This is a genomic window from Alcaligenes aquatilis, from assembly GCF_003076515.1.
Lineage (GTDB): Bacteria > Pseudomonadota > Gammaproteobacteria > Burkholderiales > Burkholderiaceae_B > Alcaligenes > Alcaligenes aquatilis.
In genome coordinates this window covers 978373-1036043 of the sequence record NZ_CP022390.1, presented here as the reverse complement: position 1 = coordinate 1036043, position 57671 = coordinate 978373, and the positions used below count along the sequence as shown (strand labels likewise).

The window sequence follows — 57671 nt, the reverse complement described above, 5'->3', positions numbered from 1 at the left end:
GTTTGCCCCGCCTCACTGGCCGATACCGCGTAGCTCTGGGCAATAAGCGGCAAGGCGGGGCTATAGGCGGTCTCCACCACCTGCGGAAACATGATCAGAGCGATCATCAAGAGAAGAAAACGAGTCATGCCAATTCACACATCAATTTGAAAAGAATCAGCGTAGCTCTGGTCAGTTTTTTCTATTACACGTATTCTGATTAAAAACCCATGAAATCGGACAATCATGCCTTGCCTACACGCGAATGACCCATTCCCCGACCTGAGAGGCCGCCATGCGCTGGGGATTGCAGCCCGTTTGGCACAACATGATTCCGGCCTGCATCAGCATCCCTGGGGCCAGATTCTGTACACGCACAGCGGCTGCATTACTGTCACCCTGGATCAGCAATTGTGTTTGCTGCCGCCCAAGCGCTTGATCTGGATTCCTGCCCTTTTGCCCCATCAGGCGCAAATGAGCGAGCAGGTGGATTACCGGTCGGTGTACCTGGATCCGACTCATTACCCTGATTTGCCTTCGCAGGTCCAACTGTTGGCGGCAAACGATTTGCTGATTGCCGCACTGGACCGTATCGCCCAAGCCGATCTGGATGAGAACTGGGATCAGCCACCGGGCCGCCATGTGATGCTGGTCTTGCTGGATGAATTGCAACGGGCACCTGATCAGGCCTTGTTTCTGCCCTTGCCGAAAGACAGCCGCTTACAGCAAATCCGCTTGAATACCCTGCCCCCCGCGCTGAACGAAGTAGCTCGCTATTTGGGTGCCAGCGAGAAAACCATCAGCCGCCTTTTCAAACGCGATACCGGCTTGAATTATCAGCAATGGCGACAACAATGGCGTCTACTTAAAGCGATTGAGCAGCTTTCCACGGGTGGCCGTGTCACTCAGTTGGCCTCGGATCTGGGCTTTGCCAGCGACAGCGCGTTTATTGCGTTTTTCAAGGAACAGACGGGCCTGACTCCTGGTCATTTCAGCCGTCAAAAACGCTATTTCGATTAGGCAATAGTGGACGAATGCACTAAGGGCTCCTAACTACTATAGGTGTCAATTAATCAGCCCGATTACTGCCTATACCAGTGCTATGATCAGTTGCTATTACGACTACAAAAAGACAGGAGACTATATGAAGAATCCATTCTGCCTGAGCCTGTTGGCAGCGACGTGTTTAATGGCTGGTACGGCGGCGCAAGCCAGTAATCCCATGATGGATACTGCCATGAGCAAGGCCGATGCCTTGGAACAGCAGGTTATTGAGTGGCGTCGTCATATTCACCAAAATCCTGAGCTGTCTTATCAAGAGCACAACACGGCGGCCTATATCAAGGCGGCCTTGGAAACGATGCCCGGTTATCAGATCCAGACTGGCATTGCACAAACTGGCGTCAAGGCGGTATTGAAAGGTGGAAAACCGGGGCCGGTCGTGGCCCTGCGAGCCGATATGGACGCCCTGCCCGTACAGGAACGTAATGATCTACCCTTCAAGTCCGTCGCCAAAAGCACCTGGCAAGGCAAGGAAGTGTCGGTCTCGCACGCTTGCGGCCACGACACCCACGTTGCCATGCTGCTAGGGGCGGCCAAGGTGTTTTCGGATATGCGCGACGAACTGCCCGGCACGATTGTGCTGCTATTCCAACCGGCGGAAGAACAAGGCCCGGGCAAACCGTTAAGTGGGGCTAACGCCATGATGGCCGAAGGCGTGCTGGACCAGCCTAAAGTGGATGTGGTGATGGGCCAGCATATCGGCCCCTCCTACCCCGCAGGCAGTATCGGCTACCGCCAAGGCAGCCTGATGGCCAGTGGTGATGTGTTCTCCATCTCTTTGGCAGGTAAAGGCGGCCATGGCTCCTCGCCCTGGAATGCTGCCTCGCCCGTTGTTGCGGCCGCTGAAACTGTTGTGGCTTTGAATAACATCATTGCCCAGCGCACCAATCCCCAGGACGGCACCACTGTCGTAACGGTAGGCTCGCTACACAGCGGTAACCGCCCCAATGTGCTGCCGGAAAGCGCCGACATCAGTGGCACCGTGCGTTCCCTGTCCAAGCACAACCAGGCAACTGCGCATGAGCTGATTCAGCGCTACGCACAAAATATTGCTGCGAACCACGATTTGAAGGCCACTGTGCGTATCGACACAGGCTATGAAGTCCTGGTCAGCGATCCTAAAGCCACCCAAACCGTGATTCCCGCTCTGGATCTGGCCACTGACGGGATAGGAGCCAAGGAAGTGGCTCCTGGCATGGGCTCCGAGGACTTCGGTGCGTTTGGCAAGAATGTGCCCGTGGTTTTCTGGCGTCTGAACGCTTCGCCGCATTCCGACAAAATGGGCGCACCGAATCATTCGCCTGAATTCATGATTGATGAAAAGGCGTTGCGCATCGGCACGCGTGCGTTAGTGGCCAGCTCCTTGACTTATATGATGGAGAACAAAAAGCCCTAACCTCTTGGTGATTTCAGTTAGAAAGCCAAAAAAAACCGCGCCACTTAGGGCGCGGTTTTCAATTTAACAAGCTGATTTAGCGAACTTCCAGCTTTTTGGCCCCTGCTCCGCCCTTTTTCTTGGGCAGAATCAATTCCAAAATGCCGTTTTCGCATTTGGCACTGGCCTGGGATTCGTCAATGTCCTGCGCCAGGCTAAAGCGACGGGTTTGCACTCCGTAGTAGCGTTCGCTGCGCAAGAGCGTATCACCGTCCTTTTCTTCCTGTTCACGCCGGCTTTCAACACGGATAGTGACGACATTGCCTTCAACACTGACATGCACATCTTCTTTTTTGATGCCAGGCACTTCTGCACTGACTTGATAGGCTTGTTCGTTTTCGTTCACATCCAGACGAATGCTGGGTGGCGTATTGCCAGCCAAAGAGCCCACGACTGGCACGCGCCGGAAAATATCCTCAAAATCCCGCCATGTCTCTGTACCGGTCAGATCCCCAAACGGATTAAAACGTGTCAAATTGTTTGCCATGCTTGATCTCCATTTTTCCTTTGCTGAGCCCTACTGCAATGGAAGGCGTGGGCTCGATCGCCTACCTAAAGAAAGATGAGGCTAGTCGCTTATATTTCAAGGGCTTGGATAAAAAAAACCACCTTACTCCCTAGAGAGAAAAGGTGGCTAAAGGTACGATCCTATGTTCTTTTAGCAACGGATCCCATTGCTCAGGTGCTGCTTAAACCCGGCTTTGTGTGCAGTACCGGGGGCTGTTCCGGTGCAGGGTGTTCATCGGCAATAATGGGAACTTCCTTGCCATTCTTGTCTATGATCTTGCCGTTTTCAACGTAATCACCTTCATTAAGGTTGGCCACGTCCGAGACCCGCAGGTAGCGGCCCCCACCAGCAGCAAAAACAGAAGGTTGATCGGAATTGCCCAAGGTGAAGTGGTTGAACAAAAGATTCAGCACAATCGCAACCAGGGCAGCCGAACTGATGCCAGAGTGGAAAATCGTCGCAAACCAGACCGGGAAGTGCTCGTAGAACTTGGGAGCCACAATAGGAATCATGCCTGCGCCGATCGCGGTGGCCACGATGATCAGGTTCATATTGTTTTCATAATTGACCTTGGCCAGCGTACGAATACCGCTGGCCGCGACGGTGCCAAACAGGACCATGCCCGCGCCACCCAGTACGGCTGGGGGAACAGCGGCAACCAGGCGACCCATGATGGGCAGTAGACCCAACGCGATCAGAATCAAACCACCGAAAGCCACGACGTAGCGGCTTTTCACGCCTGTTACCGCCACCAAGCCGACGTTCTGGGCAAAGGCGCTTTGTGTGAAGGAGCCGAAAATCGGTGCGATCAGGCTGGAGAGCATATCGGCACGCAGACCATCGCCCAGACGACGCGCATCAACTTTGGTCTCGATAATGTCACCTACGGCAAGAATGTCTGCCGATGTTTCCACCAGCGTCACGATGATCACAATGAACATGGAGATAATCGCGGCAGTCTGAAAAGTGGGCATGCCAAAGTGAAACAGACTGGGCAAGGCAAAGACCTCGCCTTGGCTGACGGCAGAGAAATCCGCATGGCCCATGGCAACCGCAATAACAGTACCGATGATGATGGCCAGCAAAATGGACAGGCGGGAGATCGTGGCGCTGCCCAGCTTGCTGAGCAGGAGCACGATCAGCAAGGTCATGGCGGCCAGGGAGATATTGCCGACGCTGCCAAAGTCCGGAGCTGACGGGTTGCCACCCATGGCCCAGAATGCGGCCACCGGCATCAGGGTCAGGCCAATCGTTGTAATCACGCATCCGGTCACCAAGGGCGGGAAGAACCGGATCACCCGTGAAAAGACCGGCGTAATCAGCAGCCCTATCAAGGACGCCACAATGACCGCGCCAAATACGGCCGGCAAGCCGCCTCCCGTGCCCAAAATAGCAATCATGGTAGCGACGCCGGAAAACGACACCCCTTGAACCAGCGGCAGACGGCAGCCAAAAAATGGCACGCCCAGAGTTTGCAGCAAGGTCGCCAGACCGCCCATGAACAAGCAGGCGGTAATCAGCAAGCCGGTTTCATTGGCAGGTAAACCCGCTGCTTCACCAATAATCAGCGGCACGGCGATAATGCCGCCGTACATGGTCAATACGTGTTGAAAGCCATAGGCCAGATTCGCGCCCAGGCCCAGATTCTCGTCTTCGGGGCGAGCTGTATCCGCTGCCCTTTTAGCTGTTGTCATGAATGTCTCCGAATAAGAAATAGGCAGAGCTCTGTCGGCCCTGTCACTACAAAACTCAAGCTATCGCTGCGGTATCCAGTACCTTGTCGCGCAAACGGCGAGCAGCGGCTTGATGGCGTTGCATCAGGTCTTGCACATCAATGCCGCAGACTTGGCCGTCAATCACGCGCCACTGGCCGGCGACCATCACACGGTCAGCCCGGTCTGCGCCGCAGAGCAGCAAGGCAGCCAAGGGGTTTTCTGCGCCGGAAAAGCGCAATTCATCCAGGGTGAACAAAGCCAGGTCGGCCTGCTGTCCGACGTTCAGGCCACCAATGTCCTCGCGCCCCAAGCAACGGGCCGAGCCTTGAGTAGCCCAACGAATAACCGCTTGATGAGTGACCTGGCCCGGCTCATAGCGCAGGCGGCCCAGCAAGAGTGCCTGTCGCATCTCTTGAGCTAGATTGGAGTGGTCGTTGGAAGCCGAGCCGTCCACGGCCAGACCGACGGGGGCACCGGCCGCTTCCAGCTCGATGGTGCGGCACAGGCCGCTGCCCAGCACCATATTGGACGAGGGGCAATGGGCAATCCCCGTGCCAGCCCGGCCCAGGCGCTGGATTTCTTCGTCGTTGAAGTGAATGCCGTGCGCCAGCCAGGTGCGATTGCTTAGCCAGCCTTGCTGATCCAGATAGTCCAGGGGACGCATGCCAAAGAGGCGCTCGCAGTAGGCGGTTTCGTCCTCAGTTTCAGCCAAGTGCGTGTGCAGGCGTACGTCTTCGCGTTCTGCCAGCTTGGCGCTTTCGCTCATCAACTCACGACTGACAGAAAACGGTGAACACGGGGCCAGGGCCAGCGTAATCATCGCGCCATCTGCGCGCTGGTGATAGTGGCGAATCAGGCGCAGGCTGTCGTCCAGAATGGTTTGCTCGTCCTGAACGACGTTTTGTGGGGGCAAGCCCCCCTGATCACGGCCCACGCTCATGGAACCGCGAGTCAAGGCGGCGCGTACGCCCAGGCGCTGAGCGGTTTCTGCCTGACAATCAATGGCATGTTGCAAGGCGCCCGAAAACACATAGTGGTGATCGGCCACCGTCGTACAACCGGACTGCAGCAGTTCCACCATGGCCAGTTCGCTGGCCACCTGCATTTGCTCGTCATCCAGACCGGCCCATACGTCATACAGCGTGGTCAGCCAGGGAAACAAGGGTTTGTTCAGCGCTGGGGTATAGGCCCGTGTCAAGGTTTGGTAAAAGTGATGATGGGTATTGACCAAACCGGGCAACAAAACGTGTCGGGAAGCATCCCAGCTTTGATCGTAAGCCTGCTTGGGCTGCTGACCGGCGGCCACTTTTTCGATAATGCGACTGTCTTGCACCAGTACGCCGCCGGCAGCTTGCATATCTGAACAGGCCAGTGGATTGCGAATCCACAGGATGGGAGTACGGCGAGTCATGAGTGTGTCTCCTGCGTTCTATTTGTTTTTTATTGTTGTCAGTTCGACTTGCCGACTTATATATCCAACGTGATAAGGGTTATAGGGAGCCGATCGATAGCAATGCTTATGTGCACCGCCAGCCTTGGGTCTGCTTATGCCATCGAGAAACTCTTATGCCTTGTATATGGATCGCCATATAGCGATGCCCGCTGTTGTTACGGCATGCCGCGACATAAAAAACTTGTTCAATATCAGGATTTATCCTCTGGACAAACGCCTCGTAGTGTTGTCCTTTAATCACTTAATGCCTAAACCATTGGTCTACTTAAGATTTATTTATCGGCAAAAAAAAGCATATAAAACAGTCATCTTCCTGCACTTTGACCCGCTCTGTTCAGTCATGTTAATTGTGTCGCCAAGCGCATTAAAAGCGCCGTTGTGCGAACCCGCACACATTATTCGGAGAACACATGCAGCATATAAAAATCAAACCCGGCGCACCCTTGGCCGAACAAGCTGAAATCGGGCACAACCGATGGCACCCCGATATTCCAGACCTGACCAGCGTCAAACCTGGGGAGGAGATGATTCTGGAATGTATGGACTTTCTGGATGCTCAGATTCAAAACACGGACAGCGCCAACGACGTACGTGATGTGGATCTGACCCGTGCCCATCCATTGACCGGCCCTATCCACGTTGAAGGTGCCGAACCTGGCGATATCCTGGTGGTGGACCTGCTGGATATTCGTTGCATTACCCCCGTGGGTTTCTCGGGCATTTTCGCCAAGGAAAATGGCGGCGGCTTTTTGGCCGAGCATTTCCCCGAAGCCGACAAGGCCATCTGGGACCTGCATGGCGTTTACGCCACCTCCCGTCACATTCCTGGCGTGCGCATTGCGGCCATGATGCACCCCGGCCTGATCGGCACCCTGCCCTCGCACGAGCTGCTGCGTGAGTGGAATCGCCGTGAAGCCCTGCTGGTGCCCAAGGGCCATGCCAATCCACCCGATGCCAAAACCGCCGTATTGCGCGGCGTAAAAGGCGCCGAGTTTGACCGCATGGCAGCCGAAGCAGCTCGTACCGTGCCTCCGCGTGAGCACGGCGGCAATCTGGACATCAAGAATCTGACCATTGGCTCGCGGATTTACTTCCCCGTCTATGTGAAGGGCGCTGGCCTGTCCATGGGCGACCTGCACTTCTCCCAGGGCGATGGCGAGATCTCCTTCTGTGGCGCCATTGAGATGGACGGCGCGGCCCATCTTGGCTTTGATCTGATCAAAGGCGGCATGGCCCAATACAACCTGACTGCGCCTATTTACGTCCCTGGCCGTCACGATCCCAAGTACGATCAGTGGATGCACTTTACCGGCATCAGCGTGGAAGAAGGCGTCAACTACTATCTGGATTCCACGGTTGCGTACCGTCAGGCTTGTCTGGCAGCCATTGACTACATCAGCCGCACCACCGACCTGTCGCGCGCGCAGGCGTACATGCTGCTGACAGCGGCTCCGGTTGAAGGCCGTTACGGCGGCGTGGTGGATCTGCCCAACAGTTCCGCTTCCCTGGCATTGCCTACCGGTATTTTTGATACCGATATCCTGCCTAAAGGTGCCTTGAATGACGCGGCCCGTTTTGGCCGTCCAGGCACACGCTGTAACTTGACCTGATCGGTCTCTGGCCCTGGCTTCTTATCGAAGTCAGGGCTTGCTTTACTCGGATTCGCCATGCCTTTGTACGACTATCTTTGCAATCACTGCCTGCAGCGCAGCAGCCATTTGCGCAGTATTGCCACCCGTAATGATCCTCAAACCTGCCCTGCTTGCGAAAAAGGCAGCCTCTTGCTGCAATTGAGCGCACCACGACGCTTGTTCAGCAAGGCCAGCCCCACGCGTGGCCTGACGCCCCAGCAAGCCCTGGCAGGCAATAATGTAACCGGGCCCGGTACCCGATCCAGCACCCGAAATTCAGTCATCCACACTTGTATGGGCCCTGGCTGCAGCGTTTGCGCCTAAATACAATCAGCCCCGTTGCTACGCAAGCTGTCAGCCTTGACAGGCCGCTGCTGTGACGGTGACGGGGCGTAGCCCTGGCTGTATTTGTCCGGTCTGATGTGTTGCTTTTACGAGATCAACAATCCGTAACATTGCCCACCCTGCTTATAATCACGAATCAATCTCATTATTACTGGGTGTTCATTATGTCGGTGTCCTCGTCTTTCGCCGCTAAGCGCCAGGTGCCTAGCGGCGTATCTTTTATGTCTTTAAGCAGTCTGGCAGTGGCTTTATTGTTGGCCTTCCCCTATCAGACGCAAGCGCAAGAGGTCGAGGAGCTGGAGCGCATTGTGGTCAAGGCCGAGCAGGAACTCAAGCAGACCTTGGGTTCTTCCATCATCACCGCCGAAGACATCCAGAAGTCCCCTCCCGCCAACGATATTTCCGACGTTTTGCGTACCATGCCGGGCGTAAATCTGACTGGTAACTCGGCCAGCGGCCAGCGCGGTAATAATCGACAGATCGATATTCGCGGCATGGGGCCGGAAAACACCATGATCCTGATTGACGGCAAACCCGTCAGCTCCCGCTCTGCCGTGCGTTTTGGCTGGCGTGGCGAGCGCGATTCGCGTGGCGACACGAACTGGGTGCCTGCTGAACAGATCGAACGTGTGGAAGTATTGCGCGGCCCGGCAGCCGCCCGTTACGGTAACGGTGCGGCGGGTGGCGTGGTCAACATCATCACAAAGCCGACGACAGACACCTTCCAGGGCACCTACTCCCTATACGGCAACCTGCCCGAGCATAGCGATGAAGGCGCCACACGTCGCATGAGCTTTGGCTTGAGCGGCCCGATCAGTGAATCCCTGTCCTTCCGTTTGTATGGGAACCTGAACAAGACAGATTCGGACGATCCGGAGATCAATAAAGGACATCAGACCGAGCGTGGTGGCACTAACGCGAACAGCCTGCCTGCTGGCCGTGAGGGCGTGCGCAACAAGGACATCAATGGTTTGCTGTCCTGGCGCCCTGATAGCCGTCAAACCGTGGATCTGGAAGCGTCTTATAGTCGACAAGGCAATATCTACACAGGCGATACCCAAAATACGAATACCAATGATGAAGTCAAACGTCAGTTGGGCGATGAGACCAACAAGATGTATCGCCAAAGCTATTCGCTGACGCATCGTGGCGACTGGAACGACAAGACAAATTCCCTGGCCTATTTTCAATACGAAAAAACACGCAACTATCGTTTGCTGGAAGGCTTGGCCGGTGGTACTGAAGGCGCCTTCAATGACCCATCTCGGGTTAAAGACGGTGGCTTTGGAACGGTTGATCTGACTACACTGACGGCCCACGCCGAGGCCAGCCATCAATTCAAAACCGGCAGCGTTGAGCAATACGCCACTTTCGGTATGGAGTGGGTGGGTCAGGAGCTGAACGACAAGTCCTCGGACTTGGCACAACGTAACCCGACCCGTATCCCTGGCGTTCCCAACAAATACAAACCCAAGTCACGAGCCAATATTTACTCCGTTTTTGCAGAAAACAACATCTACGCCACTGACAAGACCACGGTGACACCCGGTCTGCGCTTTGACTATCACGACAAGCATGGCAGCAACTGGAGTCCTTCGCTGAACCTGACGCATGCCGTGACGGACAACTGGTTGCTGAAAACCGGTATTGCCCGCGCCTACAAGGCTCCTAACCTGTATCAAAGCAATGATGGCTACACCTTGTACAGCCTGGGTAACGGCTGCTGGGGCAATACCACGGGCAGCAGTACGGGTTGTTTCCTGCAAGGTAATTCGGACTTGAAGGCTGAAACCAGCATCAATAAAGAGCTGGGTGTGGAGTACGTGGGTGACAATGGCCTGGGTGCCAGCCTGACCTATTTCCACAACGATTACCGCAACAAAGTGGAAGCGGGTCGTTTTGCCGTGGATAGCTTCACGGCCTTGAACAATCAGCAATTGATTCTGCAATGGGAAAACATCCCCAAAGCCGTGGTGTCCGGCCTGGAAGGTAACCTGACTCTGCCGTTAGCCGAGAACTGGCTGTGGTCAACCAACTTTACCTACATGATCGAGTCCAAGAACAAGACCACCGGCGAAGCCTTGTCCACTATTCCCAAGTACACCATTAACACCACGCTGGACTGGGACGTGAATGCCGATTGGTCCTTGCGTGCCAAGGCAACCTTTTACGGCGAGCAAAAACCACCGAAGTATGACTACTACGGTCAGCCTTTGACGGGTTCTGCTACCGACAAGGTCTCGCCTTACGCCTTGTTTGGTCTGAGCACGCAGTACAAGATCAACAAGCATTTCCGCGTCAACGCAGGGGTCGATAACCTCTTTGACAAACGTCTGTTCCGTCGCGGTAATGCCATCGGTGTGAACCTAGGGACACCGAACTATATTTATGGCGCCGGGGCACATACCTTTAATCAGCCAGGCCGCACTTTCTTCCTGGGATTGAGCGGGACGTTCTAAGCGTTTTCATCTGTATCAAGATACCTATCGCCCCTCCCCAAAACGGAGGGGCGCTTTTTTGTGTCTGGAAAGTACAGCCGCGCGTCAACATTTCAACCTTTAAATGTTCTTTTTGACCTTCATCAAGACTGGAGGCTTGGATTCTTCATATGCTTATAACTACAAATAATGTAAATGGGTTCAACCCAAGCATGTAAAGGAAAACACATGACTCCAAGCGCCGAGCCCAAAAAGGGCAAGCGACGTTTTCTTAAGGAATTGCTAGGCCTGAGTGCCGGGGCCACGATTATTCCTATTCAACCTGTTCAAGCAGCGATGAACAGCCAGCCTCCACGACGTAGCGGTGGGAAAGATGGGGCCCGCTACGGCATGGTGGTTGATTTAAGAAAATGTATCGGTTGCCAGGCCTGTACGGTTAGCTGTTCTATCGAAAACGCGCCGCCTATCGGCCAGTTCCGCACCACGGTTCTGCAATACGAGGTGCTTGATGAACAGCAACAGGCGGCGATGCTGAGCCTGCCCCGTCTCTGCAATCACTGCGACAACCCGCCCTGTGTACCAGTCTGTCCTGTACAGGCCACATTCCAGCGCGAAGATGGTGTGGTGTTGGTCGACAACGAGCGATGTGTTGGCTGTGCCTACTGTGTTCAAGCCTGTCCTTACGACGCCCGTTTCATTAACCATGAAACGCAAACCGCCGACAAGTGCACCTTCTGTGAGCACCGCTTGGAAGTGGGACTGTTGCCCGCCTGTGTGGAAAGCTGCGTCGGAGGTGCCCGTGTCATTGGTGATATGAACGATGAAACCAGCACGATTTCCCAGTTGCTCAAGGAGCACAAAGAGGAAATCCGCGTTCTCAAACCCGGCATGAATACCAGCCCGCATGTGTTTTATATCGGCTTGCCAGATGAGTTCGTCGACGGTGTGGATGGTCAGGCCAGTGTGCGCTTGACCCATCAGTTCTAAGAGGCCGCTATGTCTATTATTGAAATTCTGACCCCCGCCTACGAGGTTGCCTGGCTCCCTTGGGCAGTTCAATACTTTTTTCTGGTCGGTATGGCCGCCACCAGCACCGTATGGGTATGGCGTTGCGCCTGGTCCAGCGACAGCGCTTTACGCCGTCTGGAACCCGCGCTGATGATTGTGCTGCTGTGCAGCAGCATTGCCGCTCCCGTGTCCTTGCTGGCTGACCTGCACCAACCGGGTCGTTTCTGGCATTTCTACGCCTACTTCACTCCCTGGTCCTGGATGTCTCTGGGCGCCGTCCTGCTGCCCCTGTTCGTCGGTCTGTCCGTGGCCAATGTGCTGGCCTGGTGGTTGAACAAACGTGCTCTGTGGCGATGGTTGAGTCTGGCTTTGCTGGTGTCGGCCTTGTCGATTCTGGTTTACAGCGGTTTTGAAGTGATGGTGCTGCGCTCGCGCCCCTTGTGGAACACCGCCTTTCTGCCCATCAACTTCGCCTTGACGGCCGCTCTGGCCAGTCTGGGAGCAATCTTGCTGGTTGCCCGTCTCTTGCCCGGTGGCGTAGCCAATTTACCGCTGGAATACGTACGCCGCTGGTCTCTGGGCGTGGTTCTGACCTTGATCGTGGTCGCTCTGTTCTGGGTGGGTTCGGGCCTGTTGGGCTACAGCCATTCCTTCGGTACTGCCTGGGAGCTATTCCAGAGTTACCCCGTATGGCGTTTGGGTTTCCTGGGGTCTTCTGCCTTCGGTCTGCTGCTTCTGTATATGCTCAGCCGTCCGATCAGCACCTTGCAAGGCAATCTGTACAGCTTGGTCTGCGCTGCTTTCATGCTTGGCTCTGCCTGGGTATTTCGCTGGATTATTTTCATGGCGGTACAAGGTGTGCCCAAATACGGCGCTGGTTTGTACCTCTACACCATGCCCTTAGGCAGCGATGGCCTGCTGGGAATGCTGGGTGTGCTGGGCTTGTGTATTGCCTTGCTCGCCGCCAGCACCACCCTGCTCTCTCTGTTCCCGGCCCGCCGTTCAACGTTGACGGCCTAGGCCCCACAGACTCACTAGCTTTCAGGTACTTATCGTCATGAGCAAGAAAAAAGAAACCCCTAACCTGTCGCGTCGGCAGGTATTGACCCGCGGCGGTGCCGCTGTGGGTGGTCTGGCTGCGTTTGCGGCAGGTTATAGCGACACCGTGGTCAAGGCGGTGCAAGGTCTGGGCCAAGGTACAGCCGGAGCGCCAACTGCCCACGCCACCCGTGGCAACTCCTTGCAGGCCGAGTTCCGTATTGACCCAATTACCGGCCTGCTTGATACGCAACCCGGCCAGATTGTGAGCCCTTCCAGCTGTTTGGGGTGCTGGACACAGTGTGGTGTGCGCGTACGTATTGATACGGAGAACAACAAGATTCTGCGTATCGCTGGCAACCCTTACCATCCTTTGGCAACCACGCAGTCCGCTCCTATGGAGCAGCCCGTACGCGAGGTTTACGCCATGCTGGGCGGAGAAAACGGCCTGGAAGGCCGTGCCAGTGCCTGTGCCCGTGGCGCTTCCATGCTGGAGCAGCACAGCAGTCCTTACCGTGTTTTATCGCCTTTGAAGCGTGTCGGCCCCCGTGGTTCAGGCCAATGGGAGCGCATCAGCTTTGAGCAATTGATTGAAGAAGTCTGTGAAGGTGGCGATCTGTTCAAAGAAGGACATGTCGACGGTTTGCGTGCCATTTGGGATCATGAAACCTTGATTGACCCACAGAATCCCGAGTTTGGCCCACTGGCCAACCAGTTATTGTTCACCGATGCCGCGAACGAAGGCCGTACACCACTGCTCAAACGCTTTGCCGAGCAAGCCTTTGGCACGGTCAACGTCAGTAACCACGGTTCATATTGCGGTCAAAGTTTCCGTGTGGGAACGGGGGCTGCCATGAACGACATTAAAGGGCTGCCTCACGGCAAACCTGACTGGAAAAATGCCCGATTTGGCCTGTTTATTGGCGCTGCACCGGCTCAATCCGGTAACCCGTTCCAGCGTCAGGGCCGTGAATTGGCCGAAGCCCGTTCGCGTCCTGAAAATACCTTCAAGTACGTGGTTGTTTCCCCGATTCTGCCCACCTCGTCCAGTCTGGCCTCGGGCAGTGGCAACCGCTGGCAGCCTGTTCTGCCCGGCACCGACTTGTCTTTGGTCATGGGCATGTTGCGCTGGATTCTGGAACAAGAGCGGTTTGATGCTGAACACTTGTCCCTGCCTCACGCACCTGCCGAGCAGGACGAAAATACGGCTTCCTGGACTAACGCCAGCCATTTATTGATTGCAGATCCTAAGCATCCTGGCTTTGGACGTTATTTGCGCGGCACGGATCTGGGTTGGGAAGTGGCCGAAGGCACTGAATCGCCCTTTATCGTTCAGGATGAACAAGGTGAGCTGCGCGCCCATACCGATCTGGATCGCGCCACGCTATTTGTCGACCGTAGTGTTGAGCTGGAAGGCCAGGATGTACGCGTCTGTACTGCGTTGAACATGCTGCGCGAGCGCAGTCAGGAAAAATCCATTGCCGAGTACGCCAAAGGCTGCGGCATGGAAGAAGCAACCCTGATCGAGCTGGCCCGTGAATTTACCAGCTACGGTCGCCAAGCCGTGGCTGACGCTCACGGCGGCACTATGAACGGTTCTGGTTTCTACACGGCTTACGCTATTGCCATGTTGAACACCTTGGTGGGCAACCTGAATCTGAAAGGTGGTTTGGTGCTGGATGCCGGCCCATTTGGTCCTTTTGGCCCCGGCCCACGCTACAACTTCGCACAATTTCCTGGCAAAGTGACGGCTAAAGGCGTGTCCTTGTCGCGTCATCGCTTCGCTTACGAAAAATCCAGCGAATTCAAGCGTCGTCAGGCGAATGGTGAAGCCTTGTACCCGGCTCCTGCTCCCTGGTACCCCGCCGTAGGGGCTTTGAGCAGTGAAATGATTGCTTCAGGTCTGAATGGCTACCCCTATTCAGCCAAGGTCTGGATTAATCACATGAGTAATCCGGTCTACGCCATTGCAGGTTTTAAAAATGCCTTGCTGCACAAACTGAAAGACCCTGCTGCTTTGCCTTTATCAATTTCGATAAACCCGTTCATCAACGAGACCAACGCGTATGCAGATTACATCGTGCCAGACACGGTGACGTACGAAAGCTGGGGGGTGTCGGCACCTTGGGCCGACGTGATTGCCAAATCTTCCACCCTACGTTGGCCAGTGGTGCAGCCACGTGTGGATCGCACGGCCGATGGCCAGCCCATCAACCTGGAAAGTTTCCTGTTTGCCGTGGCTTTGCGTCTGGAGTTACCTGGTTTTGGTAAAGGCGTTCTGAAAGACAAGGCGGGCAATGCCCATGACTTGTTGCGCGCCGAGGATTTCTATCTGCGCGGCATGGCCAATATCGCTTTTGGTGCTGGCCGCCCGGTTGGCGACGCATCCGACGACGATATGCGCATGACAGGCGTGGATCGCCTCTTCCCGGATCTGCAAGCGCGCCTGCATCCCGAAGAGCAGCGCAAAGTGGCCATGTTGCTGACTCGCGGAGGTCGCTTCGACCGAGTTGAAAACGCCTGGAAAGGGAATCAACTGAAAAAACGTTACGACAACGCCTTGCAGATCTGGAATGAGGACTTGGCCAAGATGCGTCACACCATGACGGGTGAACGTTTGAGCGGCTGCCCCACATGGTACCCAACCCGTCTAGCCGACGGCAGCCCGATGCGCGAACACTTTTCTGAGCAAGAGTGGCCGCTGCTGATGAGCTCCTACAAATCCAATTTGATGAGCTCCATGTCCATCGGCATGTCACGTTTGCGCCAGGTACACCCGCATAACCCGATTTCCTTGAATCTGGATGATGCGAAAAACATGGGTATTCGTAACGGCGACCGTATTCGTGTCAGCACACCTGGCGGCGCGGTTGAAGGTGTTGCTTTGGTGCGTGGCGGTATCATGCGCGGTGCCATCGCTATCGAGCACGGTTTTGGTCATACCGAGCTGGGGGCCCGTTCGCACCAGATCGATGGCGAGGCTATGCCCCACCTGAACGATCTGGCAGCAGGCGTGAATCTGAACGAATTGGGGTTTGCCGATCCAACCCGTGGCGATGGGCAGGACAACGTGTGGATTGACTGGGTCTCTGGCGCTGCTGTGCGACAGGGTCTGCCAGCCCGAGTGGAGAAGTTGTCGGCTTAAAAAAAACCACACCTGCATCAAACCGTTGTTAAAGGATAAGGATGCCGATTATTCCTTGGGATAATCGGCCTCTTTCTTTAGTGGCCCAAGTTTGAGTGCCCCCAATGGCAAAGGCCAGTCTTCAAGGCGATGCCCTCTACCCCAAGAACCTATTTCATGAACTGGATGGTTCGTGCTTTCAAGAGTGCGGCCGCAAACGTAGCCGCATTCGCACATTCAGCTTCATGGATACAGGGACTGTTACTCCCCTTTTAGTCCACGCTCTTGAATGGTCTTTCGCCACTGAGCTGACTCCTGTTCCATGAACTGGGTTAATTCGGCACGGCTTGTTGGCTGAGGAGTTAAGCCATAGTCCAGCAAGGACTGACGTATTTCAGGATCGTTCAATACCTTGACCAGCTCCTGATTCCAACGCTCCTGAATGTCCTCTGGCATCGTTCCCGGCCCTAAGAATGCATACCAATTTAGTGCAATAAAACCAGGGTAGCCGGCCTCTGCCACCGTTGGAATCGTTGGCATATCAGCAGAGCGCTCCAAACCGGTTGTCGCTAATGGAATCAAGGTACCGACCTTAATGTGCGGGGCTGCTGTCGGTGGAGCCGCAAAGTATGAAGCCACCCGTTCCCCGATAAGATCTTGCAAAGCTTGACCGCCGCCACGATAAGGGACGTGCACCATTTCAACTCCAGCGCGCTGGTTAAGGAGTTCTCCGGCCAAGTGTGAGGCAGAACCTGATCCGGAAGAAGCAAAGTCGATAAGACCAGGCTCACTCTTGGCAAGCTCAATAAACTCGCTCAAGGTTTTTGCACCTATACCTTTATGCACAACCAGTACGTTGGGAAAATGTACACCTCCCGACAAAGGAGCCAGGTCTTTGAACGGGTCGTAAGGCACTTTCATCAGGTGTGGAGAAATAGTCATTGGCCCCACGGAGCCCAAGAGCAACACCGAGCCATCATTATCAGCATTAGCCACTTGCTGATGCGCCAAAATACCGCCAGCGCCTGCTTTGTTCTGTACAACAACAGTCTGACCGATGTTGTCCCCAAGTTTTTTGGCAATCATGCGGGCAGCGGCATCGGCTGCGCCACCGGCTGCGAAGCCGACAACTAAAGAAATCGACTTTTGAGGTGGAAATGTCTGTGCTTGCACCGATGAGGCAAGCAAACCGATTGATAAGGCGGCACTGGCAAAACAGGAAAAGGGACGAAAACGCATGATGCTCCTCTTGAGTCGTTATAAGTATGGTTGCGATGAAAAAAGGGAGGCTTCAAACCCGACAGGGTCAGTCGCCACCGGCACGAATGGGGTTTGGCTGCCGCTTCTCTATGGCATGGCGCAATAGCGATGCGCTGCGGAAAATACCGTGTGCAAACTTGCCATAAGGCAAGGTGGCAAAAAGCGCCATCACTGCTCCGAGATGCAAGCACAACAACAAACCCATCGCGGGTGTGCTACGGGCCAGCCATAGGGCCAGTCCGCTGGCGCTAATCAAAAACAGCAAGGCAATAAAACCCAGATCCATCGGTTTTTGCTGCTGATCGCCCTGTGCCGGGTCGCGACGCACGTTCAGATAGCCCAAGCCAGCCGTGCCGATACATAGACTCACCCCTCCCACCGATCCCAGCAGTTTGGGCAGACTGGGGAAATCGTACGGAGCCACCATATCGAACAGATAGTGGTAGATCGTGCCCAGGCTGGTGGCCGCAAAACACAGCATGAAGCCATAAAAGGTCAGGTGATGAAATCGGCGACGCGACAAAGTGTAGGCGTCATCCTCGTTATGGCATCCCTTCCCATGCCCCCCATCCAGATACTTGAGCTTGAGCACTGAATGGGTCGCCTCGGCGGCGGCAATCCCGCTGACAGGTGCGCCACTGGTGGCTGGAGTGATTTCCGTCCAAAAACCATGTACCCCTTTGCCTAACGCAAAGACCGCAAACAGGAACACAGGCGCAAACATCCCTACCAACAGGTTATGCGGGAACAGATTGTAAAAATCTCCGGCCAATGCAGCGTCCCAGAGCGTCCCCTTGAGCGCCAACGCCAGAATCAGGAACAAGGCCAGCCCCAAGGTCAAGGCAATCGACATCACTAAGCCGTTGCGCTCATAGAGCTTGCCCAACCTCTTTGGCCAGGCATACTGGGTATAGGTTTGGGCACGAACCTTGGCCATCGCTTGCGGAACATTCACCGCAAATTCGTGGGGCGGTGCGTATTGGCAAGCATGCAGGCACGCCCCGCAGTTATGGCATAAATTTGCCAGGTAATGCACGTCCGCTGGCTCAAACATCAAACGGCGTGTCATCGCGGGAAAGACCGCGCAAAAGCCCTCACAGTAACGACAGGCATTACAGATCGTCATGATGCGATCGACCTCCTGTTCATTCCTTGTGTGGTGCACCGTGGGACTGGGCGAGTGTGCGTGCAACTCGGTGTTGCATGCATCATTTATTAATGCTTGAAGTGATTTCATGGGAGTCTCGGGATCAGGGCGCAACAGCGTTTTCATTGTCTGGCCGCCTGTGCAGCCTGTGTGCCTGCAATGCAGCCAAAGGTTGTACCAATCGACATTCCCACTCCTGCTGTATAGCCTTGCCCCAGCACATTGCCCGCCATCATCTCGCCGGCAACAAACAGATTGCGGCTAGGTTTGTTGTCAAAACGTACGGCAGCTGTTTCGTCGGTGAGCAGGCTCAGGTAGGTAAATGTCACGCCTGGGCGCAAGGCATAGCCATAAAACGGGGGGGTATCAATCGGCAAGGCCCAGTGCGTTTTGGCAGGCGCAATACCTTGGGTGTGACAGTCGTCCAGCGATGTGTGATCAAACTTCCCGACCTGGCAGGCTTTGTTGTAATCATTCAGGGTTTTCTGGAACGCCACCTCGTCCAGACCCAGTTTGCGGGCCAGCTCGGGCAATGTTTCAGCCTTTTGGCCAGGAAAAACCGGGGGCATGAATCGACCAATCGCCTTACTGTCTATGATCGAATACGCAATTTGGCCCGCTTGTTGGGCGACCAAACGTCCCCAAATCGCGTAACGTTTGGGCCAGAAATCTTCACCTTCGTCATAGAATCGCTTGGCTTGACGGTTAACCACGACCCCTAGGGATACGCAGTCAATGCGGGTGCAGATACCCCCGTCATACAACGGGGCTCGTGCGTCAATTGCCACCATATGTGCCTGGGTTGGGTCGCCGATATGGTCTGCTTTGTGATCGTTAATCATATGGCGCAATAACACGCCTTGGTTAAAACGTGTGCCACGAATCAGGAAGTTATCCGAAGGCCACTCTCCAAGCTCGTTTTGTCCCCAGGCCTCCCGTAACCATTGACGGTTGGACTCAAAGCCGCCCGCCGCTAATACGCAGACTCGTGCCTGGATACGTTGTTCGCCGCACCACGCTGCTACAAATTGACCGTCCTTTATTTCCAGCCGATCAACAGGCGCGTTATAGCGAATGTCCACCCCCAGGGCTTGAGCACTGCGGTAATAGGCATTTATCAGGGCTTTACCGCCACCCATGAAAAAAGCATTGGTGCGCGCCACATGCAAGGCGCCTGAGAGCGGAGGCTGAAAGTTGACACCGTGCTTGCGCATCCAGTTGCGACAGGTGCTCGTCGTGCGAATGACTAAGCGGGCCAGATGCTCATTCGTTTTGCCGGCTGTCACTTTGAGCAAGTCTTGCCAGAATTCCTCCTCTGGATAAGCATCGACCAGGACATCTTGCGGCGCATCATGCATACAACGCAAATTACGGGTGTGTTGCGAATTGCCTCCTCGCCACTCACGGGGAGAAGCTTCCAGCAAAAGAACACGTGCCCCTGCCTCTCGGGCTGAGAGGGCTGCGCACAATGCGGCGTTGCCGCCTCCAATAACAAGTACATCAACCATTGTTGTCCGTTTCCTGTGTGCTATTCGTGGCTTAAGCGTTTCGCCACGATATGGAACGGGGTCTACTTTAGGGATGTGGTCTTGTCGACGCCAGTATGACCAAGGCTATAGGTGTTCACTAAAAGTGAAGGCCAAGCGCACAGGACGACCTCGTCTAGTAAGCAACGCGACAACACGCTCCAGTGTAAATGGGTGTGGGCACAGCTAAAACGGGTGAGCAACAAAGGGGGCGAAGGGCTACCGCTTTCTGAGGAAACGTATCTGTTTCACAGTAGCGTGGCTCCTGGCCAGCGTGATTGCTGCACCAGCGAGCGCATGACATCGGCCAGCACGATCCGGGCCGCCAGCCCCGCTGGTGCTAATTCTTCGTCGGATAAGCTGGCGATCAGGTTGCGGCGTTTGAGGGTTTCATGCGCTAAAGGCAAGCTCACTAAACGTTGATTGTGATTACGAACTACCGCCGCGCCAGGTTGAACCGTTGCGGCGTAGCCAGAGCACACCACATCCATTAACAAGGCCAGGCCGTCAATCTCCACCACAACATTGGCCTCAGTGCCTTCGCGGAAAAATTCGGCATTCAGCAAAGCACGTAAGCCGTGGGAGGCACTGGGCATGACAAGTGGCAGATTGGCAATATCACCCAGCGTTAACGAGTGCCCCTCAGGCAACAAGTGGCGTTGATTGGGGTGGATGATAAGAAACAGGCGTTCATCCAGAATAGCTTGCGCACTCCAGGAGTGATGCCCTGCCGTATGGAACACCACCCCTAAGTCAATCTGGCGTCGATTGAGCATTTGAGACAGATTGCCCGATAAGCTTTCAATCAGATGCACCCGCACATCGGGATAGCGCTGCTTCATGGCACTGAGAAAAGGGACCGCCAGGACCGAACCGGTGGTCGGAGCCAGACCTACCGTGACCTGCCCAGACAGCCGAGCGGCCTGCGCCGCCAGGACGGCATTATCGGTGTGTCTCAACGCCAATTGAGCTTCTTGACGAAAAGCCAAGCCGGCGGCGGTAGGGACCACACCTGTCGATGTGCGCTGTAACAGGCGCACCGATAACTCCCCTTCCAGGCGGCTGATTTGCTGGCTGAGCGCTGAAGTGACAATACCCAGATCCTGGGCGGCCTTACCCATGCTGCCCAACTCCACTACACGCAAGAAATACCGCAGCTGACGCAGCTCCATGATAGAACGCCATAAAAAAGTAGGACGAAAGCTCTGATCATAGATCAATCAGACAAAGAGCTGCTTATCCTGACAATGACAGGCCCCATCGGCACAAACAGGAACTCGAAGAGAAAGACATTAGGACGCTGACAAACCATACTTGCGGATCTTATCGTGCAGCGTGCTTTTGGCGATGCCCAACTCCTGTCCGGCACGGGTCAAATTATGTTGATGTCGTCTCAGGGCCTCGACGATCAAGGCACGCTCGACCGCTTCCACCGTTTGGACCAGGGAGGTCGGCACCATTCCTGGCGCAGCTTGCTGACCGGGCAAGGCGCTGTTGACTCCCAGCACGCAACGGTCCGCAAAATTGCGCAGCTCGCGCACATTGCCTGGCCAATGCCAGGCCAGCATGGCCTGCAGGCGCTCGGAGTCCGGCTCCAGAGCCGGGCGGCCATGTCGGGCCGCCGCCAACAAAGCAAAATGTTCAAACAACAGGCCAATATCCTCGCGCCGTTCACGCAAGGGGGGCAAGGGCAAGGTGGCCATATTCAGGCGGTAATACAAGTCGTGACGGAACTGGCCTTGATCAGCCTGTGCCAGCAAATCGACTTTCGTGGCCGCAATCACCCGGCAATTGATGGCGATGGATTGATTCGAACCCAGTCGCTCCAGCGTTCGTTCCTGTAAGACGCGCAATAGTTTGACCTGCATGGCCATCGGCATGCTCTCTATTTCATCCAGAAACAGCGTACCCTGATGTGCATGTTCGATTTTGCCGATTACCCGCTTGCCGGCGCCCGTAAAAGCGCCTGCTTCATGACCAAACATTTGACTGTCAAACAGACTGTCGGACAGTGCGCCGCAGTTGACGGCCACAAAATTGCCCTCACTGGTGTGTCCCACCTCGTGAAGACAGCGCGCCACCAGCTCTTTTCCGGTGCCGGTTTCGCCAAAAATGAGTACATCGGCAGCACTATTGCCCAGATTGCAGATCAGTTCACGCACCTTGGACATGACTGAAGAGTTGCCCAGCACACGGGCTTCAATGGATTGCTTGTCTTGCAATCGACACTGCAAGGTTTTGATTTCAAAGCTCATTTGGCGCCTATCCAAGGCGCGCGATACGACTTGTACAAAATGTTCGGGCGAAAAGGGCTTTTCGATGAAATCATAGGCCCCCATTTTCATGGCCTGAACGGCCATTGATACATCGCCATGGCCGGTAATCAGCACCACAGGCAAATCGCTGTCTACATGTTGCAATTGCTGCAACAAGCTCATGCCATCGGCGCCCGGCAAACGTACATCGGACACGACAATGCCTGGCCAGCCATTGTGCAGCAGGCGCAAGGCCTGTTCTGCGCTCTCGGCCTGCTCCACCCGAATGCCTTCAAGCTGCAAGGTTTGGCTACAACCCAGACGTACATTGGCATCGTCTTCAACGATAAGAACCGTCAGTGCGTCGTACATTTTTCTGCTCCAGGAAAGGGAAGCACAATAGTGAATACGGCGCCACCACTTGGCAAGTTATCTGCCGTCAAGCGACCCCCACAATGTTGGATGATACTCATCGAAATGGCCAAACCCAGGCCCAGTCCGGTACCACTGTCTTTGGTGGTGAAAAACGGCTCGAATAAATGCAAACGCACCTCCTCGCTTAATCCCGGGCCATTATCATGAACCCGGATCGCCACCTGCTGGCCTTGCCGCTGGCTGCTGATCTGAACGACGGGATGAGCGTTTTGCGTAGACGCGGCATCAATCGCATTGCTCAGTAAATTAACAATGACTTGTTCAAGGCGGTTGGGATTGCACAGCACCCTGCCCGCATCGTCAGCCAATTGCACATGTATCGTTGCGCGGTGTTGGTGAATAGAGGGTTCCAGGATCAGCAAGGCATGATCGATGATGGCGTTCAAATCTGCCAGCCCCGAATGACCGGGCGATTTGCGAGCAAATTGCTTGAGTTGTGAGGTCAGTGCGCCCATGCTGTCCACCAAATCATTGATGCGCTTCAAATTGGCGCGCACCGTATCCAGGTCGCCGCGCTCCATGAAGCGGATGGTGTTCCCTGATAAGGTACGCAGCGCAGTCAAGGGTTGATTGAGCTCGTGGGCCAGGCCAGTAGACAATTGTCCAATGACGGCCAGTTTGCCTGCGTGAATCAAGCCGGCCTGAGTCTCTTCCAACGTGCGGGTACGCTCCTCCACTTTGCGTTCAAGCTGAGCATGGGCCCGCTCCAGTTGCAAGCGTGCAAGAGCCCGATCACGCTGTTGCTGCCGGCGCAAATACCAACTGATCAACATCACAAAAAAGGACAGGATCCCCAAGGCGGCCAGGCCTGCGTACAGGCGAGCCATGGAATAGACCAGATCGGTGGGCAAAAACAGCGTCAAAGTCCAGCCGTTAGCACCAAACGGAAGTGTCTGAGCCAGAAAAAGTCCGCGAACCTGATCCTCTGTCTCCGACTCTGTCCCGGTCCCAGACCAAGACACTAATTGCGCATCTCGGCTCAGCACTTTTTGGGTCAGCAGATCCAGTGGCGCAATCGGTAAACCGTTGTACTGGCGAGTCTCGCGCAGGTACTGCTGCACATCTTCAGTCAGGGGCTGATTTGCCGTAAATTTCCAGGCGGGTACGGAGGACAAGATCGCCACACCATAGTGATCGGAAACGATCACCGGCGCTTGTGCATGGGTCCAGGAATCCTGTAAACGATCCAGGTCCACCTTGATGACGGCCACCCCCATGACATGCCCTGCCAGCGAGATGGGTGCGGAGATGTAATAGCCTGCCTCACCCCGAGTGGTTCCAACGCCAAAGAAGAAACCGGGCCGCCCTTGGCGTGCCTCGGAAAAATAATGGCGATAAGAGAGGTCTTCCCCCAGATAACTGTCGGCCTGTTGCCAGTTGCTGGTCGCCAGAACGTGCCCCTGGCGTCCAAGGATGTAAATCACGCGGGTCTTGGCGCGCTCGTTCAAGCGCTCCAGATGACGGCTAACCTCAAGCGAGGACTGGGTGCCACGCTCCAGCAGCCCCACCACCGCTTGATCCAGCTCCAGCATCTTGGGTAAATATTCGTACTTCTCGACTTCGTGACGCAATGTCAACGCATACAAGTTCAGACGCTGTCGCGCTGAGTCCTGCAAACTGGCCAGTCCAAGCGCTTCGCCAACACGGTAAGCCACCATGCCCGCTATGGCAGCCAGTGACACAATCAATGTCAGCAACAGCAAGACTTTCTGAAGACGAAAAAATCGGAGCAAATGCATAAAAACGTAGCGGCCACTGACACGGGATTGTAGTAAACAGCCGCTACCCAGACAGGAGAGGTGTCAGGCAATGACAGGCGCTGAGCTTGCCGGGGCTGCCTCCTCGGGCCGGGGCTGCGATGAGCCTGCCGCCCTGCTGTCCGCCTCGTCGGGCGCATCGATGGCACCTTCCCATTTAGCGACAACGGCTGTGGCAATGCCGTTACCCAATACATTTGTCGCGGTGCGGCCCATGTCCAGAAAGTGATCAATGCCCATGATCAATAATACACCAGCCTCAGGCAGACCAAACATCGGTAAAACCGCGGCCACCACGACTAGCGCGGAGCGTGGCACACCGGCGATACCTTTGCTGGAGATCATCAACACCAGCAGCATAATAATCTGCTGTTGCAAGGTCAGCGGCACGTCATACGCCTGTGAGATAAACAAAGCGGCAAAAGCGGTGTAGATCATGGAGCCATCCAGGTTAAAGGAATAGCCCAGCGGCAGGACAAAGCCGATAACGCGCTTGCGTACACCAAACACTTCCAGCTTTTCCATCAGACGCGGATAGGCCGCTTCACTGGAGGCGGTGGAAAAACCCAGCAACATGGGTTGACGGATTTCTTTGAACAGCGTGAATACCCGACCCTTGAGCACCAGAAATCCGGCAGCAAGCAAAATCAACCACAACACCACCAAGGTGGCATAAAAACTGCCCAGAAACTTGCCATAGACCGCCAAAATACCCAGCCCTTCCGTCGTGATGATATTGGCCACGGCTGCAAACACCCCCAGTGGCGCAAAGTACATGACGTAGTTGGTTACCGTCAGCATCACCGGCACAGCGCCCTCGATAGTTTGTGCGAGGGTGTTTGCCTGGGGATTGCCACGCACTTTCCCCAAGGCCAGTCCAAAAAATACCGAGAACACCAGGATTTGCAAAATCTCGTTCTTGGACATGGACTCAAAAAAGTTACGTGGCACAACGTGAGTCAAAAACGTTTTCAGGTTCAGTGCCGAGGTATCCACTCCCAAGTGCCCGGATTCAGCCGGCAAGGGAATGCCGACATTGGCGCCAGGCTGAAAAATATTGGCAAAAATCAGCCCTACCGTCAGCGATACCAGCGACGCCAACAGGAACCAGCCCACGGCACGGCCACCGATACGGCCAACAGTCGCTGCATCATCCATGCTGGCCATACCGGCAACCAGCGTGGCGAAAATCAGCGGCGCAATGATCATTTTGATCAAGCGCAAAAACATATCCGTCACCATGCCAAAGTAGCTGGCAATGGCATGAGCCTGTTCAGGGGTATCGGCCATTTTGTGGCAGATATACCCCACCACCACACCCAATGCCATGGCAATCAGAATCCATGTGGTTTGCTTATTCAGCTTCATATGCTTATCTCCCTTGTCGGTCCGTGCGCGGGCCTGTCAGTTTTTTTTAATTAAAGAGTTTGCTCAAATTCGTTCACGGTGCGTGGCGCGATCAGCAGTTCAGGCCGCAAGGCCTGAGCCAGCTCGTTCGCACTTAACAAGCCCTGCTCCAGAATCAGCTCGGCCACCCCTTTGCCGGTTTCATGCGCCTGCTTGGCAATGTCGGTGGCTGCGGCGTAGCCAATCAACGGATTAAGCGCCGTAACCAATCCGATAGATTGGCTGACACTGTCTGCCAGGCGCTGAGGATTGGCGGTGATCGCTTCCACGCAGTAGTCGGCCAGAATCATGCATCCGCGTTGCAGATGACGCAGGCTCTTGTAGAGGCAGTGCGCAATAATGGGTTCAAACGCGTTGAGCTGAAGCTGTCCTGCTTCGGCCGCAAAGGAGACAGTCACATCATTGCCAAAGACTTCAAAGGCAATCTGGCTGACTGCTTCCGGAATGACGGGATTGACTTTGCCCGGCATGATGGAGGAGCCCGCTTGGCGTGGTGGCAAATTGATCTCGCCAATGCCAGCGCGTGGGCCGCTCGATAACAGACGCAGGTCGTTGCAGGTCTTGGACAGTGTGACGGCAATCCGTTTCAACGCGCTGGACAATTGCACAAAAGCGCTGCAGTCCTGGGTGGCCAAGATCAGATTGGGGGCGCTGCGCAGGCTGATCCCCGTGTTTGAGGACAATTGACGCGTGACCAGTTTGGCATAGCGAGGATGGGTATTGATACCCGTGCCAATCGCGGTCGCACCCAGATTGATTTCACACAGCTCTTGCATGGCCTCGGTCAGGCAATGGCGATCTTTGGCAATCATGCCGGCGTAAACTGCAAACTCTTGCCCCAGGGTCATAGGGACCGCTTCTTGCAGTTGTGTTCGCCCCATTTTCAATAGCTCTTTGAAAGCGTGAGCTTTGCTCTCGAACGCTTGCTGCAAGTACTCCAAGGCGGTCAATAAACGGGCAGCGCCCTGATAGGCAGCTAGCTTCAAGGCGGTGGGGTATACATCATTGGTCGACTGCCCCAGATTGACATCCTCATTGGGGTGAAGAAAAGCGTATTGCCCTCGCTCATGACCCAAAATCTCCAGCGCACGGTTAGCGATCACCTCGTTCGCATTCATATTGGTAGAGGTTCCCGCACCACCTTGGATCACATCCACCACAAAATGGTCGTGATGCTGGCCGGACTCAATTTCTCGGCATGCCTGCACAATCGCTTCTTTCTTGACGGCATCCAATGCTCCCAGCGCGTGGTTGGCCTGCGCGGCGGACGCTTTGATCTGTGCTAGGGCACGAATCAAATCGGGATAGTTTGAAATAGGTGTCGCCGTAATATCGAAGTTTTCAACGGCTCGCAGGGTGTGAACGCCAAAATACACCGAGTCAGGTACGGGCCGAGTTCCTAGCAAGTCTTTTTCCAGGCGCGTGTGAGCCGTTGCGGTGCAATCAGTCATGTCATCTCTCCGTTTTTATGTAGGGCCCCAAAAATTGGGGTTGTTGTACCGGAGTTAAAAGCAACAACTGTGCCAACAACAGCGGATTGCACTAGCCTATTGAAAAACAAGTCATTTTTTGTGCACTGATTGTAGAGACACTGACAATACGCTCCCTTTTGTTCGGATTTCCGAACACGGCAAGCCCAAAAAAGACGGAAACCCGAACAGAAGTCATCAGACTGTGCGGCTGTGGGTTTTATCCGGCTGTATTACCATGCGGTTTTCTCCCAAAATCGCCCCTCTTTTTGTTGGATACTTTTTCTTCAATGTTTGGAATTATTTTCCGTTAATTGCATTTATCTTCTTTGTTGGATGCCTTGAAGATAGGCGGGTTAGATGGTTGTGTACACCCACAAGGGGATCGGGGTTCATCATTTCTCATCCCTGCCTTAAACTAAGCCTTCTTCCCTTCTTCCCTTCTTCCCTTCTTCCCTTCTTCCCTTCTTCCCTTCTTCCCTTCTTCGTAGCTTCGGGGTTCGCCCCAGCTTTTCCAAGTTCTTATTTTCTTTTATTGATCTGCATTTCTTTATGCATTCTTTCGTCCTTATTTCAGGTTGCTCCGGCGGTGGTAAGTCCACTTTGTTAGCCGAGCTCCAAAAACGTGGGCATACCGTGATTCAAGAGCCTGGGCGACGTATTGTTCAGGAACAGTTGGCCATCCAAGGCTCTGCTCTACCCTGGCTGGATCTGGAGGCCTTTCTGCAAGAGGCGCTCAAGATTGCCCAAACAGACTACGTGACCGCAGCTCAAGATGGTTCGTGGGTGTTTTTTGATCGTGGCCTGATTGATGCGGCAGCCGCGTTACAAGAATTAAGAGGCCATCCCTTGCTGGAGGCGGTCAGTCGCGCTTACCCCTACCATCCTCGGGTGTTTTTAACGCCGCCCTGGCCACAGATTTATAAGCAGGACCCGGAACGCCGGCATGATATCAACGCGGCTTTGCATGAGTACGAACGCTTGACGCGTATCTACCCTTTGTTGGGCTACCAAGTGAGCATTCTTCCCAAGACAACAGTCCAAAAGCGCGCTGATTTTGTGCTCAATACCCTAGGCACGACCGCTCCATACAAGGAGCGCAAGGCAGTAAAAAAGGGCTGTCAGCCTTAATCGGCCAGCAGCCCTTCTTTTTACTGATATGGTCTCGAGCCTTGTTCAGTTTTTCAAACCAGGCATCACACGCGACAAGGTACCGGCCACCGTACGCTCCAGCACATCGACTAATACCACCGTCTGTTGGTCCACCTCGATATTAAGGCGATCGCCCACCTTGTAGCGGGAGAACGTTGTCTGGCGCAAGGTTTCGGGGATCAGGTTGATGGTCACAATGCCATCCTCCACATCCGCCACGGTCAAGCTGCAGCCATTAACGCCCAGAAAACCGCGTGGGAACACGTACTTCGCCCACTCTTCTGGTACACGGAAACGCAGACGGTTACCCGCCTCGGTAATGCTCAATTCAAGCACCTCTGCGGTCGTTGCGATATGGCCAGCCATCACATGGCCGCCTATTTCCTCGTTCAGCTTGGCCGATCGCTCGATATTGACCAGATCACCTGTTTTAAGCGTGCCCAGATTCGTGCGCTCCAGCGTGACAGGAATCGCATCAAAAGTGACTTTAGGGCCGCTGATACTGGTTACGCTCAGGCAGGTGCCTTCCACGCTGACACTGGCACCCAGTTGCAGATCCACCAGCAGCTCATCGGTGAAATCGATTTCAAACTCGGTACGGCCCAGCTCGGCCTTGACCGCGGTAAGAGGACGAACCGCTTTAACAATTCCGGTATACATCAGCACACTCCTTCGCAACATTCATGCAAAAGACCAGTGGCTAATGCAGGGGAGATTTTCAGATTTTTCATTTGAACGCATCCTTGATTAAACAATGCGTCCTCCGGGCAGCAATAAAACACCTCGCTGCCTTGATCACCCTTGATCACAAGGCAGCGAGGCTTCATCTTCTTTCATCCGGACTCTGACCGTCGGCCCAGGCTTTGCACCTGATCTGCTGATCTTTCCCAGGGGGAGATCGCTCGCGGGCTGGGGAACGAATCCCTTACCGCCGGTGGGGAATTTCACCCCGCCCTGAAGACGTGTGCAGTGTAAGACCGGAGCCCAAGTCTAATCAAGCCAGACCCAAGCCCGGTTGCCAAGCTCAAGCCTGGCGATGCACACTTAAGCCGGCAAAACTTTGTGCCACAGGCATCAACTCGATGTAGTTGACGTTCATATGGGCAGGCGCATTCATGATCCAGGTAATGGTGTTGGCAATATCCTCTGGCGTCAGCGCATCCACGTTCTGATAAAGCGCAGCGGCTTTGTCTTTATCGCCCAAACGCACGGCGGAGAAGTCCGTGCCGGAACACAGGCCAGGAGCCACAGTAGAGACACGCACTGCCGTACCCGACAGGTCGGCACGCAGATTCAGGCCCAGATGATGCACAAATGCCTTGGTGGCGCCGTACACATTGCCGCCGGCGTAAGCGTATTCTCCCGCCGTCGAGCCCAGATTGATGATATGGCCCTTGTTCTGCTTGACCATACCTGGCAGCAAAGCGTGCGTAATATGCAGCAACGCGCTGATATTGGTAGCCACCATGGTATCCCACTGATCCATCTTGGCGTCTTGCGCCTTGTCCACGCCTAGCGCCAAACCGGCGTTATTGATCAGCACGTCGATATGGGGATAACGAGCCGTCAGATCCGCCAACACTGCCTCAGCACGCGCACGATCGGTCAAATCCACGCTGACCGGTACAAACCGCTCGCCCAGCTCGGTGGCCAGGGCATCCAGCTTGTCCTGACGGCGCGCCAGACCCAGCACGGTGTGCCCTTCAGATACCAATTTACGAGCAAGAGCGGCCCCAAACCCTGAGGAGGCCCCGGTGACAACGGCGGTTTTCATAGTGCGATCCCTATACAGCTCGCTGCTCGTTAAGCAGGCGACAATTAAAGCATTAAGGATAGCAAACTTCAGGAACTTCGTAGCCCCTTCCCCCTAGGGAAAAAGCGGACAAATCCAGCGATGGAAATGCCCGCTTTTTTCTCATCCCAAGGTCAGGCTGCAGGACGCTCCAGCCCCAGGTGTCCACGCAAAGTGCTGTGCTCATACTCATGGCGGAACAGGCCGCGTTTTTGCAGAACAGGTATCACCTGCTCAACAAAGTCTCGAATACCATTGGGCAAGGAAGGCGGCATCAGGTTAAAACCATCCGCGCCTTCATTGCGCCACCATTGCTCAATCTGATCAGCAATGGATTCTGGCGTTCCGACCATGGTGCAATGACCACCACCGGCAGCAATACGACCCAGCAATTGACGAACCGTTGGTTTTTCTATTTCAACAATGCGCAGCATGGTGGCATAACGCCCTTTGGGGCCCTTGAAGCTCTCCAAAGGAGGCAGTGGCGGTACCGGCGCATCCAGCTCCCAGTCCATGCAATCCTGACCGACGAACATACCCAACTGGCGCAAGGACGTCTCGGCGGGCAAGAGCTCATCCAGTTCCTGCTGTTTGCGACGCGCCTCTTCCATGGTAGAGCCCACATAGGTCACCAGGCCTGGCATCACGGGCACATCTACGCCCCGCCCCGTTTCCCGCACGCGTCGTTTGATGTCGCGGTAATAGGATTGGGCCGAGGGCAAGTCATACGCCACGGCATAAATCGCTTCGGCTTTACGCGCGGCCAAATCCCGGCCCTGCTCAGAGGCACCGGCCTGAAACAGAACAGGCTGTCCTTGTGGTGAGCGCGGCAAGGTCAAGGGCCCATCGACCAGGAAGTGATCGCCCTTATGCAGGATCTGACGCACCTGATCTACCTTGGCATAATCGCCCTGCCTGTCCATCACCAAGGCACTGTCGCTCCAGGAGTCGAACAGCTTCAGCGAAGTCTCAACAAACTCTTCAGCCCGTGCATAGCGCCAGGCATGGTCGGGCATGGCTTCGTAGCCGTGATTACGTGCTTCCGAATCAAACATGGATGTCACCACGTTCCAGCCCATCCGTCCCTTGGACACATGATCCAGGGAGCACAACATGCGCGCTGCCACAAAAGGCGTGTAGAAAGTGCTGGAAACGGTGCTGATCAGGCCGATACGCTCGGTGGCTCGCGCCAGGGCGGCCATCATGGTCAAGGGTTCCAAAAACCAGCGCGGACCGTCAGACACGTTATCGCTGGATTGGCCATCGGCAAAGAATATGGCGTCCAGCTTGCCACGCTCGGCGATCTGGGTCAGTTCTTCGTAAAACCGGACATCGCCGAGGCGTTCTACCTGCGAATCGGGATGACGCCAGGCTGCTTTGTGATGCCCGCAGCCCATAATGAATAAATTGAAATGCAGCTGCCTCATCCGTTTTTCACCAATCCACCGTCCACCACCAAATTCTGCCCAGTGACTGCCCGAGCCCACGGACCGGCAAAGAACAAAGCGGCATCGGCGAACTCCTCAGGCGTAGTCACACGGCGCAACGGTGTACTGGCCGCAATCAAGTCAAACACGGCCTCGGGCGTAGCCGCGGACGCATCGGTTGTACGCAGCAAACCGCCAGAAATCATGTTCACAGTAATCTGATCGGGCCCCAGATCGTGCGACAAGGTACGCGTCATGGACAACAACGCCGCCTTGGCGGCCGTGTAATCGTGATAGGGCACAACAGGGTTCTGGAACAGGTTCGTACCGATATTGATGATGCGACCAAAGCCCGCTTGCTTCATACCAGGCAATGCCGCCTGTGTGGTGTTCAAGGCACCGCCCACAATGCCTTCCAGTTGCTGGTTCAGTTGCGACCACGTCAGCGTATCGGCATGGGGACGAGCATCGCCGTTGAAAGAAAATTCAGGCAACGCGTTATTGACGACCGTAGTGATAGGCTGGCCAAAATGCGCCTGGGCCTTGGCAAACAAAGCTTGCACCGCCGCCGCCTCCGTCACGTCCGCTTGGACGGCCAGACATTGCTGCGGGAACTCATCCGCCAGCGCCTGAGCGGCTGCTTCACTTTTCAGGTAATTGATGACAACTTTCGCGCCCTGACGCGCAAACGCACGTACCAGGCAAGCCCCCAGGCCGCGTGCGCCGCCGGTGACCAGAACAAGTTGTTGGGAGAGTTCCGAGACGTGTTCCACAGACATGAGACTCCTTGCAAGAATTCGGCGAGGATGTCGGCCCGGTTCAGACGCAGGTCTATGGATTCGGACATCCCTTCGCCAGTATGAGCTGGATCAGGTTCGACGGGTTTTATCTCAGCCCTTTCCAAGAAGGACACCCCGTGCCGCAGCCAGACCATAGCATAAATTGGCCTAGACCGTATCATTGACATTTGAAAGAAGCTCTCCTACTCTTTGAACCTGTTCCTGGGGGAGTCCTTAACGGGCTGAGACTCCGCATTCAAGCGGTAACCCTTAGAACCTGATCCGGATCATGCCGGCGAAGGGAAAGGAAACGCGGCCTGGCAGCCTGCCCGCTCTTGTCTGTGCGGTGCATTCATCAGCTCACACGCCCCATTTCAATCCCTCCATTTTTCTGCGCCCTGCCCTGGCATCCCGCCAGCTTGGCCGGTTTGTGCCTGTTCAAACAGGTTTTTGGGGAGATCTCATGCTGGACCAAACCGCCACCCTCCTGTGGCTGATCGTTTTTTCTGCGGCTTTTGCTCTGGCCGGGGTGCTATACGCCCGCCACTATAAAAATTCTCTTGAAGACTTTGTAGTGGCTCGCAATAGTCAAAGTTCCGTCGCTACCATTCTGACTTTATTGGCTTCTTCGCTGGGCGCATGGATCCTGTTCTCACCCGCGCAGGCCGCCACCTGGGGAGGATTGAGCGCCGTCATCGGCTATGCCCTCGGTTCCATGTCGCCCCGCCTGGCCATGATTCCGCTGGGCAAACGTATGCGCGAACTGCTGCCACGCGGCCACAGCCTGAGCGAGTTTGTCATTGCCCGCTACGGTCGCCCTATGTATGCGCTGACCCTGCTCATCATGTTGTTTTACATGTTCATCTCCATGACGGCTGAAATCACCGCCATGTCCAAGATGATTACCTTGATCGCCCCTATCCCCCTGTGGGTCACCGCCAGTATTGTGCTGCTGGCCACGCTGATCTACACGTCTTATGGCGGACTGCGCGCGTCCATCTTTACCGACAAGGTACAGATGCTTGTAATCCTGCCCATGCTGTTTCTGATCATCATGTTTGGCTGGCAAGCCGTAGGGGGACCGGTGCAATTGTTTGACAGCGTGAAGCTGGAGGCGCCGCGCCTGATCGAGCTTGGCGACCCGGTCGGTATCAAGGCCGGGCTGACCTTCTTTGTGGCCATCTTGCTGACCGGCCTGTTTCACCAGGGCAACTGGCAGCGCATCTATGCCGCCAAAGACACGCAGTCCATGCGTCGCGGTTTTTTGCTCGGTGGCCTGTTTGTCGCCCCTTTCATCTTTTTGATGGGTTTATTTGGTCTGGCCTTTGTGGGCCTGGGCTCCACCGGTGACAGCTCCGTCGCCTTGTTCAACGTTATTTTGCCGCACGTACCGGTCTGGTTTCTGGTACTGCTGATTCCTTTGGGCCTGTCCTTGGTCATGAGCAGTGCCGATACCGCCATCAGTGCTGTTTCCAGCCTGATTGCGGTGGATCTGGGCCGGATCATGCCCCATCGCAATACCGCTCAAATGATGAGTCTGGCGCGGTCCCTGATCTGGGTTTGCTCCATCCCTGTGCTGTACGCGTCCTCGCAAGGTTTCAGTGTGCTGTACCTGTTCCTGCTGGCAGACTTGCTGTGTTCGGCAGCCGCTTTCCCCGTGTTCTTTGGTTTGTATAGCCGCCGCTACGATGGCTTTACCGCCACCCTCAGCACCCTGGGCGGCCTGGTGGCCGGTCTGGCCGTGTTCCCACGCCCCAATGGCCCGATGGATTACTTGCTGGAATCCTTCTTGCTGGCCGCCATTGTGCCGGTGCTGATCAGCGTGTTAATCATGCCTCTGCGTCGCCATCTGCCCAAGTTCGATTTGGGCACCTTGGCCTCCTCCACACGCGTTCTGGACTAAATCCGAACACACTGGACTCAAGCTCAAAACAAAAACCCCGGTTTGTCAGTCGCAAACCGGGGTTTTGTTGTAAAGGCTTATTGGACGGGACTTTCAGGCTGTGTTTGAGGAGTTTGCACAATGATTTCAACCCGTCGATTCGTTGCGCGTCCTTGCTGTGTCGCATTGTCCCCCAAGGGGCGTGTATCGGCATAACCGACCGCGCTCAGGCGCTGGCTGCCAATGCCATTGGCTTCCATGTAACGCACCACACTGCCCGCACGTGCACCGGACAGCTCCCAGTTGGAAGGGTAGCGATAGCTGCGAATGGGCACCGAATCCGTATGGCCTTCAATCACAATCGGGTGGGTGGATTTTTGCAATACTTCAGCCAATTGACGTAGCACCGTCAAACCCTCCAAGCCCAGATCCGCACCGCCCGAGTTGAACAGAATCTCGCTGTTGATACGGAAGCTCACAGACTGATCGTTCATGACCACATCAATGTTGTCACCCAAGCCATCCAGATCCAGACCGTGATTGCCTTTGCCTAGCCCCTCACCCAGGCCGGACTCGGGAAACAGGCCCGCGCCTGCGGGCAACAAACCGGCTCCGTCTTTGCCCGCTTGTGCAACGACCGTCGCACCTCCCTGCCCTTGCCCCTGCGCCGCCGTTTGTACCCGCTTGCCTGCAAAGGACAGCATCACAATCATCAAGACCAGCAACAAGGTCATCATATCCAGATAGGTGGTCAGCCAGGCCTCTTCCTCCTCGGGTACGGCCAGCCCCGGATCATTCCAGGGGCGGCTGCGACGGCGGCTGCCCAGATTGCTGGCCAGTTGCTGTTCGATCTTGGCTCCCCGGGCTTGTTCCAGCTCTTTTTGCAAGGCTTTCTGACGGTCAGCCAGTTCACCCAGGGTCAGGTCCTGCTCCATGTTTCCCATGGGATCAACCTCGCTCCGGAGCCGGGTCCGCGTCATCGTCGCGGCCACCCCGGTCATTGATCTCGTCCTGATACTGGGCCATGAAAGAGTTAAGTGTTTCACGCATCAAGGCCGGGCCACGGCGCTGGCTCATCATGGATACCCCTTGCATGATCATGTTCATCAAAACCACGCGCTGCTCGGTACGGCGCTCCAGCTTCACGGCCACAGGCTTGAACACCAGATTGGAGAGCAGCACACCGTAAAACGTGGTCATCAAGGCCAGCGCCATTTGCTGACCAATAGAGGTAATGTCGCCATCGCCCAGCAAGAACATCAAATTAACCAGACCAATCAGCGTACCGACCATGCCGAAAGCAGGCGCGAAGCTGGCCATCAAACGAAAGAGTTGCGCTTCTGCATGCTCACGGGCACGCAAACGGCTGATGCGCCATTGCAAAAGATCTTCAATATCTTCTTGGGGAGCTCGGTCAATGACCAGTTGAACACCGGTTTTCAAAAACGGGTTAGCTACTTTTTCCAGCGCCTCTTCAACGGCACGAATATCACCCATCATCCACAAACGGGAAATATTGATCAGCTCATCCATATCCTGTTGGGTGTACAGGCGTTCGTTACGCAGCACCGTCCCGATCAGGCCAAAAATACGGACAACTTCGCTTAACGGGTAGCTGATAAACGTCGCCGCCAACGTACCTACCAGCACAACAGCTAAGCTGGGCAGGTCCACAAACAAGGCGGGGTTTTCTGCCGTAAAAAACAAGATCACGGCAAACAGCAGCACGCTGGCTACGATGCCGATCAGAGTAGAGGGGTTCATGCACAAGTCCTGGTTATGGCCCGATGGGCATCAGAACTACATATCGGCAGTACCGCGGGTTTCTTTAGGCTCGCACCTTGAGATAGATCAAACCCAAATGAAATTAAATCGTTTATTGGGAAGCGGCGCGGGCGCGTAAAGCTAGCGCTGGTAATTCACCCGAATCGATGCCCGCACTCGAACCGCCTCGGTGCTGCCCGCCCAACTCCAGACTTCATGCTCCAACACAAAGCCATGACGCGCATCCTGACCAGCAAAGGCTCTGGTGCTAAGAACCGAACCGTTCATGTCCACACAGGCTCCACCTTGCAAACACAGGCGACTTTTCAGAATGGCCCGGCCGTTATGGTCGTAGCTGAGCTCCACCTTGCCAAGCGCACGGGCCTGCGAACGTATGGACTCTGGAGGCATAAAGTGTTGCTGAGTACGGGGAGAGCTGGTTGTGATGGCCTCGCTAAGTTGCTCCCCATCCCAGGCTAGCGACGCCTTGTGCCCCATTGCGGGAGTACTTCCTACGATTAAAAAAATAAGACAAAACTTATAAAACCTGTTTATAAAAACAGGTTTTTGGGCGTTTGGGGATTTCAATAAAGACATGGACTGTTTTTTTATACAGATAAAATAAGTTTCTTAATGATACGGCGCAAACATCTTAAATTTTTTTTAACTTTGGGTCGTAAGATACTAATATAAAGAAGATTTTTTCTGGTAGCATAAACGCACGAATTCTATCCGCCCTTCTGTTTCTCGCCGACCGGGAACTGAAAAATGCCTCAAACCAGAACAAAAAAACTCATTCGACCTGCATTATGCGCTTTATTGTTAGCGCCATTTTCGATGTTGTCTGTCGCGCAGACGCTGGCGCTGGCCGAACCATCCGCATTGAATGACGCCAGCACGGCCATCAGCTACAACGTACCGCATCTGGTTTTTGAAAAAAACCTGCAACCCATCAGCTATAGCGAAAACGATAGCCGCCGCGCGCTCAATGCCCTCAAACACGACGCTCTCATCCAGCACGCCGCCCTGCGTTCGGAGATTGCCTTTGTACAGGATCTGGAGTCGTCCACCGTGCTGTATCAAAAAAACAGCGACGCTGTTCGGCCCATTGCGTCCATTACCAAGCTGATGACGGCCCTGGTCGTGGCTGAATCCGGTCTGCCTATGGATGAAATGCTGGAGATCATCGACGAAGATGTGGACCGCGTCAAACACTCCAGCTCGCGTCTTCGCGTTGGCTCCAAACTGAACCGGGCCGACATGATGCACTTGGCATTGATGTCCTCGGAAAACCGGGCTGCCCATGCCTTGGGCCGCAGCTACCCTGGCGGTCTGCCTGCTTTTGTGCGCGCCATGAATGACAAGGCACGCGCTTTGGGTATGCGCAACACACGTTTTGTGGAACCTACCGGCTTATCCAGCGACAACGTGGCCAGCCCGCGTGACCTGGTCAAATTACTGACCGCCACCAGTCAACATGACCGTATCCAGCAGTACACCACTAACGATCAGTATTCCGTCCAGCCTGTGCGCGGCCGCCAGCTGGTATTCAACAACACCAATCGTTTGGTGAAGAACGCCAACTGGGATATTCAAGTTTCCAAAACCGGCTTCATCAACGAAGCGGGGGAATGCCTGGTCATGCTGACCAAGATCGAAGATCGTGAAGTGGCTATTGTGCTGCTGAATTCCACGGGTCGTTACTCGCGTATTGGAGACGCCGTACGGATCCGCAATCTGGTTGAAAAGTCCAACGGACTGGCCATGCTTTAAGACGGCTCTTCGTGTCCCAACTCAAACTGCTTGAAGACTTCGTGACCCTGGCTCGTGCGGGCAGTTTTGTTCGAGCGGCAGAACAGCGCCACGTCACGCATCCGGCATTTGGGCGCCGCATTCGGGCCTTGGAAGCATGGGTAGGAACGCCTTTGGTCGAGCGCAGCAGCTTGCCCGTTACACTGACACCAGAAGGACAGGTGTTCTACAACACCGCCAACCAAGTGTTGGAACAATTAAACCGTGTCCGTCGGCAATTGCAGGCGTCGGATCAGGCCGGGCAAGGCAGTTTACGAATTGCCACTGGCCGCAGCCTGGCGCGTACCCTGGTCACCGACTGGGTCAGCCGCCTGCAAAAAGGTAGCCATGCGCCTTTGTCGGCCCATGTGCCCATCGACATCAGCACCGGCATGATGGCCGATATGGCCAAGTTGCTCGCCCAAGGCAAAACAGACTTCCTGTGTTGTTATGAACACCCGGCCTTATCGATTGAGCTACTGGCCGAGCAAGTGACCTACATGACTATTGCCACTGACAAGCTCGTGCCCACCTGTCAGCGACGCAAAAACGGCATGCCTTTGTATGAGCTCAATGCCGATAGCGGGCGCAGCATCCCGTTGATCTCGTATTCGGGCGGCTTGGCCATGGCCCGTATTCTGGGTGACAAGCTGCATCATTTTGCCTACCCCTTGGTCAGCACGGTACGTTGCGACTCGCTGGATACCGCAATGGGTTCGGTGCTCAAAGGCATGGGGGTCGCCTGGTTGCCCTTGTCCATGATTGCCAATGAATGTCGTCGCGGCACCTTGGTGCAATTGGGTGGCAAAGGCGATGAAATTGCCTTTGAGGTGCGCCTGTACCGCTCCCGGGCTCCGCTCTCGGCGCTGGCCGAGTCTGTCTGGGCTTTTACCCAGCAGGGTCGTTGATCGTTCGGCTAATCGAAAAAGCACGGTCATGTGCCTTAATAGCACATCACAAATGACAGCAACGAACACAATAGCCGTTCATAACTAAGGATATACAGGCCCGCAGCGCCGCCCTGGCCGCTGCTCGGAAACCTATCCATCGAACGGGGAGCACATCATGTCTTTTTCCTTTTCCAAGCGCAGCTTGGTTCTTGGCATTCTAGGCGCCTGCAGCCTGCTGCAAGCCTCGGTCAGCCATGCCGACACTTATCCTGCGCGCCCCCTGACTCTGGTCGTGGGCTACCCCGCTGGCGGCAGTGTGGACTTGACCGCGCGCCTGCTGGCTGAAGAACTCAGCAGCCGCCTGGGTCAAAGTGTCGTCGTGGAAAATGCGGGCGGTGCCGGCGGCACCATTGGTGCCCAGCGCGTACAACGGGCCGCTGCCGACGGCTATACCTTGTTGCTCGGTTCCACCAACGAGATGATCATTGCGGGCATGATCAACAAAGCCGTACGTTACAACGGACAACAAGATTTCACGCCTATTGGCATGATTGCGTCCCAACCCTTGTTGCTGGCCGCCTCCACAAAATCCGGTATTCGTTCTGCCGCAGATTATGCCCAAAAGCTGCGCGCTGCCGAACCGGAAGCCTTCAGTTTTGGCTCCTCGGGCGTCGGTACGACCTTGCACCTGGCCGGTGAAATGGTGAACGCTTCGACCGGCACCACCGCCATGCACGTGCCCTATCGCGGCGTACCTCCTCTGGTATCGGATTTGATGAGCGGGCAATTGGATACGGCTTACCTTGTACTGTCATCAGGTTTGCAACAAGCTCGCGCCGGTGCCATTGTGCCGTTGGGCATTACCGAAACCAAAGCTTCTCCAGCCGCCCCGGAAATCCCGCCGCTGGCCGATACCCCCGGCTTTGAAAAGGTCGATATCAACGTCTGGTTTGGCTTGTATGGCCCCAAGGATTTGCCCGAGTCCGTCACCAGCACCTTGCGTCAAGCCCTGGACAGCAGTCTGCAATCGCCCACCTTGCAAGAGAAGATGCAGTCAAATGGAGCCACGCTCTACGCCCCCGGCATGAACGCGGCCGAGTTTCAGGCCAAAGAGGTCGACAAATACGCCCGTCTGGTCGAGTTGGCCAAACTGCAGGCCGAATAAAACACATGCGCCCTGGCTGACAGCCGGGGCGCTGGAGCCTTCACCATGCAATTTTCTCTTTCTTTGCCTGACATTCAAAAAGAGCGTCAGGGCAATACCGGTGTTCCTGGCCTGTGGTGTCTGGATTCGGGCAAGGCAGGCCGTACCGTCATGATCAGCGCCCTGATCCATGGCAACGAGCTGTGCGGCGCCTGGGCCTTGAAAGCCGTGCTAGCCAGCGGCATGCAGCCACGTCGCGGCAAACTGATTCTGGCCTTTTGCAATCTGGACGCCTTTGATCGCTTTGACCCTGCGCAGCACGACGCCAGCCGCTACGTGGACGAAGACATGAACCGCGTTTGGAGCGATCAAAAGCTGTCGCAAACACAGACACAAGAACAACGACGCGCACGGGCCATCTTGCCTTGGCTGGAACAAGCCGACTGGTTGCTGGATCTGCACTCCATGCATGAACCCAGTGCCCCCTTGTTATTGACCGGCACCTTGGCGCGCAATATCGAGCTGGCGCAAACCCTGAGCGCCCCCGAGCATGTCATTGTGGATACGGGCCACAAGGACGGCGTACGCATGCGCGATTACGGCCGTTTTTCTGACCCGAATGCCGATGAGACCCGCTCCTTATTATTGGAATGTGGCTTTCATGGTGATCCAGATACACCTGCTATCGCATTGGACCTGATTGCCCGCTTTCTGATCGCCTCCGAGATTGTGCAAGAAGAGGATTTGCCTGCGGACTGGCGTCGAGCCTCGCCCGATCAGCAGCGCATTTTGCAAGTTACCCATGCCGTTGTCGCCCCTTCCATGAACGTCAGTTTCAGCCAAAACTGGCAAGGCCTGGAAACCTTGGCCAAAGCAGGCACCCAGATTGGGCAAGCCGATGGCCAGCCCTTGCTGACGCCTTACGATCATTGCACGCTGGTCATGCCGTCACTACGCCAGCTACGCCCCGGTGTCACCGTCGTGCGCCTGGCACAAGACTACGCACCCTCTTGACGGGCCTTTCAAATACCGAGAAGAAAAGCGAAACTTGGCGGTACTTTGGCTACCAAAGCCTGCATAGCCATCCTACAATCGGCACATGTGCATCGCTTATATCGCCGTCGGAGTGAATGCGGATTGGCCGCTGATTATTGCCACCAATCGCGACGAATATCATGCTCGCCCCAGCCAGCCGGCTCAGCCCTGGCAAAACGAGTCCCAGATTCTGGCGGGTCGAGACCTGCAAGCCGGAGGTACTTGGCTGGGCCTGACGCAAAGCCGTGGACGTCTGGCCCTGCTAACCAATTACCGCGAAGTGCCGGGCAGCAAAAACCGCAAGCACCGTTCGCGTGGCGAGCTGATTCCTCAGTTCCTGGTCGATGAGCGCAGTCCCGCCGAGTATCTGGAACAGTTAGCCCGGGAAGGGGCTGACTACGCAGGCTTCAATCTCTTTGTTCTGGAGTGGCCTGACACACAACAACCGTTACGTCTGGGCTATTACAGCAATCGCCACCCCAGCGGCCGTCCGCATCGGCTGGAACCGGGCGTGCATATTCTAAGCAATGCCTGGCTCAATACGCCTTGGCCCAAAAGCCTGTTCCTGAAAGAAACTCTGCAGGCGCAGCATTTTGATGGCTCGCCGCAAGCGGTAGAAGGTTTGTTCCAGGGCTTGCGCAATCAAGAAGTGGCCGCCGACAGTGACTTGCCCCAAACCGGTCTGAGCCTTGAGCACGAACGCTTGTTAAGCAGCCCGTTTATTGTCAGCCCCGATTACGGCACCCGCTGCACCACCGTCATTACTATTCATCAGCATGGGCACGGGATGCTACGTGAACGCAGTTTCAATTCGCTCGCTGAACCCATCCGTCAGCATGACTGGCCTTTTTTATGGCCCAGCTTTCATCCTGACAGCCAGCCTGCCCCCTCTCATAACAGCAACAGAGCCACTAATGGCCCGCTTAGTCTTCCCACTTCAAGCAAGGAAATCTCATGAGTCCTCGTCTTTCTTTGATCGGCATTGCCATGTCGCTGGCCTTATTGAGCAGTCCCATCGCGCATTCCCAGGAACTGCCTCCCAGCCAGTACTACGGATCAACCGAATACATTAGCGGCGGAATAGGCAGCGATGAAGCCCAGTTATTCCGCATGGTGCGCGGCACCTTCCCCTTATCCGTCAACTTCTCGGCGCATCAGGGCGAGCGCGTCGGCTATATTTCCGACGTGCAACTGGTCATCCGCAACAGCGGCGACCAAACTGTGCTGAACAGTCTGATCGATGGCCCCTACTGCCTGATTCGCCTTGCGCCCGGCAATTACAAGGTGTTTGCCACGTACCAGGGTCAAACCCAGGAGCGCCAGGCCAGCATTGTGGACGGTCAGTCCCGTGAGCTGAACTTCATCTGGAAGTAGGATAGTTACGCTGATAGGTATCCAGGCCCATGGCCTGGATCTGCTCTTCGATCAACTGCTCGAAAGGCCGTAACAAAGGCCTGAAATCTCGCTCTGGCTCCATAATCTGCATCAACCGGACAATCGCTTCCAAGGTAGACACGGCCTGAGGGTCGGGCGCTTTACGCAGCCTGTAGCGTGACGCCTCCCCGTCAGGCAGCATCCAATACGGCAGGGTTTGCAAGACCGGATTACGATGCAAAATCAAGCGCGCCTTGCGCCAGGTGCCATCGGGCACCACGATCAAATCCGGTTTTTCTTCTGGGCCTGTTGAACCCGCCACCTTGGCTTGCGGCCCCGGAAACAGCAAGACAGGGCGATGCGCCTGTGCCAGACGCGCCCCCAGCTCTTCAAACTGCTCCCCCACCCATAACTCTGTCCCTTTCAATCCCAAATACGCCAGACGTGCGGTATTGAGCGCATGCCGCGCTTCGGACGGATGCTGCAAAATCAGAACCGGGCACGCCGCTTCTAGCGAGGGAATCAAGGGACACAAGCAGCGAGCCAATGGCCGCTGGCACTGTGCGCAACGGCCTGGGCGGGAGAGAAGGGAAGCGTTCATGCGAGAGAGTCAAACAGAAGGTCACAGTATATAAAAGTTCTGCCTTGAAACCGACTCCTGGTTTGCTGACAAACAAATTTACTGTATATTTATACAGCAATCAGGAGCACACCTATGGCAAGCGCACTTCGTTCCCTTTTAGACCTCCATCCCTCCCTGTGGACGGGCAAGCATTATGCGCATGCCGCAGGTTCTTGCCTGTCCAGCGGCTTTGACGCTCTGGATGCTGAATTACCAGGAGGAGGCTGGCCTATCGGCAGCCTGATCGAGCTGCAAGCACCACAGGACAGCAGTGCCTTATCCTTATTACTGCCAGCCTTGAACACCCTGCCTGCAGAACGATTGCGTATTTTAGTTGCGCCGCCCTATCAGCCCATGCAACAACGATGGCGCGGCACCTCTGCCACGACGGGACAAAGCGCTACATCAGAAAACGCGTTAGCCGCCCGCTTGATCTGGATACGCAGCCAACACCTGAACGACACCTTGTGGGCCAGCGCCCAGGCCTTACGTCACGGCCATTGCGCTGCCGTATTAAGTTGGTTACCTGCTCACGTGCCTTTCGCCTCCTTACGCCAGTTGCAGCTATTAGCCAACCAAAGCGACAGCCTGTTTTTTTGTTTGCGTCCGGCGCACAGTCAGGCCAACAGCCCAGCCCTTTTACGTCTGGATCTTCAGACTCGACAAGACCAACAAGGACAGCCTTGGTTGGATGTCCATATTCGCAAACGTCGGGGCCCACCTTGCAAGGACAGCATTGCCTTAGCGCCCCACCACATCTTGATGCCGCCAACGGCCATTCCGTCTCATGTACCTATGCCTGCGACTGCCCCAGAGCCTGCTTACGCCTGAGGCCAATCCCGAGCAGCAGGACGGTATCCAAGCGGTTTTGCTGCGCTACAGCCCTCAACTGGCACAGGTTCAAACCCATTTATGGGTATTGAATATCCGTGCCAGCATCCGGCTGTTTGGTGGCTTACGCCGTCTGTATCAACAGGTTCGGGCTGATTTGTCCCCTCTTGTCCCCCAGCCCTGTCTGGCCCTGGCGCCGACTGCCCGCGCCGCCTGCTTGCTGGCTTTGTCCAACCACAAGCAGCGCCGTTGCGTCCGCCGTTTACCAGCCTGCTTGAACCCGCTTCCTATCCACTTGCTGGCCCCACCCGCTGACCAGTTGCAGTGGCTGCATAGTCTGGGCTGCCATACCCTGGGCCAGTTACATCAACTGCCCCGTGATGGACTGTCCCAGCGTGGGTTGCGCGCCCTACTTTTGCAATTGGACCAAGCCTACGGCACACAAAGCTGGGCCTTGGAATGGGTGCATACGGCCCCGCAATTTACACGCAAACAGGAGATGGATGCCCCGTCCAATCACAAACCCACCATCTTGCGGGCGTTAAACCGCCTGTTGATCCAACTGGAGGCCTGGCTGAATCAATATCAACTGGCCTGCGGACGTCTGGAACTGGTACTGCATACGGAACGATACAAGGACTACCCCACCGCCACCCGCCTGGAATTACAGATGGCCCGCTCCTGCTGGCGCAGCCAGGACTTTCTGCCAGTATGGCAAGAACAGTTCCAGCCACTGCAATTGCAGGCGGCTGTACAAAGCCTGGTGCTGCAGGCTCAACAACTGCATCCTCGCCAAACTCATGCCAGCGGCTTGTTTCCCGATGCACGCCATTGGCAAGAGCAAGACCAGCAACTTCTGGAGCGTTTACAAGCCAGGTTAGGGGCTGAACAGATTTTGATGCCTGCCGCCCAAGCCAGCTATTTGCCTGAACAAGCGAATCAATGGCTGTCCTTGTCCAGCAGTCAGCCCCCCAAGACCAGTCATCCAACTTTGCAACGTCCTTGCTGGATGCTGGACCCGGCTCAGCCTTTACAACACGATCAGCAATCCCCGCTTCTGGATAATCAGCGCCTACGCCTGGTTCAAGGCCCGGAACGGGTACAGACAGGCTGGTGGAGCGGCTCCGGACATCAGCAACGGGACTACTTTATCGCCTTGTGTCCGCAAGGACGCTTGTATTGGGTTTATCGGGACTTGAGCCAGGAACATGCCTGGTACCTGCACGGAGTCTTTGGATGAAATCCCATATAGACCTGCTGTACTCAGAGCTGGACTGCCTGTCCAACTACAGCTTTCTGAATGGTGCGTCCCACCCCGAAGAGCTGGTCAGCCGAGCCGCCGAGCTAGGTTACAAGGCGCTGGCCTTATGCGATTACGCCTCCATGGCCGGTGTGGTACGCGCCTATGCGCAGGCCAAGCTGCATCCGGAAATTCGCCTGCTGGTGGGAAGCCGATTCTGCTTTACAGGCGTGTGGGAACCGGCGAACCCACCAAACACCCATTCCACAAGCATGACTGGCGACGCTACTCAGGCCCATGAGCTGCTGATTTTGCCGCGCAACAAAGAGGGCTATGGCAATCTCTGCCAATTCATCTCACACGTGCACCAGTCTCTGGACTTAAAACAGCAAGCCTCGATTGACTGGTCTTTTTTGCAGCAAGCCCGTCAAGGCTCACAACAACACGTTTTGCCGGACTGTCTGGTCATTTACAAACCCGCTTATGGCTTGGATCGCGAGCACATCCACCTTCACACACAGCGGCTGTTGGAGCTGTTTGCAGGCCGCCTGTTTTTAGGCATCAGTCTGCATAGACGCGATCAGGACATGCAGCACTTACGTGCCGTCAGGCTGGCAGCGCAGGAGTCTGGCGTACCTTGTGCCGCTTTGGGAGGCGTTCATATGCATGTGCGCTCTCGCCAACCATTGCACGATACCTTGGCTGCCATACGCCTGAAAACGCCCGTGCAGGAATGCGGTTGGTCCTTGGCCGGTAATGCCGAGCATCATTTACGCAGTCGCTTCCAACTGGCCAATCTCTACCCCGCCGAACTGCGTGAGACCACCGATCACATCCAGGCGCTGTGTCAGTTCTGTTTAAGCGAAATCAAGTACGAGTACCCGGTCGAGATTGTGCCTCCTGGCCTCAGTGGCATTGAATATCTGCGACAGGAAACCGAGCGTGGTGTCCAAAGACGCTATCCCAAAGGGATCAGCGACCATTTGCGCACGCGTCTGGAGCAAGAGCTGAGCCTGATTGCAGACCTGGGCTACGAGTCCTACTTTCTGACCTTGCACGACATCGTCAGCTACGCGCGCAGCCAGGGAATCTTGTGCCAGGGCCGAGGCTCGGCCGCCAACTCGGCCGTATGCTATTGCCTGGGCATTACCGAAGTCGATCCTGCCAGCAGCCACACCTTATTTGCTCGCTTCATTAGCCGGGCGCGAGCGGAACCGCCCGATATTGATGTGGACTTCGAACACCAGCGCCGCGAAGAAGTCATTCAGTACATTTACCGCAAATATGGCCGACAACGGGTCGCCTTAACCGCAGTCATCACCACCTATAGACGCCGTAGTGCCTTGCGCGATACCGGCAAGGCACTGAGCATTCCTCAACCCCTGGTCGAGGCCTTGATTCAATGTGACCGCGCCTGGCTTAACGACACCCGCATTCAAGATGAGGTCTTTGCGCGCTTTCCTCAATGCCCACCCGAACAAGCACATCAATGGCTGTCCTTGACCCGCCAGCTCATGGGCTTTCCGCGTCATCTGTCCCAGCATCCAGGCGGGTTTGTGATTTCACAAACGCCCTTGCACAGGCTGGTGCCGATTCAAAACGCAGCCATGCCGGGGCGCAGCGTTGTGCAATGGGACAAGGACGATCTGGATGTGCTGGGCCTGCTGAAAGTCGACATTCTGGCTTTGGGCATGTTGAGCGCCTTGCGCCGTTGCCTGGACAGTATCAGCCAACAAAAAGGCAAACCGTTCCACTTGCAGGACATTCCTTTGCAAAGCGCCAAAACCTTTCGCATGATACGACGGGCCGACACCATCGGCGTGTTCCAGATCGAGTCCCGCGCCCAGATGAGCATGTTGCCGCGTCTGCGGCCCACGTGTTTTTACGACTTGGTCGTGCAAGTGGCCATTGTGCGCCCCGGCCCCATTCAGGGTGGCATGGTGCATCCTTATCTGGAGCGTCGCCGCGACCACCGCAAAGTCGACTACCCCGCCCCCGAAATTCGCCATGTGCTGGCACGTACCTTGGGCGTACCTATTTTTCAGGAACAGGCTATGGAGCTGGCCATGGAGGCGGCAGGTTTCTCGGCAGATAAGGCCGATGCTTTGCGACGAGCCATGGCCGCCTGGCGTCGTCGTGGTGGCCTGGGGCCTTTTGAGCAGGAGCTGCTCGATGGCATGGCCGCCAAAGGCTATGATCCCGAATTTTCCCAGCGCCTGTTCGACCAGATCAGCGGTTTTGGGGAATACGGCTTTCCGGAAAGCCACTCGGCCAGCTTCGCCAAACTGGCCTGGTTCAGCGCCTATCTGAAAGCACGTTACCCGGATCACTTTCTGGCTGCCTTGCTGAACTCCCAACCCATGGGCTTTTACGGCCCCAGCCAGTTAGTCCAGGACGCGCGTCGTCACGGCGTACAGGTCTTGCCCATTGATGTGCAATACAGCCTGTACGACAGCCATGTCTGCTCCAAGCCTGGCAGCCCACGCCAGGTACGTCTGGGCTTGCACATGGTCAAGGGTTTGAGCGAACAAGGGGCGCATGCCATCGTCAGTTACCGGCAAAGCCACCCGGAACGTCTGCTGAATCTGGCCTGCTTGCGCCAGGAGCTGGCTCTGTCAGCCCACGATCAACAAGCGTTGGCCCAGGCCCATGCCTTGCGCAGTGCCTATAGTCAACGCCGCCACAGCGTTTGGGATGCCCGACGTCCCAGCCAGGCAGGATTGCTGAGCCATGCTGAAACGCCGGATCAAACCCCGGATCTGCCGCGTGCCACTGCGGGACTGGAGGTATTAAGCGACTATCAAGCCGTGGGCTTGAGCCTGAACCACCACCCTTTGTCCCTGCTACGCACACAGTTGGCCCCCTTGCGATTCTCAACGGCAGAACAGCTTAATCAAACCTGCCCGGATCGGCGTCTGGCACGGGCTTGTGGGTTGGTCACCACTCGTCAACGCCCCGGCACCGCGAAAGGCACCGTGTTTGTGACGCTGGAAGATGAAACCGGCAGTGTCAATGTCATCGTGCGCGAAGAACTGGCCCAGGAGCAATCCCAGGCCTTGCTTCAATCTCGTCTGCTGGGGGTCTATGGTATCTGGCAGCGCGATGGCAGCGTTTGCCATTTGATTGCCCGCCGTTTGGTATCCATGAATCATCTGATTGGTCATCTGCTTGCACGTAGTCGAGATTTTCAATAATCGGATTTTTCCCCACCTCACCCTGCGTTAAACTATGGCTTTGCCCGTTCAACCAGGAACCACCATGAGTCAAACACTCAAAACCCGTTTAGCTGAAGATATCAAAACGGCGATGCGCGCTCGCGATAGCGGACGTCTGGAGACCTTGCGTTTTCTGCAAGCCGCGATCAAACAACGCGAAGTGGACGAACGTACCGAGCTGGGCGATACCGAAGTAACCAGCATCATTGAAAAGCAGGTGAAACAGCGCCGCGAATCCATTCAGGCTTTTGAGTCTGCAGGTCGTACCGAAAGCGCCGAGAAAGAAAAATCCGAATTGCTGATTCTGCAAGAATACCTGCCTCAGCAAGCCGACAGTGCTGAAGTTGATGCTGTCATTGCCGACGCCATTACCCAGGCCCAGTCCGAAGGCGCCCAAGGTCCCGCACTGATGGGCAAGGTCATGGGTTTGGTCAAAGCCAAGCTGGCAGGCCGTGCTGATATGTCCCAGGTTTCCGCTCAAGTGAAGCAAAAACTGAACCCATGAAGCATTGGCAGGCCGAACGGGCGCAGCCCAAACAGGATTTTTTCGGCACTCACATCCCTCTCATGCAGCACCTGGGCCTGCAAACGGTCAGCAGCACCGAGCAGGAGGTGATCACCTTCCTGCCCTGGCAAGCCTGTAATGCCAACTCCCGTGCTGATGTGCACGGGGGGACATTGATGGCGATTCTGGACTTTACCCTTAGCGCCGCAGCACGGGCTCAACGCCCTGGCTCGGGCATGGCCACCATAGACATGAACTCGCAGTTTCTATTGCCTGCGCGGGGCGATGTCTGGTTCAAGGCCCAATGCCTGTATCTGGAAGGCGATACCGCTTACTGCGAAGGGGGCGGATACGATGAGAAAGAACGCTTGCTGGTTAAAGCAGCAGCCACATTTCGGGTAGTACGCGGTAGCTAAACGCCAAGGGCAATACGACTTGGCATGAATGGGCCGCCACGAGCTTTCTTCACGTAAAGCACTCAGCCATTCAAAGACGGTAGCTGGTTCCCAAACGGCTATCGGATTGAAAAGAAGCGCACTAAAAAAGCCCGTTTGATACGGGCTTTTTTATTTCCGGCGATGTCCTCGCAGACAGGCTTAATGTGTCTGCAAATCCTCATCGACAGGCTGATCCCATTCAGGGCTGGATTTCAAGAACGGATAATCCGTATAACCTTTGGGCCCCTGGGTATAAAAAGAGCCCGGGTCCCAGCCATTCAAGGGAGCACGCAACTGCAAACGCAAGGGCAAGTCCGGGTTAGACAAAAAAGCCTTACCGAACGACACGGCATCTGCCATGCCTTTGGATAAAGTGGTCTGTGCAGTGGGGAAATCAAAATGTTCGTTGGCGATGATCGCGCCGCCAAACTGACATTTGATCATGGGCAATAAGCTGTCCGAAGCCGGGCTTTCACGCAGAAACAAGAAGGCAATATCACGTCGATCCAGCTCACACGCCACATAAGAGAACAAACGGGCTGGATCAGAATCCTTCATGCCGTGCAAACCACCGCGCGGGGATAAATGCACACCGACTCGACCGGCACCCCAAATGGCCACACAGGCATCCACAACTTCCAACAGAAAGCGCGCCCGGTTTTCAATAGAACCACCGTAAGCGTCCGTACGGGTGTTAGAGCCGTCGTGCAGGAACTGATCGATCAGATAGCCATTGGCACCATGTATCTCAACCCCATCGAAACCGGCACTGAGCGCATTTTGAGCCGCAACGGAGAAATCATCCACGATGTCGGCGATTTCTTCGCTACGCAAAGCGCGAGGCACCACAAAAGGACGCTCAGGACTTAAGTGGCTGACCATACCCTCGCAGGCAATCGCGCTGGGCGCAACCGGTATTTGACCATTTAGAAACTCTGGATCAGAGACACGCCCCACATGCCATAATTGCAGAACAATTCGACCACCCTTGGCATGTACCGCCTCTGTAATCGTGCGCCATGCATCGACCTGAGCACGACTCCAGATGCCCGGCGTGTGGGCATAGCCCACGCCCTGCGGCGATACCGAGGTCGCTTCGGCTACAATCAGCCCCGCACTGGCTCGCTGACAATAGTACATACGCATCAAATCATTGGGCATACGGCCCTCCGAGGCGCGCGCGCGTGTCATGGGCGCCATGATGATGCGGTTCAGGAGTTCAATATCACCCAATTTTATTGGATCAAACAAACTAACCATTGTTTTACACTGTCCACTATTGATGTTTCCGCTGGGGCTTAAACGACACGCGCCCAAGGGAATACCCGATAAGGGTTTTTACCAGATATGCCTTTATACCATCAACGCTTAATTTGGCTTGAAATTGTTTCAAGCATCAAACGGATCAACTAAGCTATGGCACAGTTCGCCGTCATAGGATTAGGCCGCTTCGGTTCGGCCTGCGCCTTGGAACTCATGAAAACAGGACACTCCGTGCTGGGAGTGGACACAAACCCCAAATTGGTCAACAAATATGCGGACCAGTTAAGCCGTGCCGTCATTGCCGATGTCACTGACCGCCAGGCCCTGGAAGAGCTGGGGCTGGACAATTATGACGTAGTTCTGGTTGCAATTGGGGCCGATATTGAAGCCTGCCTGGTTTGTGTGGTTCATCTGAAAAGTTTTGGTGTTCCCACGATCTGGGCCAAAGCGACTTCTCATGCCCAGCATTTGATTCTGGCCAAAATCGGGGTTAACCGCATTATTCACCCCGAAGAAGAAATGGGCATACGGGTTGCCCAAATGCTCAGCTACCCGATGGTCAACGACTACATCACCCTGGGTAATGGCGATTACATTGTGGAAGTAACCGCCAGCGAGAATATGAATGGGCAGACCATCAAAGATGTGCTGCGCGAGCAAATGGACGATGTGCAGGTTTTGCTGGTCAAACGTCGTGGTCAAACCACGACCCAGCCCGATGCTGATTTTGCCCTGCATGCCAAAGACCTGCTGATCTTGCTTGGACAGTTGCAAGCTCTTCGTACTGCCGCCCCCAAACTGGTTTGATGTATGCGCAACTGGCTACCCAATAGTCTGACTCGCCGTCTTGAGGTCAATCCTCAGACCCGCACTCTCAGCGCCAGCCCGCCGCTGGTACTGGCTCTGGGCTTTATGGCCCTGATTATCCTGGGCGCTATTTTGCTTAGCCTGCCACAAGCGGCCGAACACCGTCTGGGCGTTTTCCAGGCCTTGTTCATGGCGACCTCGGCGGTCACCGTCACGGGTTTGGCGGTCATTGATCCTGCCACGGACTTAACGCACTTTGGGCAGATTGTTTTGGCACTGCTGGTGCAAGTTGGCGGCATGGGCTTTGTGACCTTTGCCGTCATTGCCGCCATCACCATGCACAAGCGCATCAGTGTCAGCCAGCAAGCGCTGGCATTGGAAGCCTTTAATCAAACCAGTGTGTCTCGTATTCGCAGCACGGCTTTGCAAGTATTCAAAATTGCCGTCTTGATTGAATTAATCGCCGCTGCCATTTTATTTCTGCGCTGGACCATTGATTTACCGTGGACCACGGCCTTGTACCGCGCCCTGTTCCATGCCGTCACTGCCTTCAATAACGCCGGTTTTTCCTTGTTCCATAACTCCCTGATCCCGATTTCGGGGGATGTTATTTCAGTCATTACCATGTCGGGCCTGATTATCCTGGGCGGGATTGGCTTTACCGTGCTGGCCGATGTCGGGCAAAAGAAGCGCTGGCAAACCCTGCTGCCCTATACCAAAGTGATCTTGCTGGGCACACTGATTCTGAACCTGATTGGTTTTTTTAGCCTCTGGGCACTGGAGTTTAGTAACCCCAAAACCCTGGGCATGCTTGGGGTGGGTGATCAGGCACTGGCCGCCTGGATGCAAAATGCCGCCACACGCACCGCCGGCTTTACCACCATGGATATTGCCAGCCTGCGCGACAGCACCCAGTTGATGCTGATCGTGCTGATGCTCATTGGCGGTGGCTCGCTCAGCACCGCCAGTGGTATCAAAATCGGAACGCTGATTGTATTAATGGCCGCCGTACGCTCATATATCCGCCAACGTGAAGAAGTGGTCTTGATGGGCCGCAGCGTCGCGCCTGAAACCGTCCAGAAAGCGCTGGCTCTGTTTCTGATTACCGGCGCTCTGTACTTCATCAGCGTCTTGCTACTGACCTTGTTTGAGGACATGCCCATTACCAGCCTTCTGTTTGAAGCAGCCTCGGCCTTAAGCACCACCGGCATGAGCCACGGCATCACTCACAAACTTTCCATGCCCAGCCAGATCCTGATCATGGTGCTGATGTTTGCGGGTCGACTCGGCCCGCTGACCCTGATTTACTCCTTGGCCACGCGCAAACGCAGCCGCATACGCTATCCGGAAGGCAACTTCCAAGTGGGCTAATTCAGTCGCTAAACCACAGATATACAAGAAGTTTTAATAAAAACGACTATTGTCATCGTTTTTTGGTATGGTTAACAGATGTAAACATCGAACAACTACTGATCAGGATGCAGGCTTATGGATCACAGGAAGATGGCTACCTTAACCAAGCGCGCTGGAACCGGTCTTAGCGCGCTTTGTCGAGAACTGACCAGTCGTGGTATCAGTTACCACCCCTTGGTAGAGATGTACCAAAGTCAAATGGCTGTCATCGGTTTACTCAGTGACGAAGTGGTCGCCCTGCGCAAAGAGCTGGACGATCTGAAAAAAGTGGTTAAGAAAAACGGCTCATGAGCCGTTTATTTTTTGCCTGCCCTTTAATCCAGCCTGTCATCCTTACCCACACTGATTGCCCCTCTTGTTCACACCCATGCTTGTTACTTCGCCCCGTTTTTGGCTGTGCGCCCTTCTAGCCCTGTGCTCTGCCACCGCCTACAGTCAAAACGACAGGGTTCTGTCTACCCAAACGCAGCCTGGCATCCTTCCCAGCATCCCCCCTATCCCGCCTGCGGCCCCTATTTTGAACAAGGGGGCAAGCTTGCTCACACCCGAGTATCAAGGTGCACGCCTGCATATCTACCTGGAGCAATGGCACAGCCAGACTCAGTTGGACGCCGGGAATCTGGCTACACCGGCGCGTCAGAATAATCTGTTTATTGTTTTGCGCTACCGCTATACCAACACCAGCCCACGCCCCCTGAACCCGCAGATCCATCGACCACGCCTGTTTCTGGCAGATGCGTCGGGCCAAAAACTAGCACCCAATCAGCGAGCGACACAGGACTATCGCTACGCACACGATCTGGATACGGTGGGCCCGGACAAAATCAATCCTCTGGTGAGCATCTCGGATGTCGCGGTATTTGAAGTCAGCCCCGCCTTGTTTGATCCAAGCCGCTGGAGCGTTGTGGTTCAGGAAGGCCAGGCCATCCATATTCCCTTGTCGATTATTCCTGAAAAGTCCCCCAACAACGCTGAATAAGCACAATACTCCCCTTCTATTCCAATAAATCATTAAACTCTGCGCACAGACAGACCCGTCTTATAAGCAGACATGGAATAATACGGGGCCATATAAGCAAAATTAATCGACAAAGCTCTCGCGTCGCGAGTCGTCAAGAGCAAGGAAACAAGATTGCGTCATACCCCTGTGCGGCTCAGCGTCACCCTCATCATTGCCAGCATCTTACTTTTACTGGTACTGAGGTCTTTGCCTACGCGCCCTGAGCCCGGTCCTGAATTGATCCCGGTAGAAGGCGGCTCATTTATGGCCGGCAATTTCCAGGTGCCCATGCGTGCTCCCGACGGCGAGCAGTCCGTGCAATGGGTAGCACAAGCCGATCAGGGTGCTCTGGATCCGTACCCGGTAGAGGTCAGCGCGTTTTCCATCATGAAAAAAGAGGCGACTAACGCCCTGTATGACCGCTTCCTGAAGCAAACCCAGCGCCCTGCCCGTTGGCAGCCCGTGAAAGGCGATGATGAACAGGCCGCCAATATGCCTTATGACGAAGCCGAAGCCTTTTGCACCTGGTTGGGAAAAAACAGTGGCCTGGACATGCGTTTGCCCACCGAGGCCGAATGGGAGTACGCGGCCCGCGGCCGCGGGCAAGCGATTCCTTGGGCTACCGACAACGGCCAATGGCAAGCAGGTCGAAATCTGCCGGAACCAGATAGTGGCGCGAACAAACACAAGACGGGTGCATTTCCGCCCAACCCCTTGGGCATACAGGACATGGCCAACGGTCTGCACGAATGGGTTATCTCCGACCCCAATCGCGACCCTGCCCATGTACGGATTTTCAAAGGCGGCAGCAATACGGGGACAAGCTCACGCGACACCATCCCCACACGGGGCATCGTCTTTCCCTTGTCCGACGCGACCATCCAGGCCAAACCCGAACTGGCTCGTCTGAAAGGCCGCCCCGCAGGCACCGTCTACTTTCAAAACGCCACCGCGCGTTGTGTGGCGCCGTTGAAGTCCAATGGCACCCCTCCTGTGTCAGCCAAGCCAGACAGCACCGTGCTGCCGGTTTTTAACGACGTATCGGTATCGGCCCCATCCTAAACCAGTCCCGGCGGCAAACCGCTGGTACAGACGGCGACAACCTTCGCGTCGTCTTCGCTGGTCGACAAGTAAATATGTCCAATGCCGCTGTCAAAATACGCAGACTCGTGTGTGTTCAGAAACAAGGTCTCGCCAGTTTCAAACTGAATAGCAATAGCGCCGGATAGGACGATCACAAACTCTTGCCCGGCATGCCGGATATAGTCGTCAAATTCGCTGGCATCGCGTGAGTCAATGACGGCCAGAATCGGGTTCATGTGTTTGCCGCTCAGTTCGCCAAACAACAGGCCGTATTCATAATTACGCGTCGCATAGCCCGGGGTGGCGGTGGACTTATGGCTGGAAATGCCCACTTCAGTGGTGGGCAAGCGTTGCGTGTTTTCCTCATCCGGTATGGCAAACAAGGAACCCACCTCAATATTCAGGGCGCGGGCCAGAACCACAAATTTTTCATAGCTTAAGGAGACCTGCCCTAGTTCTGCTTTGGAAATGGTAGAAAGCGCCAAGCCCGTTTTTTCAGACACCTGCTTGAGTGTCTGTTTTTGATTATGTCGGGCTTGACGCAGGCGAGATCCTACCTGTTCCTTGCTGAGCAATTCATTACGTCGCATTCCTGGATTGTAAGCGGCGCAAACGAAACCAGGCAATCAAAATCCAGGCCATCAACACAAAGCCCAGATAACCAAAAAACGGGTAGACCGTGCCGACCAGATTGATGAAACCAATCTTGGCCCCCACCAGTCCCAGCACTCCGGCAATGGCCGTACCAATATTGAACTTACGCGTGTTAGGGGTAAAAATTCGGGCTGAGAAGGAATACAGCACACCGACCGACGTCGTTAGAATCATGGCAAAAACCACCACGGACATAATGGTACCCAGCAGTCTGGATTGCTCGGTCGCCAGCATCAGCATAGGCAAGGCGGCAGAGCCAATGGTATCAATACGGCCAAACACACCGGCACTGATGAGCACGATCAAAAAACCCAGCAGCAAACCACCGACCAGTCCACCCAACAGCGCATTGCGGCGCGATGTAGCCTGCGCCCCTGCGATCATCAGAAACGGCGCCCCCACCACCATGTTGTAGGACACGTACAGCAACGCGCCGACTAACCAATGTCCTGCACCCTGAGGTTTGGTATGCGCGATGACATCCAACTCCTCCAATGGCAAGTCCCGGGTATTCCAGCTGTAAATGCACAGGAAAACCATCATCAGAACCAGAATGGGCGTGACGCTGCCAATAAAGGCCATCACCCTATCCACGCGCAAGAACACGATCAGCACGGTAATCAGCATGACGGCGACACTGCCGTACTGCGCCGGTACGCCCCACTGTTGCTCCATCAGCGAGCCGCCACCGGCAAACATCACCACCGCAATGGCATACATGAAGAAGGTAATCATGATGTCGACCACCACGCCCAGACGCGGCCCACAAATCAAATACAACCCTTCTTTAAACGAATGCGATACTGAAACCTGGCTCAGCTCCCCCACCGCCATACCCAGTATCGTGAAGCACAGACCACTGACCACCCCTCCAAGCAATCCCCAATACCCGAAGCTGCTGAAAAACTGCAACACCTCCTGTCCTGATGCAAAGCCGGCCCCCACCACCACACCGACAAAGGCCATCGCAATGCCCAGGATATTTCTTATATTCGACATGCTTTCTCCTCCAGGAGATCAAAGTGCTGCTGTTTTTATGTTCTGAAACGAGCCGGTGACACCACAGCCGGATCAATCTCCAAAGCCTTCAAGGACTCGGGCAAATCCTGCTTTTGCAACAAACTGGCCGCCAGCAAGGACGCACCTGCTGCGGTTTGAATCCCATAACCGCCTTGCCCCGCCAGCCAGAAAAAACCGGGACATTGTGTGTCGTGACCAATGACCAGCTCCCCATCAGGAGCAAAACTACGCAGTCCTGCCCACGTGTGGCTAGGACGACGGATACGAAGCTGGGTGCGCTCTTCAATGCGGTAAATGCCGGTGGCCACATCCAGCTCTTCGGCCACGACATCATGCGCGTCCACATCATCTGCATTGGCCGGCGACCCCAACAACATGCCTGCATCGGGCTTGAAGTAAAACTCTTCACCAATATCAATCACTGCCGGCCAATCCCGGTGATCCATCCCTTCGGGTGGCGAGAACAAAAACGCTGAACGGCGCTTAGGCTGAATCCCCAAGGCTTTGAGGCCACAACGCTCGGCCAGGGTATCGGCCCAGGCACCGGCTGCATTGACCAGAACACGTGTGCGCACAGTACCGGGCTCAGAGCTGAGCTGAACGTCCCAACACTCGCCATCCCATTGCGCGGACAGGACTTCTGTATCCAGACGCAGCGTTACGCCTTTTGCTTGTGCCCCTTTCAGGAACCCCTGATGCAAGGCATGCACATCCATATCTTGGCCCTGCCCGTCATACAAGGCGCCCGCCAATTGCGCCGGATCCAGGCATGGCACCAACGTCAGTGCCTGCTCGGCCGTCATGCGGCTGACATCCAGCCCTTGCTCATGCCAATCCTCATATTGACTGTCCAGCAAATCCTGTTGCTCGGCTGTGCCCACATACAGCACGCCACGCGGCAGCAAAATTGGCTGATCGCTAAAACCGTCTGGCGGATGACTGAAAAAATCGTTACCCGCGACGGTCAGGGCACGAATCGTTTCAGTACCGTAAGTTTCAACAAACATAGCGGCCGAGCGCCCCGTCGAGTGATACGCAGCATGGGATTCTCTTTCCAGAACAAGCACGTGGGCGCTTTCCGGTAAACGGTAGGCCAAAGACACACCGGCCATCCCGGCACCCACAATGACGTAGTCATACACCATAAAATTCTCATATCCGATAATTGAGAGCTAATAGTAGGCCTTTCCCGGAAAAACATCCAAGCGGGTTTTTACTAGGCGGACACCTTGGTCTGTCTTGGACAGTCTTGCTTGACGCCTCCCCGCAGCTTGCTTCGCTTTCAAAACAGGGGCTTGGGAGCTCTGTTGTGGACATGGCAACAGGGCCGTTTATCAAGTGCCGGCTCGTTGCCTCTGCCGCCAGACACCGGGCGAGACTCCTTCCAAACGGCTAAAAGCACGGCTCAGGCTGGACTCATTGTCATAACCCACCTGCACGGCAATTTGCCCTATTGTCTGCGAACCGGCTGCCAACAAAAGCTTGGCTTTATAGATACGCCAAGCCGTCAAATAGGCCAATGGTGCTTGCCCAACAGCCGCCTTGAACAAAGCAGAAAA

At 55.4% G+C, this 57671-nt stretch carries 51 protein-coding genes and 3 riboswitches (2 of these 54 only partly in view); of the genes, 26 read left to right on the top strand and 25 right to left on the bottom strand.

The genetic code is table 11. The annotated features are described in order from the left end of the window. Positions 1-128, bottom strand: the beginning of a protein-coding gene (locus tag CA948_RS04865; protein ID WP_108727474.1) for an MFS transporter. 997 nt of this gene lie to the left of the window's left edge; 128 of the gene's 1125 nt are visible here — the first part of the coding sequence; the start codon lies at positions 126-128; the stop codon falls past the left edge of the window. 97 nt (positions 129-225) lie between these two features. Between CA948_RS04865 and CA948_RS04860 the strand changes: the two genes are divergently transcribed. Both CA948_RS04860 and CA948_RS04855 read left to right on the top strand, forming a co-directional pair. Continuing rightward, entirely contained in the window at positions 226-999 is a 774-nt protein-coding gene (locus CA948_RS04860) for an AraC family transcriptional regulator (protein ID WP_094196667.1), read from the top strand. A 124-nt stretch (positions 1000-1123) separates the two neighbouring features. After that, on the top strand, positions 1124-2437 hold the full coding sequence (locus CA948_RS04855; protein WP_108727473.1) for a M20 metallopeptidase family protein: 1314 nt from the start codon (positions 1124-1126) through the stop codon (positions 2435-2437). Between the two features lie 76 nt (positions 2438-2513). On the opposite strand, the gene CA948_RS04850 is transcribed toward CA948_RS04855, so the two are convergent. The 3 genes from CA948_RS04850 to CA948_RS04840 all read right to left on the bottom strand — a co-directional run bounded on the left by CA948_RS04850 (position 2514) and on the right by CA948_RS04840 (position 6110). After that, positions 2514-2963 carry an Hsp20/alpha crystallin family protein gene (locus tag CA948_RS04850; protein WP_108727472.1) on the bottom strand — a complete coding sequence of 150 codons (450 nt, stop codon included), beginning with the start codon at positions 2961-2963 and terminating at the stop codon, positions 2514-2516. A 191-nt stretch (positions 2964-3154) separates the two neighbouring features. Continuing rightward, positions 3155-4678, bottom strand: a complete 1524-nt coding sequence (locus CA948_RS04845) for a nucleobase:cation symporter-2 family protein (protein ID WP_108727471.1) — start codon at positions 4676-4678, stop codon at positions 3155-3157. A gap of 55 nt (positions 4679-4733) precedes the next feature. Next, positions 4734-6110 carry an 8-oxoguanine deaminase gene (locus tag CA948_RS04840; protein ID WP_094196663.1) on the bottom strand — a complete coding sequence of 459 codons (1377 nt, stop codon included), beginning with the start codon at positions 6108-6110 and terminating at the stop codon, positions 4734-4736. Positions 6111-6562: 452 nt separating this feature from the next. Here CA948_RS04840 and fmdA point away from each other — a divergent pair, with 452 nt between their 5' ends. The 6 genes from fmdA (at position 6563) to CA948_RS04810 (ending at position 15757) form a co-directional block, all read left to right on the top strand. Next, positions 6563-7762, top strand: a complete 1200-nt coding sequence (gene fmdA / locus CA948_RS04835) for a formamidase (RefSeq protein ID WP_094196662.1) — start codon at positions 6563-6565, stop codon at positions 7760-7762. Between the two features lie 57 nt (positions 7763-7819). After that, positions 7820-8107 (top strand): FmdB family zinc ribbon protein, encoded by a 288-nt coding sequence (locus CA948_RS04830; RefSeq protein WP_009453884.1) that lies wholly within the window; start codon positions 7820-7822, stop codon positions 8105-8107. A 242-nt stretch (positions 8108-8349) separates the two neighbouring features. Continuing rightward, positions 8350-10587: a TonB-dependent siderophore receptor gene (locus CA948_RS04825; RefSeq protein WP_108728708.1), complete on the top strand. Its 2238-nt coding sequence runs from the start codon at positions 8350-8352 to the stop codon at positions 10585-10587. A 207-nt stretch (positions 10588-10794) separates the two neighbouring features. After that, positions 10795-11553, top strand: coding sequence for a sulfate reduction electron transfer complex DsrMKJOP subunit DsrO (gene dsrO, locus CA948_RS04820; protein ID WP_108727470.1), 759 nt, complete (start codon positions 10795-10797; stop codon positions 11551-11553). 9 nt (positions 11554-11562) lie between these two features. Continuing rightward, positions 11563-12594: an NrfD/PsrC family molybdoenzyme membrane anchor subunit gene (nrfD, locus tag CA948_RS04815; RefSeq protein ID WP_094196659.1), complete on the top strand. Its 1032-nt coding sequence runs from the start codon at positions 11563-11565 to the stop codon at positions 12592-12594. Between the two features lie 37 nt (positions 12595-12631). Next, on the top strand, positions 12632-15757 hold the full coding sequence (locus tag CA948_RS04810) for a tetrathionate reductase subunit A (protein WP_108727469.1): 3126 nt from the start codon (positions 12632-12634) through the stop codon (positions 15755-15757). A 240-nt stretch (positions 15758-15997) separates the two neighbouring features. Here CA948_RS04810 and CA948_RS04805 read toward each other — a convergent pair whose 3' ends face one another. The 8 genes from CA948_RS04805 to CA948_RS04770 form a co-directional block, all read right to left on the bottom strand. After that, positions 15998-16975: a Bug family tripartite tricarboxylate transporter substrate binding protein gene (locus CA948_RS04805; protein WP_094196657.1), complete on the bottom strand. Its 978-nt coding sequence runs from the start codon at positions 16973-16975 to the stop codon at positions 15998-16000. 67 nt (positions 16976-17042) lie between these two features. Then, positions 17043-18233, bottom strand: a complete 1191-nt coding sequence (gene tcuB / locus CA948_RS04800; RefSeq protein WP_108728707.1) for a tricarballylate utilization 4Fe-4S protein TcuB — start codon at positions 18231-18233, stop codon at positions 17043-17045. A gap of 32 nt (positions 18234-18265) precedes the next feature. Next, positions 18266-19651, bottom strand: a complete 1386-nt coding sequence (gene tcuA / locus CA948_RS04795) for an FAD-dependent tricarballylate dehydrogenase TcuA (protein ID WP_108727468.1) — start codon at positions 19649-19651, stop codon at positions 18266-18268. Between the two features lie 266 nt (positions 19652-19917). Then, complete coding sequence (locus CA948_RS04790) at positions 19918-20841, bottom strand: LysR family transcriptional regulator (protein ID WP_094196655.1); 924 nt, start codon at positions 20839-20841, stop codon at positions 19918-19920. A gap of 120 nt (positions 20842-20961) precedes the next feature. Continuing rightward, on the bottom strand, positions 20962-22296 hold the full coding sequence (locus CA948_RS04785; protein WP_108727467.1) for a sigma-54-dependent transcriptional regulator: 1335 nt from the start codon (positions 22294-22296) through the stop codon (positions 20962-20964). Continuing rightward, positions 22281-24062, bottom strand: a complete 1782-nt coding sequence (locus tag CA948_RS04780; protein ID WP_159086120.1) for an ATP-binding protein — start codon at positions 24060-24062, stop codon at positions 22281-22283. The genes CA948_RS04785 and CA948_RS04780 overlap by 16 nt, the downstream gene beginning before the upstream one ends. Positions 24063-24161: 99 nt before the next feature. Continuing rightward, a complete protein-coding gene (locus tag CA948_RS04775; RefSeq protein WP_108727465.1) occupies positions 24162-25484 on the bottom strand; it encodes a dicarboxylate/amino acid:cation symporter in 1323 nt (440 codons plus the stop codon). Positions 25485-25534: 50 nt separating this feature from the next. Continuing rightward, positions 25535-26974 (bottom strand): aspartate ammonia-lyase, encoded by a 1440-nt coding sequence (locus CA948_RS04770; RefSeq protein WP_108727464.1) that lies wholly within the window; start codon positions 26972-26974, stop codon positions 25535-25537. 570 nt (positions 26975-27544) lie between these two features. Here CA948_RS04770 and CA948_RS04765 point away from each other — a divergent pair. Next, positions 27545-28123 (top strand): AAA family ATPase, encoded by a 579-nt coding sequence (locus CA948_RS04765; RefSeq protein WP_094196650.1) that lies wholly within the window; start codon positions 27545-27547, stop codon positions 28121-28123. 45 nt (positions 28124-28168) lie between these two features. Here CA948_RS04765 and CA948_RS04760 read toward each other — a convergent pair whose 3' ends face one another. The 4 genes from CA948_RS04760 to CA948_RS04745 all read right to left on the bottom strand — a co-directional run bounded on the left by CA948_RS04760 (position 28169) and on the right by CA948_RS04745 (position 32142). Continuing rightward, positions 28169-28804: a riboflavin synthase subunit alpha gene (locus tag CA948_RS04760; RefSeq protein WP_094196649.1), complete on the bottom strand. Its 636-nt coding sequence runs from the start codon at positions 28802-28804 to the stop codon at positions 28169-28171. Positions 28805-28965: 161 nt separating this feature from the next. Further along, a riboswitch (FMN riboswitch) is annotated at positions 28966-29110 on the bottom strand. Positions 29111-29168: 58 nt separating this feature from the next. After that, positions 29169-29918 (bottom strand): SDR family NAD(P)-dependent oxidoreductase, encoded by a 750-nt coding sequence (locus tag CA948_RS04755; protein ID WP_094196648.1) that lies wholly within the window; start codon positions 29916-29918, stop codon positions 29169-29171. A 152-nt stretch (positions 29919-30070) separates the two neighbouring features. Further along, complete coding sequence (locus CA948_RS04750; protein ID WP_108727463.1) at positions 30071-31363, bottom strand: LLM class flavin-dependent oxidoreductase; 1293 nt, start codon at positions 31361-31363, stop codon at positions 30071-30073. After that, positions 31360-32142 carry a 3-oxoacyl-ACP reductase gene (locus CA948_RS04745; RefSeq protein ID WP_094196646.1) on the bottom strand — a complete coding sequence of 261 codons (783 nt, stop codon included), beginning with the start codon at positions 32140-32142 and terminating at the stop codon, positions 31360-31362. Before CA948_RS04745 ends, CA948_RS04750 begins: the two co-directional genes overlap by 4 nt. A 50-nt stretch (positions 32143-32192) precedes the next feature. Further along, positions 32193-32290: riboswitch (TPP riboswitch) on the bottom strand. A 66-nt stretch (positions 32291-32356) separates the two neighbouring features. Then, a riboswitch (TPP riboswitch) is annotated at positions 32357-32464 on the top strand. A gap of 141 nt (positions 32465-32605) precedes the next feature. Between CA948_RS04745 and CA948_RS04740 the strand changes: the two genes are divergently transcribed. After that, positions 32606-34045: a sodium:solute symporter family protein gene (locus CA948_RS04740; RefSeq protein WP_108728706.1), complete on the top strand. Its 1440-nt coding sequence runs from the start codon at positions 32606-32608 to the stop codon at positions 34043-34045. 77 nt (positions 34046-34122) lie between these two features. Here CA948_RS04740 and CA948_RS04735 read toward each other — a convergent pair whose 3' ends face one another. The 3 genes from CA948_RS04735 to CA948_RS04725 form a co-directional block, all read right to left on the bottom strand. Continuing rightward, positions 34123-34968 (bottom strand): OmpA/MotB family protein, encoded by an 846-nt coding sequence (locus CA948_RS04735; protein WP_230018226.1) that lies wholly within the window; start codon positions 34966-34968, stop codon positions 34123-34125. 4 nt (positions 34969-34972) lie between these two features. After that, complete coding sequence (locus CA948_RS04730; RefSeq protein ID WP_009454185.1) at positions 34973-35788, bottom strand: motility protein A; 816 nt, start codon at positions 35786-35788, stop codon at positions 34973-34975. A 141-nt stretch (positions 35789-35929) separates the two neighbouring features. Then, positions 35930-36286, bottom strand: a complete 357-nt coding sequence (locus tag CA948_RS04725) for a flagellar protein FlhE (protein WP_230018228.1) — start codon at positions 36284-36286, stop codon at positions 35930-35932. A 270-nt stretch (positions 36287-36556) separates the two neighbouring features. Between CA948_RS04725 and pbpG the strand changes: the two genes are divergently transcribed. The 6 genes from pbpG (at position 36557) to CA948_RS04695 (ending at position 42022) form a co-directional block, all read left to right on the top strand. After that, complete coding sequence (gene pbpG, locus CA948_RS04720) at positions 36557-37561, top strand: D-alanyl-D-alanine endopeptidase (RefSeq protein WP_230018230.1); 1005 nt, start codon at positions 36557-36559, stop codon at positions 37559-37561. An 11-nt stretch (positions 37562-37572) separates the two neighbouring features. After that, a complete protein-coding gene (locus tag CA948_RS04715; protein WP_108727460.1) occupies positions 37573-38487 on the top strand; it encodes a LysR family transcriptional regulator in 915 nt (304 codons plus the stop codon). 157 nt (positions 38488-38644) lie between these two features. Next, a complete protein-coding gene (locus CA948_RS04710; RefSeq protein ID WP_094196642.1) occupies positions 38645-39634 on the top strand; it encodes a Bug family tripartite tricarboxylate transporter substrate binding protein in 990 nt (329 codons plus the stop codon). 45 nt (positions 39635-39679) lie between these two features. After that, a complete protein-coding gene (locus CA948_RS04705; RefSeq protein WP_108727459.1) occupies positions 39680-40627 on the top strand; it encodes a M14 family metallopeptidase in 948 nt (315 codons plus the stop codon). Between the two features lie 85 nt (positions 40628-40712). After that, positions 40713-41606, top strand: a complete 894-nt coding sequence (locus CA948_RS04700; RefSeq protein WP_108727458.1) for an NRDE family protein — start codon at positions 40713-40715, stop codon at positions 41604-41606. Next, positions 41603-42022 carry a carboxypeptidase-like regulatory domain-containing protein gene (locus CA948_RS04695; protein WP_108727457.1) on the top strand — a complete coding sequence of 140 codons (420 nt, stop codon included), beginning with the start codon at positions 41603-41605 and terminating at the stop codon, positions 42020-42022. The genes CA948_RS04700 and CA948_RS04695 overlap by 4 nt, the downstream gene beginning before the upstream one ends. On the opposite strand, the gene CA948_RS04690 is transcribed toward CA948_RS04695, so the two are convergent. Next, positions 42009-42623 (bottom strand): tRNA-uridine aminocarboxypropyltransferase, encoded by a 615-nt coding sequence (locus CA948_RS04690; protein ID WP_094196638.1) that lies wholly within the window; start codon positions 42621-42623, stop codon positions 42009-42011. The two genes, CA948_RS04695 and CA948_RS04690, sit on opposite strands and share 14 nt — an antisense overlap. Before the next feature lie 114 nt (positions 42624-42737). On the opposite strand from CA948_RS04690, the gene imuA reads away from it, so the two are divergent. From imuA to CA948_RS04665, 5 genes are all read left to right on the top strand, one after another. Next, a complete protein-coding gene (imuA, locus tag CA948_RS04685) occupies positions 42738-43475 on the top strand; it encodes a translesion DNA synthesis-associated protein ImuA (RefSeq protein WP_108727456.1) in 738 nt (245 codons plus the stop codon). After that, entirely contained in the window at positions 43432-44715 is a 1284-nt protein-coding gene (locus CA948_RS04680; RefSeq protein ID WP_108727455.1) for a Y-family DNA polymerase, read from the top strand. Before imuA ends, CA948_RS04680 begins: the two co-directional genes overlap by 44 nt. Continuing rightward, positions 44712-47909 (top strand): error-prone DNA polymerase, encoded by a 3198-nt coding sequence (locus CA948_RS04675; protein ID WP_108727454.1) that lies wholly within the window; start codon positions 44712-44714, stop codon positions 47907-47909. Before CA948_RS04680 ends, CA948_RS04675 begins: the two co-directional genes overlap by 4 nt. Positions 47910-47973: 64 nt before the next feature. Next, positions 47974-48435, top strand: coding sequence for a GatB/YqeY domain-containing protein (locus CA948_RS04670; RefSeq protein ID WP_094196634.1), 462 nt, complete (start codon positions 47974-47976; stop codon positions 48433-48435). Further along, positions 48432-48851: a PaaI family thioesterase gene (locus CA948_RS04665; RefSeq protein ID WP_094196633.1), complete on the top strand. Its 420-nt coding sequence runs from the start codon at positions 48432-48434 to the stop codon at positions 48849-48851. The genes CA948_RS04670 and CA948_RS04665 overlap by 4 nt, the downstream gene beginning before the upstream one ends. Before the next feature lie 180 nt (positions 48852-49031). Here the strand turns inward: CA948_RS04665 and CA948_RS04660 are convergent, their stop codons facing one another. After that, positions 49032-50132 carry an alkene reductase gene (locus CA948_RS04660; protein ID WP_094196632.1) on the bottom strand — a complete coding sequence of 367 codons (1101 nt, stop codon included), beginning with the start codon at positions 50130-50132 and terminating at the stop codon, positions 49032-49034. A gap of 156 nt (positions 50133-50288) precedes the next feature. On the opposite strand from CA948_RS04660, the gene CA948_RS04655 reads away from it, so the two are divergent. The 5 genes from CA948_RS04655 (at position 50289) to CA948_RS04635 (ending at position 54417) form a co-directional block, all read left to right on the top strand. Then, positions 50289-50942, top strand: a complete 654-nt coding sequence (locus tag CA948_RS04655) for a potassium channel family protein (protein ID WP_108727453.1) — start codon at positions 50289-50291, stop codon at positions 50940-50942. Between the two features lie 3 nt (positions 50943-50945). Continuing rightward, on the top strand, positions 50946-52313 hold the full coding sequence (locus CA948_RS04650; RefSeq protein ID WP_108727452.1) for a TrkH family potassium uptake protein: 1368 nt from the start codon (positions 50946-50948) through the stop codon (positions 52311-52313). Positions 52314-52445: 132 nt separating this feature from the next. After that, complete coding sequence (locus tag CA948_RS04645) at positions 52446-52646, top strand: hypothetical protein (protein ID WP_223254031.1); 201 nt, start codon at positions 52446-52448, stop codon at positions 52644-52646. A 244-nt stretch (positions 52647-52890) separates the two neighbouring features. Beyond that, the gene (locus CA948_RS04640) at positions 52891-53334 is read left to right on the top strand and encodes a hypothetical protein (RefSeq protein ID WP_230018246.1); all 444 of its coding nucleotides are present in this window, start codon (positions 52891-52893) and stop codon (positions 53332-53334) included. A 153-nt stretch (positions 53335-53487) separates the two neighbouring features. Continuing rightward, entirely contained in the window at positions 53488-54417 is a 930-nt protein-coding gene (locus CA948_RS04635) for a formylglycine-generating enzyme family protein (protein WP_108727450.1), read from the top strand. On the opposite strand, the gene CA948_RS04630 is transcribed toward CA948_RS04635, so the two are convergent. From CA948_RS04630 to CA948_RS04615, 4 genes are all read right to left on the bottom strand, one after another. Beyond that, on the bottom strand, positions 54414-55028 hold the full coding sequence (locus CA948_RS04630) for a helix-turn-helix domain-containing protein (RefSeq protein WP_094196627.1): 615 nt from the start codon (positions 55026-55028) through the stop codon (positions 54414-54416). The genes CA948_RS04635 and CA948_RS04630 overlap by 4 nt on opposite strands. Beyond that, positions 55018-56091, bottom strand: coding sequence for a YkvI family membrane protein (locus tag CA948_RS04625; RefSeq protein WP_108727449.1), 1074 nt, complete (start codon positions 56089-56091; stop codon positions 55018-55020). Before CA948_RS04625 ends, CA948_RS04630 begins: the two co-directional genes overlap by 11 nt. A 35-nt stretch (positions 56092-56126) precedes the next feature. Beyond that, positions 56127-57257, bottom strand: a complete 1131-nt coding sequence (locus CA948_RS04620; RefSeq protein ID WP_108727448.1) for an NAD(P)/FAD-dependent oxidoreductase — start codon at positions 57255-57257, stop codon at positions 56127-56129. Between the two features lie 189 nt (positions 57258-57446). Then, positions 57447-57671, bottom strand: partial view of an AraC family transcriptional regulator gene (locus tag CA948_RS04615; RefSeq protein ID WP_159086119.1) — the final stretch only. It continues 693 nt past the right edge of the window; 225 of the gene's 918 nt are visible here — the last part of the coding sequence; the start codon falls outside the window, past its right edge; it ends in the stop codon at positions 57447-57449.

Coding starts and splice junctions, on each gene's coding strand:
- CA948_RS04690 (WP_094196638.1), bottom strand. CDS start 42,623: ATGAACGCTTCCCTTCTCTCCCGCCCAGGCCGTTGCGCACAGTGCCAG.
- CA948_RS04680 (WP_108727455.1), top strand. CDS start 43,432: ATGTACCTATGCCTGCGACTGCCCCAGAGCCTGCTTACGCCTGAGGCC.
- CA948_RS04675 (WP_108727454.1), top strand. CDS start 44,712: ATGAAATCCCATATAGACCTGCTGTACTCAGAGCTGGACTGCCTGTCC.
- CA948_RS04825 (WP_108728708.1), top strand. CDS start 8,350: ATGTCTTTAAGCAGTCTGGCAGTGGCTTTATTGTTGGCCTTCCCCTAT.
- CA948_RS04805 (WP_094196657.1), bottom strand. CDS start 16,975: ATGCGTTTTCGTCCCTTTTCCTGTTTTGCCAGTGCCGCCTTATCAATC.
- dsrO (WP_108727470.1), top strand. CDS start 10,795: ATGACTCCAAGCGCCGAGCCCAAAAAGGGCAAGCGACGTTTTCTTAAG.
- CA948_RS04655 (WP_108727453.1), top strand. CDS start 50,289: ATGGCACAGTTCGCCGTCATAGGATTAGGCCGCTTCGGTTCGGCCTGC.
- CA948_RS04830 (WP_009453884.1), top strand. CDS start 7,820: ATGCCTTTGTACGACTATCTTTGCAATCACTGCCTGCAGCGCAGCAGC.
- tcuA (WP_108727468.1), bottom strand. CDS start 19,651: ATGGTTGATGTACTTGTTATTGGAGGCGGCAACGCCGCATTGTGCGCA.
- CA948_RS04855 (WP_108727473.1), top strand. CDS start 1,124: ATGAAGAATCCATTCTGCCTGAGCCTGTTGGCAGCGACGTGTTTAATG.
- CA948_RS04840 (WP_094196663.1), bottom strand. CDS start 6,110: ATGACTCGCCGTACTCCCATCCTGTGGATTCGCAATCCACTGGCCTGT.
- CA948_RS04650 (WP_108727452.1), top strand. CDS start 50,946: ATGCGCAACTGGCTACCCAATAGTCTGACTCGCCGTCTTGAGGTCAAT.
- CA948_RS04710 (WP_094196642.1), top strand. CDS start 38,645: ATGTCTTTTTCCTTTTCCAAGCGCAGCTTGGTTCTTGGCATTCTAGGC.
- CA948_RS04745 (WP_094196646.1), bottom strand. CDS start 32,142: ATGTCTGTGGAACACGTCTCGGAACTCTCCCAACAACTTGTTCTGGTC.
- CA948_RS04620 (WP_108727448.1), bottom strand. CDS start 57,257: ATGGTGTATGACTACGTCATTGTGGGTGCCGGGATGGCCGGTGTGTCT.
- CA948_RS04810 (WP_108727469.1), top strand. CDS start 12,632: ATGAGCAAGAAAAAAGAAACCCCTAACCTGTCGCGTCGGCAGGTATTG.
- CA948_RS04645 (WP_223254031.1), top strand. CDS start 52,446: ATGGCTACCTTAACCAAGCGCGCTGGAACCGGTCTTAGCGCGCTTTGT.
- CA948_RS04750 (WP_108727463.1), bottom strand. CDS start 31,363: ATGAGGCAGCTGCATTTCAATTTATTCATTATGGGCTGCGGGCATCAC.
- fmdA (WP_094196662.1), top strand. CDS start 6,563: ATGCAGCATATAAAAATCAAACCCGGCGCACCCTTGGCCGAACAAGCT.
- CA948_RS04700 (WP_108727458.1), top strand. CDS start 40,713: ATGTGCATCGCTTATATCGCCGTCGGAGTGAATGCGGATTGGCCGCTG.
- CA948_RS04860 (WP_094196667.1), top strand. CDS start 226: ATGCCTTGCCTACACGCGAATGACCCATTCCCCGACCTGAGAGGCCGC.
- CA948_RS04735 (WP_230018226.1), bottom strand. CDS start 34,968: ATGGGAAACATGGAGCAGGACCTGACCCTGGGTGAACTGGCTGACCGT.
- CA948_RS04790 (WP_094196655.1), bottom strand. CDS start 20,841: ATGGAGCTGCGTCAGCTGCGGTATTTCTTGCGTGTAGTGGAGTTGGGC.
- CA948_RS04785 (WP_108727467.1), bottom strand. CDS start 22,296: ATGTACGACGCACTGACGGTTCTTATCGTTGAAGACGATGCCAATGTA.
- CA948_RS04705 (WP_108727459.1), top strand. CDS start 39,680: ATGCAATTTTCTCTTTCTTTGCCTGACATTCAAAAAGAGCGTCAGGGC.
- CA948_RS04760 (WP_094196649.1), bottom strand. CDS start 28,804: ATGTATACCGGAATTGTTAAAGCGGTTCGTCCTCTTACCGCGGTCAAG.
- CA948_RS04625 (WP_108727449.1), bottom strand. CDS start 56,091: ATGTCGAATATAAGAAATATCCTGGGCATTGCGATGGCCTTTGTCGGT.
- CA948_RS04665 (WP_094196633.1), top strand. CDS start 48,432: ATGAAGCATTGGCAGGCCGAACGGGCGCAGCCCAAACAGGATTTTTTC.
- CA948_RS04770 (WP_108727464.1), bottom strand. CDS start 26,974: ATGACTGATTGCACCGCAACGGCTCACACGCGCCTGGAAAAAGACTTG.
- pbpG (WP_230018230.1), top strand. CDS start 36,557: ATGCCTCAAACCAGAACAAAAAAACTCATTCGACCTGCATTATGCGCT.
- CA948_RS04670 (WP_094196634.1), top strand. CDS start 47,974: ATGAGTCAAACACTCAAAACCCGTTTAGCTGAAGATATCAAAACGGCG.
- CA948_RS04740 (WP_108728706.1), top strand. CDS start 32,606: ATGCTGGACCAAACCGCCACCCTCCTGTGGCTGATCGTTTTTTCTGCG.
- tcuB (WP_108728707.1), bottom strand. CDS start 18,233: ATGAAATCACTTCAAGCATTAATAAATGATGCATGCAACACCGAGTTG.
- CA948_RS04630 (WP_094196627.1), bottom strand. CDS start 55,028: ATGCGACGTAATGAATTGCTCAGCAAGGAACAGGTAGGATCTCGCCTG.
- nrfD (WP_094196659.1), top strand. CDS start 11,563: ATGTCTATTATTGAAATTCTGACCCCCGCCTACGAGGTTGCCTGGCTC.
- CA948_RS04725 (WP_230018228.1), bottom strand. CDS start 36,286: ATGGGGCACAAGGCGTCGCTAGCCTGGGATGGGGAGCAACTTAGCGAG.
- CA948_RS04695 (WP_108727457.1), top strand. CDS start 41,603: ATGAGTCCTCGTCTTTCTTTGATCGGCATTGCCATGTCGCTGGCCTTA.
- CA948_RS04660 (WP_094196632.1), bottom strand. CDS start 50,132: ATGGTTAGTTTGTTTGATCCAATAAAATTGGGTGATATTGAACTCCTG.
- CA948_RS04845 (WP_108727471.1), bottom strand. CDS start 4,678: ATGACAACAGCTAAAAGGGCAGCGGATACAGCTCGCCCCGAAGACGAG.
- CA948_RS04765 (WP_094196650.1), top strand. CDS start 27,545: ATGCATTCTTTCGTCCTTATTTCAGGTTGCTCCGGCGGTGGTAAGTCC.
- CA948_RS04850 (WP_108727472.1), bottom strand. CDS start 2,963: ATGGCAAACAATTTGACACGTTTTAATCCGTTTGGGGATCTGACCGGT.
- CA948_RS04730 (WP_009454185.1), bottom strand. CDS start 35,788: ATGAACCCCTCTACTCTGATCGGCATCGTAGCCAGCGTGCTGCTGTTT.
- imuA (WP_108727456.1), top strand. CDS start 42,738: ATGGCAAGCGCACTTCGTTCCCTTTTAGACCTCCATCCCTCCCTGTGG.
- CA948_RS04755 (WP_094196648.1), bottom strand. CDS start 29,918: ATGAAAACCGCCGTTGTCACCGGGGCCTCCTCAGGGTTTGGGGCCGCT.
- CA948_RS04775 (WP_108727465.1), bottom strand. CDS start 25,484: ATGAAGCTGAATAAGCAAACCACATGGATTCTGATTGCCATGGCATTG.